The 54,552-nt window shown below is 66.9% G+C and carries 56 protein-coding genes, 1 tRNA gene, 1 pseudogene and 1 riboswitch (1 of these 59 only partly in view); of the genes and pseudogenes, 32 read left to right on the forward strand and 26 right to left on the reverse strand.

The features are described from left to right. The first annotated feature begins 1,168 nt into the window (after positions 1–1,168). The gene (locus EPO41_RS27825; protein ID WP_296332450.1) at positions 1,169–1,531 is read left to right on the forward strand and encodes a helix-turn-helix domain-containing protein; all 363 of its coding nucleotides are present in this window, start codon (positions 1,169–1,171) and stop codon (positions 1,529–1,531) included. On the opposite strand, the gene EPO41_RS27830 is transcribed toward EPO41_RS27825, so the two are convergent. Then, positions 1,528–2,820: an integrase arm-type DNA-binding domain-containing protein gene (locus EPO41_RS27830; RefSeq protein ID WP_296332452.1), complete on the reverse strand. Its 1,293-nt coding sequence runs from the start codon at positions 2,818–2,820 to the stop codon at positions 1,528–1,530. The genes EPO41_RS27825 and EPO41_RS27830 overlap by 4 nt on opposite strands. Positions 2,821–3,021: 201 nt before the next feature. After that, positions 3,022–3,097, reverse strand: a tRNA-Thr gene (locus EPO41_RS27835). A gap of 122 nt (positions 3,098–3,219) precedes the next feature. Here EPO41_RS27835 and EPO41_RS27840 point away from each other — a divergent pair. The 8 genes from EPO41_RS27840 to EPO41_RS27870 all read left to right on the forward strand — a co-directional run bounded on the left by EPO41_RS27840 (position 3,220) and on the right by EPO41_RS27870 (position 10,654). Beyond that, positions 3,220–4,683 (forward strand): L-lactate permease, encoded by a 1,464-nt coding sequence (locus tag EPO41_RS27840; RefSeq protein ID WP_296332454.1) that lies wholly within the window; start codon positions 3,220–3,222, stop codon positions 4,681–4,683. A 198-nt stretch (positions 4,684–4,881) separates the two neighbouring features. Then, entirely contained in the window at positions 4,882–5,478 is a 597-nt protein-coding gene (locus EPO41_RS27845) for a hypothetical protein (RefSeq protein ID WP_296332455.1), read from the forward strand. Positions 5,479–5,615: 137 nt separating this feature from the next. Further along, positions 5,616–6,512: a trypsin-like peptidase domain-containing protein gene (locus EPO41_RS27850; RefSeq protein WP_296332456.1), complete on the forward strand. Its 897-nt coding sequence runs from the start codon at positions 5,616–5,618 to the stop codon at positions 6,510–6,512. Positions 6,513–6,765: 253 nt separating this feature from the next. Next, complete coding sequence (locus EPO41_RS27855) at positions 6,766–7,476, forward strand: hypothetical protein (RefSeq protein ID WP_296332458.1); 711 nt, start codon at positions 6,766–6,768, stop codon at positions 7,474–7,476. Further along, positions 7,473–7,919, forward strand: a complete 447-nt coding sequence (locus EPO41_RS29785) for a hypothetical protein (protein WP_363247673.1) — start codon at positions 7,473–7,475, stop codon at positions 7,917–7,919. Before EPO41_RS27855 ends, EPO41_RS29785 begins: the two co-directional genes overlap by 4 nt. Positions 7,920–8,168: 249 nt before the next feature. Beyond that, complete coding sequence (locus EPO41_RS27860) at positions 8,169–9,038, forward strand: NAD(P)-dependent oxidoreductase (RefSeq protein WP_296332459.1); 870 nt, start codon at positions 8,169–8,171, stop codon at positions 9,036–9,038. Positions 9,039–9,047: 9 nt separating this feature from the next. After that, complete coding sequence (locus tag EPO41_RS27865; RefSeq protein WP_296332460.1) at positions 9,048–9,677, forward strand: glutathione S-transferase family protein; 630 nt, start codon at positions 9,048–9,050, stop codon at positions 9,675–9,677. Then, a complete protein-coding gene (locus tag EPO41_RS27870; RefSeq protein WP_296332461.1) occupies positions 9,674–10,654 on the forward strand; it encodes a tripartite tricarboxylate transporter substrate binding protein in 981 nt (326 codons plus the stop codon). Before EPO41_RS27865 ends, EPO41_RS27870 begins: the two co-directional genes overlap by 4 nt. Positions 10,655–10,902: 248 nt before the next feature. Here EPO41_RS27870 and EPO41_RS27875 read toward each other — a convergent pair whose 3' ends face one another. The 3 genes from EPO41_RS27875 to EPO41_RS27885 form a co-directional block, all read right to left on the reverse strand. Further along, on the reverse strand, positions 10,903–11,529 hold the full coding sequence (locus EPO41_RS27875) for a hypothetical protein (protein ID WP_296332462.1): 627 nt from the start codon (positions 11,527–11,529) through the stop codon (positions 10,903–10,905). A gap of 152 nt (positions 11,530–11,681) precedes the next feature. Next, positions 11,682–11,843 carry a hypothetical protein gene (locus tag EPO41_RS27880; RefSeq protein ID WP_296332465.1) on the reverse strand — a complete coding sequence of 54 codons (162 nt, stop codon included), beginning with the start codon at positions 11,841–11,843 and terminating at the stop codon, positions 11,682–11,684. 133 nt (positions 11,844–11,976) lie between these two features. Beyond that, on the reverse strand, positions 11,977–12,231 hold the full coding sequence (locus EPO41_RS27885) for a hypothetical protein (protein WP_296332466.1): 255 nt from the start codon (positions 12,229–12,231) through the stop codon (positions 11,977–11,979). A 176-nt stretch (positions 12,232–12,407) separates the two neighbouring features. Between EPO41_RS27885 and EPO41_RS27890 the strand changes: the two genes are divergently transcribed. Both EPO41_RS27890 and EPO41_RS27895 read left to right on the forward strand, forming a co-directional pair. Next, on the forward strand, positions 12,408–13,223 hold the full coding sequence (locus EPO41_RS27890) for an N-acyl homoserine lactonase family protein (RefSeq protein ID WP_296332468.1): 816 nt from the start codon (positions 12,408–12,410) through the stop codon (positions 13,221–13,223). Positions 13,224–13,252: 29 nt separating this feature from the next. Continuing rightward, a complete protein-coding gene (locus EPO41_RS27895; protein WP_296332470.1) occupies positions 13,253–13,783 on the forward strand; it encodes a dihydrofolate reductase family protein in 531 nt (176 codons plus the stop codon). A 33-nt stretch (positions 13,784–13,816) separates the two neighbouring features. Here the strand turns inward: EPO41_RS27895 and EPO41_RS27900 are convergent, their stop codons facing one another. Continuing rightward, entirely contained in the window at positions 13,817–14,863 is a 1,047-nt protein-coding gene (locus EPO41_RS27900) for an NAD(P)-dependent oxidoreductase (RefSeq protein ID WP_296332473.1), read from the reverse strand. Between EPO41_RS27900 and EPO41_RS27905 the strand changes: the two genes are divergently transcribed. From EPO41_RS27905 to dctP, 3 genes are all read left to right on the forward strand, one after another. Continuing rightward, positions 14,811–15,836 (forward strand): LacI family DNA-binding transcriptional regulator, encoded by a 1,026-nt coding sequence (locus EPO41_RS27905; protein WP_296332474.1) that lies wholly within the window; start codon positions 14,811–14,813, stop codon positions 15,834–15,836. The genes EPO41_RS27900 and EPO41_RS27905 overlap by 53 nt on opposite strands. 10 nt (positions 15,837–15,846) lie before the next feature. Then, positions 15,847–16,629, forward strand: coding sequence for a 3-hydroxybutyrate dehydrogenase (locus EPO41_RS27910; protein ID WP_296332475.1), 783 nt, complete (start codon positions 15,847–15,849; stop codon positions 16,627–16,629). 81 nt (positions 16,630–16,710) lie between these two features. Beyond that, on the forward strand, positions 16,711–17,799 hold the full coding sequence (gene dctP / locus EPO41_RS27915; RefSeq protein ID WP_296332476.1) for a TRAP transporter substrate-binding protein DctP: 1,089 nt from the start codon (positions 16,711–16,713) through the stop codon (positions 17,797–17,799). Positions 17,800–17,888: 89 nt separating this feature from the next. Here the strand turns inward: dctP and EPO41_RS27920 are convergent, their stop codons facing one another. From EPO41_RS27920 to EPO41_RS27930, 3 genes are all read right to left on the reverse strand, one after another. Beyond that, positions 17,889–18,338 carry a 6,7-dimethyl-8-ribityllumazine synthase gene (locus EPO41_RS27920; protein ID WP_296332477.1) on the reverse strand — a complete coding sequence of 150 codons (450 nt, stop codon included), beginning with the start codon at positions 18,336–18,338 and terminating at the stop codon, positions 17,889–17,891. A gap of 78 nt (positions 18,339–18,416) precedes the next feature. Next, positions 18,417–18,561: riboswitch (FMN riboswitch) on the reverse strand. A gap of 51 nt (positions 18,562–18,612) precedes the next feature. Further along, positions 18,613–20,208 carry an ABC transporter substrate-binding protein gene (locus tag EPO41_RS27925; protein WP_296332478.1) on the reverse strand — a complete coding sequence of 532 codons (1,596 nt, stop codon included), beginning with the start codon at positions 20,206–20,208 and terminating at the stop codon, positions 18,613–18,615. A gap of 101 nt (positions 20,209–20,309) precedes the next feature. Next, positions 20,310–21,494, reverse strand: coding sequence for an FAD-dependent oxidoreductase (locus EPO41_RS27930; RefSeq protein WP_296332480.1), 1,185 nt, complete (start codon positions 21,492–21,494; stop codon positions 20,310–20,312). Between the two features lie 28 nt (positions 21,495–21,522). Between EPO41_RS27930 and queF the strand changes: the two genes are divergently transcribed. From queF to EPO41_RS27945, 3 genes are read left to right on the forward strand one after another with little or no spacing between them, the layout of a single operon-like run. Further along, positions 21,523–21,981, forward strand: coding sequence for a preQ(1) synthase (queF, locus tag EPO41_RS27935; RefSeq protein ID WP_296332482.1), 459 nt, complete (start codon positions 21,523–21,525; stop codon positions 21,979–21,981). Next, on the forward strand, positions 21,981–23,168 hold the full coding sequence (gene queG / locus EPO41_RS27940) for a tRNA epoxyqueuosine(34) reductase QueG (RefSeq protein WP_296332484.1): 1,188 nt from the start codon (positions 21,981–21,983) through the stop codon (positions 23,166–23,168). The genes queF and queG overlap by 1 nt, the downstream gene beginning before the upstream one ends. Next, complete coding sequence (locus EPO41_RS27945; RefSeq protein ID WP_296332486.1) at positions 23,165–24,028, forward strand: methyltransferase; 864 nt, start codon at positions 23,165–23,167, stop codon at positions 24,026–24,028. The genes queG and EPO41_RS27945 overlap by 4 nt, the downstream gene beginning before the upstream one ends. 106 nt (positions 24,029–24,134) lie before the next feature. On the opposite strand, the gene EPO41_RS27950 is transcribed toward EPO41_RS27945, so the two are convergent. After that, positions 24,135–24,566: a nucleoside deaminase gene (locus EPO41_RS27950; RefSeq protein ID WP_296332589.1), complete on the reverse strand. Its 432-nt coding sequence runs from the start codon at positions 24,564–24,566 to the stop codon at positions 24,135–24,137. Positions 24,567–24,642: 76 nt separating this feature from the next. Here EPO41_RS27950 and EPO41_RS27955 point away from each other — a divergent pair, with 76 nt between their 5' ends. The 5 genes from EPO41_RS27955 (at position 24,643) to EPO41_RS27975 (ending at position 28,937) form a co-directional block, all read left to right on the forward strand. Next, complete coding sequence (locus EPO41_RS27955) at positions 24,643–25,359, forward strand: gamma-glutamyl-gamma-aminobutyrate hydrolase family protein (RefSeq protein ID WP_296332487.1); 717 nt, start codon at positions 24,643–24,645, stop codon at positions 25,357–25,359. After that, positions 25,356–26,168: a pseudouridine synthase gene (locus tag EPO41_RS27960; protein WP_363247680.1), complete on the forward strand. Its 813-nt coding sequence runs from the start codon at positions 25,356–25,358 to the stop codon at positions 26,166–26,168. The genes EPO41_RS27955 and EPO41_RS27960 overlap by 4 nt, the downstream gene beginning before the upstream one ends. Next, a complete protein-coding gene (gene rsmD, locus EPO41_RS27965) occupies positions 26,165–26,743 on the forward strand; it encodes a 16S rRNA (guanine(966)-N(2))-methyltransferase RsmD (protein ID WP_296332489.1) in 579 nt (192 codons plus the stop codon). The genes EPO41_RS27960 and rsmD overlap by 4 nt, the downstream gene beginning before the upstream one ends. A 10-nt stretch (positions 26,744–26,753) precedes the next feature. Continuing rightward, on the forward strand, positions 26,754–27,365 hold the full coding sequence (locus EPO41_RS27970) for a histidine phosphatase family protein (RefSeq protein WP_296332491.1): 612 nt from the start codon (positions 26,754–26,756) through the stop codon (positions 27,363–27,365). 174 nt (positions 27,366–27,539) lie between these two features. Next, positions 27,540–28,937 (forward strand): MATE family efflux transporter, encoded by a 1,398-nt coding sequence (locus tag EPO41_RS27975; RefSeq protein ID WP_296332493.1) that lies wholly within the window; start codon positions 27,540–27,542, stop codon positions 28,935–28,937. Here EPO41_RS27975 and EPO41_RS27980 read toward each other — a convergent pair. From EPO41_RS27980 to ileS, 8 genes are read right to left on the reverse strand one after another with little or no spacing between them, the layout of a single operon-like run. Then, positions 28,924–29,400, reverse strand: coding sequence for a hypothetical protein (locus EPO41_RS27980; protein ID WP_296332495.1), 477 nt, complete (start codon positions 29,398–29,400; stop codon positions 28,924–28,926). The two genes, EPO41_RS27975 and EPO41_RS27980, sit on opposite strands and share 14 nt — an antisense overlap. Then, positions 29,397–31,214, reverse strand: a complete 1,818-nt coding sequence (gene mutL, locus EPO41_RS27985) for a DNA mismatch repair endonuclease MutL (protein ID WP_296332497.1) — start codon at positions 31,212–31,214, stop codon at positions 29,397–29,399. The genes EPO41_RS27980 and mutL overlap by 4 nt, the downstream gene beginning before the upstream one ends. 12 nt (positions 31,215–31,226) lie before the next feature. Beyond that, a complete protein-coding gene (locus EPO41_RS27990) occupies positions 31,227–32,534 on the reverse strand; it encodes a glucose-6-phosphate isomerase (protein ID WP_296332499.1) in 1,308 nt (435 codons plus the stop codon). Positions 32,535–32,547: 13 nt separating this feature from the next. After that, positions 32,548–33,873 carry a pitrilysin family protein gene (locus EPO41_RS27995; protein WP_296332501.1) on the reverse strand — a complete coding sequence of 442 codons (1,326 nt, stop codon included), beginning with the start codon at positions 33,871–33,873 and terminating at the stop codon, positions 32,548–32,550. Then, positions 33,870–35,240, reverse strand: coding sequence for a pitrilysin family protein (locus EPO41_RS28000; RefSeq protein WP_296332503.1), 1,371 nt, complete (start codon positions 35,238–35,240; stop codon positions 33,870–33,872). Before EPO41_RS28000 ends, EPO41_RS27995 begins: the two co-directional genes overlap by 4 nt. Positions 35,241–35,245: 5 nt before the next feature. Then, positions 35,246–35,830 (reverse strand): DUF3035 domain-containing protein, encoded by a 585-nt coding sequence (locus EPO41_RS28005; RefSeq protein ID WP_296332505.1) that lies wholly within the window; start codon positions 35,828–35,830, stop codon positions 35,246–35,248. A 45-nt stretch (positions 35,831–35,875) separates the two neighbouring features. Further along, positions 35,876–36,358 carry a signal peptidase II gene (gene lspA, locus EPO41_RS28010; protein WP_296332507.1) on the reverse strand — a complete coding sequence of 161 codons (483 nt, stop codon included), beginning with the start codon at positions 36,356–36,358 and terminating at the stop codon, positions 35,876–35,878. Continuing rightward, complete coding sequence (gene ileS / locus EPO41_RS28015; protein WP_296332509.1) at positions 36,355–39,204, reverse strand: isoleucine--tRNA ligase; 2,850 nt, start codon at positions 39,202–39,204, stop codon at positions 36,355–36,357. The genes lspA and ileS overlap by 4 nt, the downstream gene beginning before the upstream one ends. Before the next feature lie 726 nt (positions 39,205–39,930). Between ileS and EPO41_RS28020 the strand changes: the two genes are divergently transcribed. From EPO41_RS28020 to EPO41_RS28025, 3 genes and pseudogenes are all read left to right on the forward strand, one after another. After that, positions 39,931–40,506, forward strand: a complete 576-nt coding sequence (locus tag EPO41_RS28020; RefSeq protein ID WP_296332510.1) for a hypothetical protein — start codon at positions 39,931–39,933, stop codon at positions 40,504–40,506. 109 nt (positions 40,507–40,615) lie between these two features. Further along, positions 40,616–40,741: pseudogene (locus EPO41_RS29790) on the forward strand (zinc ribbon domain-containing protein); the annotation flags it as partial. A gap of 18 nt (positions 40,742–40,759) precedes the next feature. After that, positions 40,760–43,738: an adenylate/guanylate cyclase domain-containing protein gene (locus tag EPO41_RS28025; protein WP_296332512.1), complete on the forward strand. Its 2,979-nt coding sequence runs from the start codon at positions 40,760–40,762 to the stop codon at positions 43,736–43,738. A gap of 1 nt (position 43,739) precedes the next feature. On the opposite strand, the gene EPO41_RS28030 is transcribed toward EPO41_RS28025, so the two are convergent. After that, positions 43,740–44,684: a bifunctional riboflavin kinase/FAD synthetase gene (locus EPO41_RS28030; protein ID WP_296332514.1), complete on the reverse strand. Its 945-nt coding sequence runs from the start codon at positions 44,682–44,684 to the stop codon at positions 43,740–43,742. Between the two features lie 8 nt (positions 44,685–44,692). Continuing rightward, positions 44,693–45,139: a MaoC family dehydratase gene (locus tag EPO41_RS28035; RefSeq protein ID WP_296332516.1), complete on the reverse strand. Its 447-nt coding sequence runs from the start codon at positions 45,137–45,139 to the stop codon at positions 44,693–44,695. 68 nt (positions 45,140–45,207) lie between these two features. Between EPO41_RS28035 and EPO41_RS28040 the strand changes: the two genes are divergently transcribed. The 3 genes from EPO41_RS28040 to EPO41_RS28050 all read left to right on the forward strand — a co-directional run bounded on the left by EPO41_RS28040 (position 45,208) and on the right by EPO41_RS28050 (position 47,358). Continuing rightward, positions 45,208–46,233 (forward strand): phosphotransferase family protein, encoded by a 1,026-nt coding sequence (locus EPO41_RS28040; protein ID WP_296332518.1) that lies wholly within the window; start codon positions 45,208–45,210, stop codon positions 46,231–46,233. A 2-nt stretch (positions 46,234–46,235) separates the two neighbouring features. Beyond that, positions 46,236–46,595 carry a DUF6285 domain-containing protein gene (locus EPO41_RS28045; RefSeq protein WP_296332520.1) on the forward strand — a complete coding sequence of 120 codons (360 nt, stop codon included), beginning with the start codon at positions 46,236–46,238 and terminating at the stop codon, positions 46,593–46,595. Positions 46,596–46,659: 64 nt separating this feature from the next. Further along, entirely contained in the window at positions 46,660–47,358 is a 699-nt protein-coding gene (locus tag EPO41_RS28050; RefSeq protein WP_296332522.1) for a helix-turn-helix transcriptional regulator, read from the forward strand. An 11-nt stretch (positions 47,359–47,369) separates the two neighbouring features. Here EPO41_RS28050 and EPO41_RS28055 read toward each other — a convergent pair whose 3' ends face one another. From EPO41_RS28055 to EPO41_RS28065, 3 genes are read right to left on the reverse strand one after another with little or no spacing between them, the layout of a single operon-like run. Further along, positions 47,370–48,494: a DSD1 family PLP-dependent enzyme gene (locus EPO41_RS28055; RefSeq protein WP_296332524.1), complete on the reverse strand. Its 1,125-nt coding sequence runs from the start codon at positions 48,492–48,494 to the stop codon at positions 47,370–47,372. A gap of 20 nt (positions 48,495–48,514) precedes the next feature. Further along, positions 48,515–49,489: a tripartite tricarboxylate transporter substrate-binding protein gene (locus EPO41_RS28060; protein ID WP_296332526.1), complete on the reverse strand. Its 975-nt coding sequence runs from the start codon at positions 49,487–49,489 to the stop codon at positions 48,515–48,517. Then, positions 49,486–50,124, reverse strand: a complete 639-nt coding sequence (locus tag EPO41_RS28065; RefSeq protein ID WP_296332528.1) for an HAD-IA family hydrolase — start codon at positions 50,122–50,124, stop codon at positions 49,486–49,488. Before EPO41_RS28065 ends, EPO41_RS28060 begins: the two co-directional genes overlap by 4 nt. A 70-nt stretch (positions 50,125–50,194) precedes the next feature. Between EPO41_RS28065 and EPO41_RS28070 the strand changes: the two genes are divergently transcribed. Further along, positions 50,195–51,094, forward strand: a complete 900-nt coding sequence (locus EPO41_RS28070; RefSeq protein WP_296332529.1) for a LysR family transcriptional regulator — start codon at positions 50,195–50,197, stop codon at positions 51,092–51,094. On the opposite strand, the gene EPO41_RS28075 is transcribed toward EPO41_RS28070, so the two are convergent. The 3 genes from EPO41_RS28075 to EPO41_RS28085 are packed head-to-tail and all read right to left on the reverse strand — an operon-like array spanning position 51,069 to position 52,751. Then, on the reverse strand, positions 51,069–51,572 hold the full coding sequence (locus EPO41_RS28075; protein ID WP_296332531.1) for a PaaI family thioesterase: 504 nt from the start codon (positions 51,570–51,572) through the stop codon (positions 51,069–51,071). The two genes, EPO41_RS28070 and EPO41_RS28075, sit on opposite strands and share 26 nt — an antisense overlap. A 1-nt stretch (position 51,573) precedes the next feature. Continuing rightward, the gene (locus EPO41_RS28080) at positions 51,574–51,996 is read right to left on the reverse strand and encodes a PaaI family thioesterase (RefSeq protein WP_296332534.1); all 423 of its coding nucleotides are present in this window, start codon (positions 51,994–51,996) and stop codon (positions 51,574–51,576) included. An 8-nt stretch (positions 51,997–52,004) separates the two neighbouring features. Then, a complete protein-coding gene (locus tag EPO41_RS28085; protein ID WP_296332535.1) occupies positions 52,005–52,751 on the reverse strand; it encodes a sulfite exporter TauE/SafE family protein in 747 nt (248 codons plus the stop codon). Between the two features lie 208 nt (positions 52,752–52,959). Between EPO41_RS28085 and EPO41_RS28090 the strand changes: the two genes are divergently transcribed. The 3 genes in view from EPO41_RS28090 to EPO41_RS28100 are tightly spaced (each overlapping or abutting the next) and all read left to right on the forward strand, a layout consistent with a single transcriptional unit that may run on beyond the window. Beyond that, positions 52,960–53,847, forward strand: coding sequence for a LysR family transcriptional regulator (locus tag EPO41_RS28090; RefSeq protein ID WP_296332537.1), 888 nt, complete (start codon positions 52,960–52,962; stop codon positions 53,845–53,847). Further along, complete coding sequence (locus EPO41_RS28095) at positions 53,844–54,401, forward strand: DUF488 domain-containing protein (protein WP_296332539.1); 558 nt, start codon at positions 53,844–53,846, stop codon at positions 54,399–54,401. The genes EPO41_RS28090 and EPO41_RS28095 overlap by 4 nt, the downstream gene beginning before the upstream one ends. Further along, positions 54,398–54,552, forward strand: partial view of an alpha/beta hydrolase gene (locus tag EPO41_RS28100; protein ID WP_296332540.1) — the start only. Its footprint extends 709 nt past the window's final position; the window shows 155 of its 864 coding nt (coding positions 1–155); it begins with the start codon at positions 54,398–54,400; the stop codon falls past the right edge of the window. The genes EPO41_RS28095 and EPO41_RS28100 overlap by 4 nt, the downstream gene beginning before the upstream one ends.

Below are 54,552 nucleotides of genomic sequence, written 5' to 3' on the forward strand. Positions count from 1 at the left end.
CCGCGTTCCACAATGGCCATCGCCATGGAGATGCCCCCGAGATCAGGCCCCCACACTCCCTCGTTGCATAAAATGCTACCTGAACAGAGGGGGTGTCAGCTAGTGCGACCCTTCGGAACGTTTTGGCCGGCGGCGCTCGCTAATTGCCTCTGCGTCCAGCTTCCGCGCCAATTCTATATGGGCAATAGGAAGGCCCGCATATCCTTAAGAATCGTCACGAGACTGCCCCGTTCGGCCGCGATCGCCTGCACGAAGGCCTCCCACTGGCGGACATTGGCCGGACCTGCACCAGAGATGGGCTGAAAAGCAGCAGAAAGCCCGGGATAATGGCGAAGACAATCACCCGCTGATCGCCTACGCAGACTTTACCGATTACGAGCCGATCATCCTTTAGAAAGACAACTGGAATTCCATCTTCAAGGCTTTCTTCCACAGGCGCGAGTTCGTCCTTGAATCCTTCCAACGCCTAAGCTCGAAGGGTTCATGCTGACGGCCTTGCAGTCGCAGCGCCGAGTACACGCGCCATATGAACAAGGTACACGGTGAAAAGAATGCTGTGTTCGGCTCGGCCCGGAGCGAGCATAGCAAGCTGGCAAGCTGGCAAGGCAGCAGGAGAACATCATCCAGGCGATCAAGGACGGCGTTCCGGCCTTAGAGGTCGGGGACGATCTCGCCCAACTGACGGCATGGCGCGAGGAGCTGGAAGCCCTGCTCGCCGGTACGAAGGAAAATCTGGTGCTGCTGCACCCCGCGATGGCGACGCGTTATATTGGACGCAGGTCGCCTACCCCATGAAAATCCTGACCCGAGAGGATAGCCGGGCAGAAGCGCGAGATCCTGCGCTCGCTCGTGGAGCGTATCACGCTCAACCCGAACAAGGACGGCAAGCTCGATATCCTTCTTCACGGCGACCTCGCCGGAATCCTGAACCTCGCCACAAAATAAGCGGCCGCCTGGATAACCGGACAGCCGGCGTAATAGTGCAGGTTAAGATGGTTGCGGGGGCGGGATTTGAACCTACGGCCTCGGGGTGATGAGTCTGCTATAGGCGGCCGACCGTCCAAATGACACTCCACAGCACCCTAGAGCTAGCGCCGGCATCACAAACTCTTGGCTTGGTACTGTCGAGGACGTAGACCGACAAATCTAGGCAATGGGAGCCGTGTCGATGACGTCAAACCAACATCAGCCGGAGCGCGATCAGCGTCACCCCGGACGCCGTCTCCCCAGCGATTGCGCTTCAACACCTTGTCGCGAGATGGAAAAGTCCGCTCGTGCAGCTCGGCCTGATCATCCGATCATGGCACAAATTTTCGACGCGCTGATTAACAATGACTTCAGTAGGCAACGTCGGCTCGTCGTATTCAAGGACGGTTGTCGTTATGGAAAATTTGGAAAGACCAAGGCCTACGAATTGATCGCGCAAGAGCGAATCAAGGCCTACAAATTAGGAGGCAAGACCATGATCGATCTCGACAGCGTGGACCAATTTCACGCCTCCCTGCCCAAGGTCGAATCAAGAGCACGCTAGGCTGCGGATCTGCTTAGCAAGACGGTGCGCCCGTCGCGAAGGCTGTCGAGCCGATCAGCCCAATGCTGCATCAAACGCACACGCTCGGACCAATAAGCCGCACGGTTATAGATGCCGCGAATCTTGTTCTTGTCGCCCTTGCCAAGTTGGCGCCGCACCACCTCGTCGCGTCGCCGCCGCTTCTTTTCCTCGGTGGAATGGGCAAGTTGGGATTCGACGACATCACCGTCGAACGCGCCCTCCTCGTTGAGCAACGTCGACGCGGTCGAGCGGAAACCGTGCGCGCAGTGGTGGCCTCCGGGACCGGTATCGTAGCCCATGATCCGTAGAGCCTTGTTCAGCGTGTTGTCGGACATCGGCACATCATCATCGTATGAGAACAAGTAGCGGCATCGGCCGCTCAACGGCCGTAGCTTCAAGAGAATAGCGAGCGCCTGGCGGGAAAGAGGCACTTCGTGATCATCGCGCATCTTCATCTTCTCGGCGGGGATCAACCATACCCGGTTCGCCTCGTCGAATTCGGACCACTCCGCTAGCCGAAGCTCGCCCGGCCGCACCATGGTCAAGGCGATCAGCTTGAGGGCGTAGCGCACTAATCCGCCGTTTTTGGCGTCGTAAACTGCAATGCGGCGCATCAGATCACCAACCTCGTCCGGGTCGGTCAGGGCCGGGCGCGGGTTCGCCTTGGGGGCCCTGGTAAGCGCGTGCTTCAAATCGCGGGTCGGATCGCTGCCGCAATACGACGCCCCAATACCAAATTGGAAGACCCGCGAGGCCGTCGAGCGCAACCGGCCCACTGTGTAGAAGCGGCCGCGGGCTTCAACCCGTCGCATCGCCGTCAGCAAGTCGGGTGGCTCGATCTCGCACAACGGTCGATCGCCGATCTCGCGATTGAGCTGGCCGAGATTCCAGCGCTCCCGCTTGATCGTCGCTTTGGCCTTGTTTTCCTTCTCGAGCTTCTTGCTCACCCATTCCTCGCCGACCGTGCGAAAGGTGTGCTTGTGCTTCTCGTCGTCCTTTCGCTGCGCCTCGCGCACTGCGGCCGGATCCCGCCCCTGGTCGAGAAATTTCTCTGCGTCGTGGCGCTTGTCGCGGGCGGACTTCAGTCCGACGCCCGGAAATGTGCCAAACGACATATTCTTGCGCTTGCCGCCGAAACGGTAGCGGTAAAGCCACAGCCTAGTCCCATTGGGTCGCACCACAACGCTTAGGCCCTGGCCGTCAGCGAGCGTGTATTCCTTGTCGGCCGGCTTGGCATTACGGATTTTGGTGTCGCTCAGTTCATCCATGGGAATGGTCCCTCGTAAACCGCGAAGCGCCCGTGTACCCGGCCTTTCAGGTGTACCCAGAGTGTACCCAAAGAAGCCGGATGCTCTCGAACAGCCGCGAACTGCGGCGAGCGCCAATATACGCTCAAAGCCTGATTTTACGAGGGTCCTGAGTGGTCCGCGAACGAGCGCAGACAACTAAGAACCAGGCCGGATGGAATATGGTGCCCCGAGACGGAATCGAACCGCCGACCCCATCATTACGAATGACGTGCTCTACCAGCTGAGCTATCGGGGCAGTGGCGGCGGGTTTAAGCGAAAGGGCGCGCGGGCGCAAGGCGCCGTTTTTGCCCGTTTTGACGCCATCTTTCGGCCGAAACCGAAGCATGCGGCGCGCGGGAAGGCTATAGAACGCCCGCCATGACGACGCTCCTCTCGCTCCTGCCTCTTCTTCTCGTGCTCGGCCTGCTGGCCTCGGGCCGCGCCAGCGCGCTGGTCGCGGGCCTGGCGGGACTGGCGGCCACCCTCGCCGCCTCGGCGACGCTCGTTCTCCAGGCAGATGGCCCGGCCGCCGTGGCGCTGCTGTTCCGCCGCGAGGTACCGGCCGGCCTGTGGCTCTCCTGGCACGTCATCGCCATCATCGTCACCGGCGTCTTCTTCCATCGCGCCACGCTGGCCCGCGGCGGGGCCGGTGGCGGGACCTTGGGCGCCGACCCGCTCGAGGCCTCGCCGCGCCGCCTGTTCGCCGTCTGCTTCCTGCTGGCACCCTTCGCCGAATCGGTGACGGGCTTCGGCGTAGGCTACATCATCGCGCTGGCGGCGCTGCGGCGGCTGGGGATCGGCGGAATCCCGGCCCTGCTGCTCGGCCTCTACAGCCAGTCGCTGGTGCCGTGGGGCGCGCTGGCCATCGGCACCACCGTCGGCGCGACCCTGGCCGGCCTGACGCCCGGCGAGCTGGGCCTCAGCTCCGCCGTGCTGCAGATCCCGATCCACGCGATGTATCTCTTCCTCTACTGGCGCTTCGCGCGCGAGGCCGGCGTCGCGGTGCCGGCGCTGCAGAAGCTCGACGATGCGCTGTGGACGGCACTGCTGCTGGTGCTGGTCTGGATGGCCAACCGCTTCAGCGACGTGGAGATCGCCGCCGCGGCGCCCACCGCCGTCCTGCTCGGCGTGCGCTTCTGGCGCGACGAGCGACCCGACGGTGCGCGCCTGCGCGCGACCCTGCGCACCGCCGCGCCCTACGTGGTGCTGACGCTGACGCTCTGCGCCACCCGCCTCGTGGCGCCGCTGCGCGACCTCTTGAAGCCGCTCTGGGCGCTGCGCCCGTTCGACAACCAGCCGGCCTTCGCGCCCTTCTACGCACCGGGCTTCTGGCTGCTGTCGATCGGCCTCGCCGTGGTGCTGATGGCGCGCGCGCCGCTGGCCAAGGTCGCGGCCGAAGCGGCGCGCGGCGCCTGGCGCGCCTGCGCCGTGACCTTGGCTTTCGTGGTGATGGCGGAATTCTATGTCGGCTCCGGCATGGCGACCTCGATCGCCGAGGCGCTGCGCGCGGTCGCGGGCCGCGGCGCGGCGCTGGGCGTGCCGCTGTTCGCCGCGGTCGGCGGCTTCCTGACCGGCAGCGGCGCCGCGGCCAACGCCATGCTGATGCCGATGGAGACCGCGCTCGCCCGCGCCCTCGTCCTCGATCCGGCGTGGATCGCCGCCGTCCAGAACAGCGTCACCGCCAACCTCACCATGCTGTCGCCAATCCGTGTCTCGATGGGCGCGGCGATCCTGGCCCTCTCGACCTCCGACGCCGCCCTCTACCGCCGCGCCTGGCCGCTCGCTTTGCCGCCGCTGCTGACCGGCGTCGCGGCGGTGCTGGTCCTTTTGTTCCATCTCTGACTGCGCGACACCTGCTTTTTCAGGTTCCATGCGCAATTATGATTTTTTAATGCCGAATGAAAGAATAGAATAAGAATTTCAACAAAGTGAATAGATGCGCAAGATAACTTCAAAACGTGTTCATTTGGACACTTATTTGCCCGCTTTGACCGTGCAATATTCTCTTGCGGCAAATATCTGCCGTGAAGCGGGGTTTCAATGACGAACTATCTTACGATGCTGGCAGTGTCTGCGGGCGTGATGGTGGCGAGCCAGGTGGCGATGGCGCAATCGGCGGTGCCGGTGGCCAATATGCCCAAGCAGTGCCAGGAGCTGGCCCGCAAGGGCTTCCAGATCAAATCGGAAAACATCACGCGTTCGGGGACGGGTGCGACCACCCCGCGTCCCGGAAGCTGGGCGGCTCCGCGCAAGTACGGCGAAGCCGGCTCGGACAAGTGGTTCATCGACAGCTTCCCCGCGGCCCCCAAGGGCGGCTGCCGGATCTGCGGCGTCAACATCGGCGTGAAGGGCGTCGTCGGCAACTCGAGCCAGCAGAACGACTCGATCGCCATCGTCGGCTCGAACTCGACGGCGCCGCAGGTGCTCGCCACCCCGGCCCCGCCGCATGCCAACACGGCGCATACGCGTCTCGCCAGCGCCGGTCCTCTCGCTCAGGGCCCCTACAGCAACGGGTTCCAGCTGAACGGACCGGACTACATGAACTGGTACCTGAACTCGCTCGCACCGTCGCTCGACATCATGGTCCAGGATGACAGCTCGGTGACGATGATCGAAGTCACGTACTTCTACTACTGAGCCTGCCGCGCCGGCCGCTCGGCGCCCGGCGATTTGAAAGACCTCGCGAACGGCCCCGGATTCGGGGCCGTTCCTGCTTCCGAGTTCATCGTCGCGCTTGACCGGCCTCGCGCCGCGGGTCTTGTTGCGCTCGATCCATGACCATCACGCGCCGCCACCTGTTCGCCACCGGCCTCGCCGGACTCTCGACACTCCCCATCGCGCGACCCGCTGGCGCCGTGATCGTGCTGGACCGCACCTGGCGGTCCGAGGGCGGGCGGCCGGGCCGCGAGAGCGAGGGCTTCCGCGCCCACGAGGCGCTGGCCAACCAGAGCCAGTTCGCTCCCGTCATCGCGCTCTCGACCGACGGCGGCCAGGACTGGGGCATCGGCTCGGCGACCTGGCTGGGCAACTACGGCGGCAATGCCTGGGTGCTCAGCGCCTCGCATCTTCTCACGCGCGACAATTCGGTCTTCGACTTCACCTTCCGCGCGCCCGACGGCACGCCGTGCAAGGGCGACCGCCAGATCCGCCATCCGCTGTTCAACGGCAACAACGACGAGACCACCGGCTACGACGTCGTGCTGATCCGCATCCGCGGGCCGATGAACGGCGGCGGCCCGGCGCCGCTGCTCTATGGCGGCACGCGCGAGGAAGGCCAACAGGTGGTGATGGTGGGCTACGGCGCGCGCGGCATCGGCTCGGCCGGCCAGGGCGACGCCTATGACGGTCCGTCGGGATCCAAGGCCGCCGCCACCAACGTCGTCGACGAGGTTGAAGACCTGGTGCAGCCGCCGCCGCGCACCGGCGATCGCGGCAACTGGCTCTCGGTGAAGCTGCGCCGCGAGAGCGAAGGCGCCGGCCGGCTCGACGGCCTGCTGGGCTCGGGCGACAGCGGCGGCTCGCTGTGGATGCGCACGCAGGCCGGCTGGGCGGTGGTCGGCGTGAACGCCAATGGCGGCGACCGCTACGGTGACTCCTCGTACTTCGTGCGGGTATCGGGCCTGCGGCCGTGGCTCACCTCGCACCTGCCGGGCCTGCGGTTCGGGGGGTGAGGGGCGGCGCTGGCTCCCCTCACTGACGTTGGACTGTCGCTAGCTCTACGAGTGTAGCCGCCGCAGCGGTGTATGCATGAGGTGAACTTGACAAGCCGCGACCAGAAGTCGACCGCGCAAGATCGACGAGGCCACCGACTCTATCTCTAATGGTTCTGGTGCCAGAATTACCGTGTAAGGAAGCTATTCACCGCAATCGCATGGCCTTGACTTCTCTCTGTACACGGCCCCCAACGTTCTCGTAAGGTTCCCTATGGGCGTTGTTCAATCCATTGATCGGGCAGTAGGCGATCCTGTTGCTGGCGGATTCTATACCGTACGCGAAGCCGCGCGCCTGTTAGGCATAGGTCAGCCGAGCAAGATCACTGCATGGCTTCAGGGTCATCAGCGTGGCGCGGCGGCGATCATCAAGCGTCAATACAAACCGATCGAAGGTGCCCAGGAGTTGGGCTTCTGGGATTTAATCGAGGTGCGATTCGTTGAGCACTTCCGCAAGCAAGGTGTCAGCTTGCAATCGCTGCGGAAAGCTGCCGAACAGGCACGCAAGGACTTTGGCCATCAGCACCCGTTCGCCATGTCCAACGTAAAGTTTCTCACTGATCGAGTGACCGTGTTTTCTCACGCGGCACAGGAAACGGGCGACAAGTTTCTGCTTAACCTCGTGACTAAGCAGTACGCGATGTACGTTGTGCTGGAAGAGGTTCTAGCCAAGGGTGTCGAGTTTGATCCCGCGTCTGGAATGGCGCGGGAGTGGCGGCCGACTAAAGAGTACCCGCACGTTGCGCTTAACCCTCTAGTTGCCTACGGACAGCCTGCAATTCTTCCGGACGGCGTACCTACGGCCGCGATCTTCCGAACATGGAAGGCCGAAAATGGAAGCTATCCGGCGGCCGCTGACTGGTACGAAATTACCGAAGATCTAGCGCGCGAAGCGGTAGAATTTGAACTGGGGTTACCTGAGTGAAAGTCCGGGCCGACGAGCACGTCGCGCCCAAGATCGTTCAGGCGCTAAGGATCGTGGCACTTAGCGCCGGATGGGAACTCACCGGAGTCCGAGACTTTCACGCCGCCCGAACATTGGACGAAACGTGGCTTCCACGGTTTGCTTCGGAAGGTGGGAAAGCGATCATCACCGCCGACGCCAACATGCTCAAACGCCCTCACTTGATTGCCGCAGTTCAGCAGTCTGGCGTTTGTGGTTTGATCCTTCCGTCTGTCTGGGCACAAGCAAGACGCAATGTCCAAGCGGCCTCTCTGATTCGCTTTTGGCCAGAGATCGAAGCGGTGTTCACCGCGGCCCAACCCGGAGAGTTTTGGAGGCTCCCGACGAGCCTATATTCCGGCAATTTGGAAAGACTAAGAGTCAACTACGCAGCAGCAGCCCAAGCAGCCGCCCAAACACCATGAGGCAGGTATTCATCGCCACTACCAAAGCAGCCATCCGACACCAATGGGAAGGCGCTAGTCTAGAAGGCTTGCTTAAGGGCCTTAGCAACGCCGCGCTAGCAGCCAAAGTAGCGGTTCATTGTCGCCGCTGCGACCTTGGTCCTTCCTAGACCGCTGTACCCCCCACTTCACACCCTCTGGCACAGTCGCATTTTGCCTCTATGATCGCCGCCGCCCCGGCGGACGGGGCGGATTTCGCGGGAGGGAACGATGGCCAAGGTGGCATTTCTGGGACTGGGCGTGATGGGCTTTCCGATGGCGGGGCATCTCGCCGCCAAGGGCCATGAGGTCACGGTCTACAATCGCACCTTCGCCAAGGCCGAGGCCTGGACGCAGAAGCACAAGGGCAAGGCCGCCCGCACGCCGAAGGAGGCCGCCGCCGGCCAGGAGATCGTGTTCTGCTGCGTCGGCAACGACGACGATCTGCGCTCGGTCGTGCTGGGGCCGGACGGCGCCTTCGCCGGCATGGGCAAGGGCACCATCTTCTTCGACAACACCACCGCCTCGGCCGACATCGCGCGCGAGCTCCATGCCGAGGGCAAGAAGCTCGGCATCGACTTCATCGACGCGCCGGTCTCGGGCGGCCAGGCGGGCGCCGAGAACGGCCAGCTCACCGTGATGTGTGGCGGCGATGCCGCGCCGTTCGAGCGTGCCAAGCCGGTGGCCGACGCCTTCTCCAAGGCGGTGACCCTGATCGGCCCGTCGGGCGCCGGCCAGATCACCAAGATGATGAACCAGATGTGCATCGCCGGCATCGTGCAGGGCCTCGCCGAGGCGCTGAACCTCGGCCAGCGCGCCGGGCTCGACATGGAGAAGGCGCTGGGCGCCATCTCCAAGGGCGCGGCACAGAGCTGGCAGATGGAGAATCGCTGGCAGAACATGGTGAACGGCAAGTTCGACTACGGCTTCGCCGTCGACTGGATGCGCAAGGACCTCGGCATCGCGCTGGCCGAGGGCAAGCGCCAGAAGGCCGCCATGCCGCTGGTGGCACTTGTCGACCAGTTCTACGAGCGGGTGCAGGCGCGCGGCGGCGGCCGCTGGGACACGTCCAGCCTGATCCAGCCGCTGCAGAAGCCGTAGGGGCAAAGTATGAGCGGATACACGCTGTGGGGGCGGCCCGGCTGGGGCTCGGCCCTCGTCGAGGCGCAGCTCGACTGGTACGGGCTGCCCTTCACCTACGAGACGGTCGGGGACCTGTTCAAGGACCCCGACGCGAAGACCAGGCTTCAGAAGGTCAATCCGCTGGCACAGGTGCCCACACTGGTGATGCCCGACGGCAGCGTGATGAGCGAGAGCGCGGCCATCACTTTGCTGCTGGCCGACGTGACCGGCAGCGACGCGCTGGTGCCGGGACCGGGTGCTGCGGAGCGTGCGGCGTTCCTGCGCTGGCTGGTGTTCCTGGTCGCCAACATCTACCCGACCTTCACCTATGCCGACGATCCGGCGCGCTTCGTCTCGGTCAACAATGCGCGCGATCCGTTCCGCGCCGCCACCGACGCCTATGCCCAGCGCCTGTGGCGCCAGGTCGAGAGCGCGGCCGGCGCGCCGTGGTTCCTGGGCGAGCGCTTCTCCGCCCTCGACATCTATATCGGCGTGATGACCCGCTGGCGCCCGCGGCGCGGCTGGTTCGAGGCCGAGACGCCCAGGCTCTTTGCCATCGCCCGCAAGGTCGACGAGCGGCCGGAACTGAAAGAAACCTGGAGGAGGAACTACCCATGAAACGTCGCAGCTTCGTCGCCCTTGCGACCACTGGCCTCGCCACGACCGCCCTCACCGGCACCGCTTTCGCCCAAGCCAATTACCCCGACAAGCCGATCACCATGGTGGTGCCGGCGCCGCCGGGCGGCGGCACCGATCTGGTGGCGCGGCTCTATTCCGACCTGCTGAGCCAGGAGCTGGGCGTCCAGGTGATCGTCGACAACAAGGGCGGCGGCAACGGCAATATCGGCACCGCCATCGTCGCCCGCGCCAAGCCCGACGGCTACACGATCCTGATGCAGTATTCGGCCTACCATTCGGCCAACCCGGCGCTGATCAAGGACCTCAACTGGAAGCCCGACGATTTCGTCGGCGTCGCGATGGGCGCGATGGCGCCGCACGTCATCGTGGTCGCCAAGAAGGTGCCGGTCGACGACCTCAAGAGCTTCATCGCCTACGCCAAGGCCAATCCCGGCAAGCTGAACTACGCCTCGGTGGGTGCGGGATCCGTGCCGCATCTCGGCGGCGTGCTGCTGAACAAGGCGGCCGGGCTCGACATGGTGCACGTGCCCTACAAGGGCTCGGGACCGGCGACCGCCGACATCGTGGCGGGCCAGGTCGAGGTGCTGATCGTGACGCCGCCCGCCGTCTCCGGCCATATCCGCAACGGCAACGTGAAGGCGCTGGCGCTGGCCAGCGACAAGCGTCTGCCGTCATTCCCCGACATCCCGACGACCGCCGAAGCGGGGCTGCCGGGCTTCACCCTCGACGGCTGGTTCGCTTTGTTCGCACCGGCCGGCACGCCGCAGCCGATCGTCGACAAGCTCAACGCCGCGATGGTCAAGGTCGGCAAGATGGAAGCCGTCGTCGCCCGCGCCAACCAGCTCGGCACCGTGCTGAAGGACTGGCCCGCCGCCCAGATGGACAGCTTCGCCAAGGGCGAGGTCGAGACCTGGGGCAAGGTGATCCGCGACAACAAGATCACCTTCGCGGAGTGAAGTGAACAAGCGCTTCGTCACCAACATCCACCTCATGCTGAGGAGCGCTCCGCAGGAGCGCGTCTCGAAGCATGGGCACGAGCACAGCGTTTGCTATCCATCCGTCGAGACGCATACCTTCAGCATGCTCTTGAGGATGAGGTTTTGCGTGTGAATTTGAAACCGGAAGGACCTTAGGAGAACGTTTCCCCGTAGCATGCCTAGTGCCGCTATGGTCTCGACACTAACAGCGCTTCACGACAGCATGCCTAGCCCCAAAGGCCGGCCCATGGCTTCACATGCGACCACCATTCAGCTGGCGTCAGGATGCGAAGTGGCAAGCGATGCAACTTGTTGCGCTTGCTCACTATTGTACTGCGATCACAGGTGCAGAATGCGTCACATTCGAGCGTGATCGCGTTTCCAATCAACTCGCGATCAGCAATATCGGGAAGTGCGATCACTGACGGAGAATCGAAGAGATGGTGGGCGAACTCAAAAGTTAGCTGACGATCATCCGTCTTAGGAAGGTGATCAACAATTTGGATGCCATAGTCTAGAAGATCATCACGAAGATCAGGATTGCGGGTGCGCGAGAGTTCGTCGAGCGTCTTAGGAGAACCCACAAGATCCCAATCCGCCCTACTTCCCACATGAAAGACATGCATTAACGCTTCGATATCTAGCGCCAAGGTCTCTTCTGTGTTCGGCGGAATCGGTTCGCGCTCGAAGATTTGGGATCGCCATTTGACAAGGCAGTTGATCACATTCGTGTCGAGAAACACGCGGCACGGGATATGATTAAATGGAAAGCGTTCGCAGTCCAAGCTGTGCTGCTGGCTGCTAACATAAAGCACGTACTTCTTTTTTCTGTCGTCCCAATATTCGAGCGGCATACGCGCAAGCATCACCCAAGCCGTCTGCCGAAACAATCCCGGCTGCCGCTTTTGCCTGTACTGGTGTCAAAAGGTCTGCCGGCACCGCCTATCGGCGAATCCTCGACACCCAGCCCGCCGACGCCGAGGGCTATCGCCGCCTCGCCGCCGACCTACAGCGCCGCGACGGCGTCGAGGCCATCCTGCTCGCCGGCACCGACCTCGCCCTCATGTTCGACGAGACGACGGCGGGCTTCCCCGCGATCGATGTCGCCCGCCTCCACATCGACGCGATCGTGGAGCGGCTGGCGGCCTGAGGCCGTTCCGCACACCATGACCTCGTCCTGAGGAGCACGCCGAAGGCGTGCGTCTCGAAGGATGGGTAACGAACGTGGTGCTCGTGCCCACCCTTCGAGACGCGCTCCTGCGGAGCGCTCCTCAGGGTGAGGTCAATTTTGTTGATACGTTTTAGAAAACGTGTCGCACGCCGACGATCTGGCCGAGCGAGCGGCCGACGTGTTCGGCGACCGCCGGCTCCAGCCCTTCGACCTCGATCTCCACATTGAGTCCGTCGCCGTCGGCCTGGGCGAAGACGCGGGCGGGCACGAGGCCGCGCTTGGCGATCAGTTCGAGCGCGCGCGGCAGCACGCCAGGCTCGGCGTCGGCTTCGAAACAGTAACGGACGGCGGAATTGTTACGCTTGAGGGAGAGGACGGCAGACATCGGACGGTTCCTTGGACGAAGGGCAGGCGAACGCAGCAACGCAACGGTTTGCAGTGCAAACCGCGGTGCTAATTCGCCTTCCAAGGAGGTCCATGCGGGCCATGCCGTCAGTGTAGCGCGAGAGGCGGCCGGCGCGCTAGGGTCCCGGCAACGAACCCGCCGGGAAGGAAACAAAGATGCGTTCGACGCCCATTTACGAGGTGCATGCGGTCAAATATGCCCACCTGCCGCGCAAGGCGTGGGAAGTGCAGATCAATCCCGACCCACACGACGCCGACTTCCCGATGGACTATTTCGTCTGGGTGGCGATCCCGCTCGACGAGAACGGTCACCGCGCGATCGGCGGCAAGCCCATCGTCATCGACACCGGCTTCAACGCCACGGTGGGCAAGCAGCGTGGCCGCGAGGTGAAGAAGAATCCCGCCGATCTCCTGTCGGAAATCGGCGTCGATGCGAAGGAGGTCGAGGACGTCATCGTCACCCATCTCCACTACGACCATATCGGCAACTGGGACCGCTTCCCGAAGGCGCGCTTCCATCTCCAGGACAAGGAGATGAACTTCGCGACCGGCCGGCACATGTGCAAGGGACCGTTCCGCCACGCCTACGAATGCGACGACATCGTCGGCATGGTGCGCGCGCTCTACAACGGCCGGCTGGTGTTCCATGACGGCGACGAGGAGCTGCAGCCCGGCATCTCGCTGCACCTGATCGGCGGCCACACCGCCGGCATCCAGTCGGTGCGCATCATGACGCGCAACGGCTGGCTCGTGCTCGCCTCCGACGCCAGCCACTATTTCTGGGGCGTCAACAACGACAAGCTGTTCTCGATCGTCTACTCGGTCGCCGACATGCTGGCCGGCTACGACAGACTGAAGAAGCTGGCCGACGGCCGCATCGAGATGGTGATCCCGGGCCACGATGCCGAGGTCACGACCCGCTATCCGGCCTCGCGGCCCGGCCTCGAGGGCATCAGCGTCCGGCTCGACTGATCGCCTCACGCGCAGGAAAGGGAAACGCGGTGGCCAGGCTCGTCTTCGGCATGAACCAGTCGCTGGACGGCTATGTCGACCATATGTCGTTCGGGCCGCGCCCCGCGCTCTTCCGTCACTTCATCAAGGAGGCGGAGGGGCAGGCCGGCAGCCTGTACGGCCGGCATGTGTACGAGCTCATGCGGTACTGGGACGACGATCAGCCCGACTGGGACGCAGACCGCCACGCCTTCGCGGCGGCGTGGCGGCGGCAGCCGAAATGGGTCGTCTCACGCTCGCTGGAATCGGTCGGCCCCAACGCCACGCTCATCAAGGACGATCTCGAGCGCGCGATCCGCAGGCTGAAGGCCGGGCGCGACGGCGAGATCGAAGTCGCCGGCCCGACCCTGGCGCGAAGCCTCACCGAACTCGGCCTGATCGACGAATATCGGATCTACCTGCACCCCGTCGTGCTCGGCAGCGGCACGCCCTATTTCGCCGGTCCGCAGCCGCCGCTCCGCCTCATGTCCCATGACCGGATCGACGAGGATGTGATCCGGTTGAGCTACGTCCCGGCCTGATCGTGGGCCGGCCTGATCCCGAAACGCAGGCCTTCAGCCCTTGATCTCGACGCCGGCCCACTCCTCCAGGACCTTCGCCACCATGGTGAAGTCGGAGTCGGGGCCGAATCGCGCCTTGGTGACGGCGAGCATCTCGAGCACCGCCGCGCCCACCAGCATGGGCACGCCCATGTTCTGCGCCTCGTCGAGGCAGAGGCGCACGTCCTTGTGCGACAGCGCGGTGGCGAATCCGAAGTCGAAGGTGCGTGGCAGCACGGCGCGCGGGAACTTGTCCTGGCTGGCGCTGTTGCGGCCGCTCGACACGTTGATGATGTCGATCAGGACCTTCGCGTCGAGGCCCGCCTTCACGCCCATGGCCAGCGCCTCCGACGTGGCCACGAGCGCGGTCGCGGCCAGCATGTTGTTGGCGAGCTTGGCGGTCTGCGCGAGGCCGGGCTTCTCGCCGGTATGGAAGAGCTTGCCGAAGGTCTTCAGCACCGGCTGCAGCGCCTGATAGGTCGGCGTCGGGCACGACACCATCACCGCGAGCGTTCCCGCCTGGGCGCCGGTGACGCCGCCGCTCACCGGCGCATCGACCCAGCCGATGTCGCGCTCGGCGAGCCGGGCCGCGACTTCGCCCGCGACACCGGGGCCCGTGGTCGAGAGATCGATCAGGGTACGGATCGCGGAGCCGTTCGCGATGCCGGCGTTGGAGCCCAGGACCACCTCGCGCACGATGGCGGGCGTCGGCAGGCTCATCAGCACGATCTCGGCGGTCGAGGCCACGTCGGCCGGCGACTGGGCGCGCTGCGCGCCGCGCGCGACCAGCGGCTTCGTCGCCTCCTCCGACACGTCGTAGACGCACAGCCGGTAGCCCGCATCGAGCAGGCGCTGCGCCATCGGCCCGCCCATGCGGCCCACGCCGACAAACCCCAGCAATTGACCCGTCATGCCCGTTTCCTCCGTGATCCGATCACTCTTTCGCTTTTCTGGTATCGCTACCAGCCTATAATCGCCGCGTGTCGAGAGCGTCAACACGGACAGGCGGATGAGGGACAGGGCGCCGCGCAACAGCGGCAGCACTCTGAAGATGCGCGACATCGCCCGCCATGCCGGCGTGTCGCCGATGACGGTGTCCCGCGCCCTGCGCCAGCCGTCGGCAGTGTCGGAGGAGATGCGGCGCAAGGTCGATGCCGCGGTGCGCGAGTTCGGCTACCTGCCGAACCGCATCGCCGGCAGCCTGTCGTCGAATCGCACCAACGTCGTCGGTCTCATCGTGCCCAGCATCCGCAACTCGCTCTATGCCAGCATGATCCAGGCCGCGTCCGACGGGCTGCGCGCCAACGGGCTGCACCTGATGATCGCCGACAGCGGCCACCGGCTCGAAGACGAGGAGGCGCTGGTCGCGGCCTTCCTGGCGCAGCGCGTCTGCGGCCTCATCCTGCACAACACGGTCCACAGCAAGCGCGTGCGCAAGCTCGTCGAGGCGAGCGGCGTGCCGGTGATCGAGACCGGCAACCTGCCCGACGATCCACTCGACATGGCGGTCAGCTACTCGAACTTCGAGGCCGCCCGCGCCATGACGCTCCACCTCGCGCGCCTCGGCTATCGCCGGATCGGCTTCGTCACCCTGCCGGTGCGCGACAACGACCGCTCGGAGGAGCGCCGCCGCGGCTACTTCGCGGCGCTGGCCGAACTCGGCCGGCCGGCCGACGAGAGCCTCGTGCTCGAAGCGGACGGCGGCTTCAGCGAGGGGGCCGACGCGCTGGTGCGGCTGATGAACGCCCACCCCGATCTCGATGCCGGTTTCTTCGCCGGCGAAGTGCTGGCGGTGGGCGCGCTGTTCGAATGCCAGCGCCGCGGCTGGCCCGTGCCGGGACGCATCGCCATCGCGAGCTTCGACGACGTCGATCTCCTGCGGCACGCGGTGCCCAGCGTCACGACCCTGCGCATTCCGCGGCAGGAGATCGGAAAGCGCAGCGCCGAGCTTCTCGTGGGCCGCCTGCAGGGCGCGCCGGCCGATCGCATCAGGCTCGATCTCGGCTTCGAGATCGTGCAACGCGAGAGCAGCTAAAGGAAACCGCATGCTGAAGGGCAGATGCGCGCTCATCACCGGGTCCACGCAGGGATTGGGCTATGCGATGGCCGAGCGCCTCGCCGCCGAGGGCTGCACCATCGTGATGAACGGGTTCGGCGACGCGGGCGAGATCGAAGGCCGGCGGCGCGCGCTCGAAGAGACGCACGGCGTGCGCGCGCTGCATCATGGTGCGGACCTTGCCGAGCCGAAGCAGATCGCCGACCTGGTCGCTGCGGCCGAACACACGTTTGGCGGCGTCGACATCCTGATCAACAACGCCGTCGTCCGTCACTTCGCGCCGGTCGAGACGTTCCAGCCGGAGGACTGGGACCGGGCCCTGGCGGTGAACCTGTCGGCCGCGTTCCACACGACGCGCCTGGTGCTCGCCGGCATGCGCGCACGCGGCTTCGGCCGCATCCTCAACATCTCCTCGGTCTACGGCCTGTTCGGCGGCGTGAACCGGGTCGACTACATCACCACCAAGACGGCGCTGATCGGCTTCACGCGCGCCGTGGCGCTGGAGACGGCGCGCGACAACATCACCTGCAATGCCATCTGCCCCGGCTCTTCGCCGACGCCGGCCATCGAGCAGCGGCTGGAGGAATTCATGGATGCCGAGGGCCTGCCGCGCGAGCAGGCGGTCGGGAAATTCATGGCCGGGCGCCAACCCTCGGGCCGGTTCGTGGCGATGGAGAGCGTGGCCGCCCTGGCGACCTTCCTGTGCGGACCCGGCGCCGCCGACATCACCGGCGCCGCCCTGCCGGTCGATGGTGGCTGGAGCGCGAGCTGATCGTTCCTGGCTTTTTGTGGTAGCGGTACCAAGAACTCCCTCCTAGTATTTGCACAACAAGGCAAGAACAGGAGGAAACCCATGAACGTCACGCGTCGACAATTCGGCCCCGCCGCAGCCTCCCTGGCCGCGGTCGCGGCGGCTTCGCCGGCCTTCGGCCAGCAGACCAACGAGGTGGTGAAATGGCGCCTCACCTCAAGCTTCCCCAAGAGCCTCGACACGCTCTATGGGGCCTCGCAGACGATCGCGCGGGTCGTCGGCGAGATGTCCGACGGCAAGTTCACGATCACGCCGTACGGCGCCGGGGAAATCGTTCCCGGCCTGCAGGTGCTGGATGCGGTGTCGAACGCCACGGTCGAATGCGGTCACACCTACACCGGCTACTATATAGGCAAGAACCCGAGCTTCGTCTTCGACGGCTCGGTGCCGTTCGGCCTCACGCCGCGAATGCACAATGCCTGGATGATGTTCGGCGACGGCCGGAAGCTGATGGATGAGGTCTATGACAGCTTCAACGTCGTGGCGCTGCCGGCAGGACAGACCGGCGGCCAGATGTTCGGCTGGTTCCGCAAGGAGCTGAAGACGCCGGCCGATTTCTCCGGTCTCAAGATCCGCACCGCCGGTTTCGGCGGCAAGGTCTTCGCCAAGCTCGGCGCCGTGCCGCAGCAGATCGCCGGCGGCGACATCTACCCGGCGATGGAACGCGGCACGCTCGACGCCTGCGAGTGGGTCGGCCCCTACGACGACGAGAAGCTCGGCTTCAACAAGGTCGCCAAGTATTACTACACGCCGGGCGTGATGGAACTCGAGGCGGTCAACCAGCTCATGATCGGCAAGGCCGCCTGGGCATCCCTGCCGCCGCGCTACCAGGCAATCCTGAAATATGCCTGCAACTATTCGATGACCGAGATGCTCGCTTCCTACGACGCCAAGAACGCCGTGGCGATCGCCCGGCTGGTCGCCGCCGGCACGCAGCTCTCGGTGCTGCCGGAAGAAGTGATCAAGGCGCTGCGCGGCGCGCTGGAAGCCGTGCTCGACGAAGAGGCGGCGCAGAACGAGCAGTTCAAGAAGATCCTGGCCAACTGGCGCCAGTTCCGCGCCACCCAGCATCGCTGGTTCTCGATCGCCGATACCCGCGCAGACCTGGCGGTCTTCCGCAGCGACCGCTGACGCGCACCCTGTCATCCCGAGCGCAAGCGAGGGACCTTTACGCGGTACCGCGAAAGGTCCCTCCCTTCGTTCGGGATGACAATGGTCGCTCAGGCCGCGAGGGCGGCGCGCGACTTGCCGATCATCAGCGCCGCACGGGCGGCTTCGCGGCCCTTCTCGACGAAGTGCGCGCGGAAGATCGCGTTGTGATGGTCGGTCTCCTGATAGTGATGCGGCGTCAGCGACACCGACAGGACCGGCACGCCGGTATCCATACCGGCCCGCATCAACCCGTCAACGACGGCCTGGGCGACGAAGTCGTGGCGGTAGATGCCGCCATCGACCACGAAGGCGGCGGCGGCCACCGCGGCGTACCTGCCGGTCGCGGCAAGGTCGCGCGCGAACAGCGGCAGCTCGAAGGCGCCCGGCACGTCGAACACATCGACCTGCCCGGCGGGAATCAGTTCGAGGAATCCGTCGAGCGCACGGTCGACGATGTCGGCGTGCCACCTGGCTTTGACGAAGGCGTAGCGGGCTTGTGTGTGGTGGGCTTGTGTCACGGCAATCTCCTTTGGCGAACAGACACGTCACCCAAGGCGATCACGCGCGGACCCGCTGCTCTGCGAAAGCAGCGGGACACACGTTCTCTTTCATCCGGACTATGACCGTCGGCTCAGGCGTCGCACCTGATCTGCTGACCCTTCCTCGCGGAAGGCGCTCGCGGGCTCGCGGCTCGCGCCGCATACCGCCGGTAGGGAGTTTCACCCTGCCCTGAGAACATCGAAACCATAAGGGCAGGGTGCAGAGCTTGCAAACGATCCGAAGGCTACGCGGTCACTTCTTCTCCAGGCCCCACATCGCGAGCGTCGGCGCGAAGACCATGCCGCTCACGTTGGAGCGCACGGCGGTCGGCGAGGTGAACTGGCCGAGCGGCACATGCGTCGGATATTCGAGCACGCGCAGCTGGACCTTCTCGGCGATCTCCTTCTGCTTGGCCGGATCGGATTCGGCGGCATAGGCATCGCGCAGCTTCTCCATCTCGGCATCGCACGGCCAGCCGAAGGTGGCCTTCTCGCACGAGGCGTTGAGGAAGGCGGCGGCGGCCGGGTTGATCACGTCGACCGCGCCCCACGAGGTGAAGAAGACGTTCCAGCCGCCGGCGCTCGGCGCATCCTTCTTGGCACGGCGCGCGACCAGCGTCTGCCAGTCCATCGGCTGAAGGTCGACCTTGAAGCCGGCCTTCTCGAGCTGCGGCTTGGCGACGGTCGCGAGGTTGTTATGGCCGGCCACGTCGGTCTGGTGGAGCATCACCACCGGCGTGCCGTCATAACCCGCCTCCTGCAGCAGCTGCTTCGCCTTGGCGGCGTTGCCGGACAGCTTGTCCTCCCAGCCCTTGGTCGATTCCAGCGGCGAGCCGCAGGGGAAGAGCGAGTTGCAGACCTTGTAGTATTCCGGGTCGCCGACATTGGCGTCGAGGAATTCCTTCTGGTCGAGCGCGTAGAGCGCGGCGAGGCGGACCTTGGCGTTGTCGAACGGCTTGTGCAGCACGTTGAAGCGCATCGTGTACTGGCGGCCGGCCTTGTTGCCGACGAACACCTTGACGCTCTTCTCCTTCTTCAGGAGCGGCAGCAGGTCGGCCGGCACCATTTCCACCAGGTCGATCTCGCCGCCCAGCAGCGCGTTGACCTGGGTCTGCGTGTCGGGGATCCAAACCCATTCGATGCGGTCGACCTTGGGCACCTTGCCGCCGGCGAAGCCCGAGGCCGGCTCAGGGCGCGGCTTGTACTTCGGGTTCTTGACGTAGACCGCCTTCTCGCCCGGCTTCCACTCGTCCTTCTTGAAGATGAACGGGCCGGAGCCGGTGGCGTCGGTGATCTGGCTGTTGGGATCGGTCGAGGCGACCGACTTCGGCATCATGAAGGGCACGTTCGAGCCCGGCTTGCCCAGCGAATAGAGCAGCAGGCCGTAGGGCTGCTTCAGCACGAACTTGATGGTCTTGTCGTCCGGCGCCGTCAGGTCCGACGTCACCGCCATCAGCTTCTGGCCCATCGCGTCGCGCGCGCCCCAGCGCTTGATCGAGGCGACGCAATCCTCCGCCGTGACCGGCTTGCCGTCATGCCATTCCAGCCCGTCGCGCAGGGTCAGCGTGTAGGTCAGCTTGTCGGGCGAGACCTCCCACTTGTCGACCATCTGCGGCTTGACCTCGAGCTTGTCGTCGACCGCGAACAGCGTGTCGTAGACCATGTAGCCGTGGTTGGTGGTGATCAGCGCCGAGGTCCAGATCGGATCGATGATCTTGAGATCCGAATGCAGCGCGACCTTGAGAGTGGATGGCGCGGACTGCGCCGAGGCGGGGGCGGGCGCAGCCAGCGGCATCACCGCGGCGGCAGCGGCGAGCGCGCCCATGAAACGACGACGTAACTTCAGCATGAAAACTCCTTGAACTCTGGCCTTCCCCGGCGGGACGCAAGAATAAGGCCGGCCACCGTATCGCGCGAGCCGTGCCGCGCTCGATTTCTTCGAAAGAACGATCAGTCGCCCTGCGCAATGTCGAGCAGCGCCTGCCAGTCGACGAACTTCACCCGAGGCCGTCCCTGCGCCGCGCCGGCCGCGACCTCGGCCTTGTCGATGCGATGCCAGCCTTCGGCATCGACACAGAGCGGCATGATGTCAGGGCCGCTCTTGAGGTCGCGATCCTCGAGGAAGTCGATCACCTGCTTCGCCACGGCATGACTGTCGGCGCGATTGGTCGGGATGGTGCCGCTGGGGCCGCGGCGCGCCCAGCCGACCGGAAACACGTTCTCGGCCTGCGGGAAGGGCTCGCCGGTATAGCCGATGCAGGTGACGACGAGATCGGCGACCAGTGTGCCCGTCGACAGCTCGACCTCACCGGGACGGATCGCCTTGGGCGTCTCGTGGAAGCGGAAATGCACCGTCACCGGCTTCTCGCCCGGCGTCTGCGCGGCGTAGCGCTTCAGGGTCTCGATGTTCTTGGCCTTGCGCAGCCGCTCCGGCGTCGGGTCCGAGGCCGGCGCTTCGGCTGCGAGCACGCTCGCATCAGCAACTGAAACGGCGCGCGCCAGGCGGCCCATCTCGGCCAGCTCGTTGGTGGTGAAGGAGGCCTCCCCGGCGCCGCGCCGGCCGATCACGTGGATGTCGGCGATCGGCGCCGCCGCGATGGCGGCGCCCGCCTCGGCCACGATGTCCGACTTGGTCATTTCGTCGGGGGTCTTGGCCAGCAGCCGCGCGACATCGAGCGCCACGTTGCCGTTGCCGATCACCGCCACGGATTTCACGCCCGAGAGGTCGGGTCCGGTGCGGAAGTCGGGATGGCCGTTCAGCCAGGCGACGAAGCGCCACGAGCCCCAGACATGCGGCAGATCCTCGCCGGGAATGCCCAGCTTGCGGTCGACCACCATGCCGGTGGCGACGATCACCGCGTCGTAGGACTGGATGACCTCGTCCCACGACAGGTCGCGCCCGATCTCGATGTTTCCGGCGAAGCGCAGGTCGGGCTGGGTGAGCAGCCGGTCGAACTGGCGAACCACGGCCTTGGTGCCCTGGTGATCGGGCGCGACGCCCGCCCGCACCAGGCCGAACGGCGTCGGCAGGCGGTCGATGACGTCGATGCGAAGGTCGGGACGGCCGCGCAGCAGCCCGTCCGCGGCGTAGAAGCCGGACGGGCCGGCGCCGACGATGGCAACCCTGTGAGTCATGACGGCCCGCTTAGCATATGATGGGCGCATGGCTAAATACGCAAAACTCAAACAGCTCGGGCATGAGACGCCCCTCCCCGCCTCGCCCGACAAAGCCGTGCTCGAAACGGTGCCCAATCCGCATCCGGGCACGCTCTATCTCGCACGCTTCACGCAGCCGGAATTCACCTCGCTCTGTCCGGTGACCGGCCAGCCCGATTTCGCGCATCTCGTGATCGACTACGTCCCGCACGCGAAGCTGGTCGAGAGCAAGTCGCTGAAGCTCTACCTCAACAGCTTCCGCAACGAGGCCGCCTTCCACGAAGACTGCACCGTGGGCATCGGCAAGCGGCTGGTGAAGCTGCTGGCGCCACGCTGGCTTCGGATCGCGGGCTACTGGTATCCGCGTGGCGGCATGCCGATCGATGTGTTCTGGCAGACCGCCGCCCCGCCCAAGGGCCTGTGGCTTCCCGAGACCGGCGTGGCGCCCTATCGCGGCCGGGGTTGATGGCCAGGCTGCCGCCCCGTCCGAAGCGGCCTCCGAAACAGGCGACGCCGCGCGCGCTGCGCGACGCGATTTCCGCCAAGGCGCTGGAGCTCGGCTTCGACGCCGTGGCCTTCGCGCCCGCCCAGCTCTCGCCCGAGGCGCGGCAGCTGCGGCGGGAGCGGATGGAAGCGTTCCTGGAGCGAGGCTTCCAGGGCGACATGGGCTGGCTGGTCGATCGCGCCGAGCAGCGCATCGACCCGTCCGGCCTGTGGCCCGAGGCGCGCACCGTCGTCTCGGTCGCGCTCAACTACGGCCCCGCCGGCGACCCGCGCTTCATGCAGGAGGAGCGCGAGCGCGGCGCCGTCTCCGTCTATGCGCAGGGCCGCGACTATCACGACGTGATGAAGAGCCGGCTGAAGCAGCTCGGCCGCTTCATCTGGGACACCTATCACGAGAGCCTGAAGGTCTTCGTCGACACCGCGCCGCTGATGGAGAAGCTCGCGGCGCAACAGGCAGGCCATGGCTGGCAGGGCAAGCACACCAACCTCGTGTCGCGCCGCTTCGGCTCCTGGCTGTTCCTGGGCGAACTGCTCCTGTCGATCGAACTGCCGCCCGACGAGCCCGAGACCGACCATTGCGGCCAGTGCCGCGCCTGCCTCGATGCCTGCCCGACCAATGCCTTCCCCGCGCCCTATCAGCTCGATGCGCGGCGCTGCATCTCCTATCTCACCATCGAGCATGCCGGCCCGATCGATCGCGAATTCCGGAGCGCTCTCGGCAACCGCATCTATGGCTGCGACGATTGCCTCGCCGCCTGCCCGTGGAACAAGTTCGCCCGCCAATCGCGCGAGGCGGCGTTCGCGCCGCGCGCCGAGCTGCAGGCGCCGCTGCTGGCCGAGCTCGCCACCCTGGACGATCCGACCTTCCGCACGCGCTTCTCCGGCACGGCGGTGAAGCGCATCGGCCGCGACCGCTTCCTGCGCAACGTCGCCTATGCGCTGGGCAACAGCGGCACACCGTCCGAATCGCTGCCGGCCGTCGAACGGCTGCTGCAGGATGACTCACCGCTGGTGCGAGGCGCGGCCGTCTGGGCGTTGTCGCAACTCGCGCCGGACGAGGTTGCGCGGCGCCGGCAAACCGCCGAAGACTCCGATGCCGGTGTCCGCGCCGAATGGGCGGAGGCGCTCCGGCAGGGAGTGAAACAATGACTTTCAAGAGACGGGCAATGATCGCCGGCACGGCTTTCCTGCTGGCGGCAGGCTCCGCCATGGCGCAGCAGCCGAATTCGCCGGCGCGCATCGCCGAAATCCTCGCGAGCCCGGACCGCAGCGCTGCCGACCGCACCAATGACCAGCGCCGCAAGCCCGCGGAGATGCTGGCCTTCATCGCCATCACGCCGGGTATCACCGCGCTCGATCTCAGCGCCGGCGGCGGCTACACGACGGAACTGCTGGCGCGCTCCATCGGGCCCACGGGTGCGGTCTATGGCCAGAGCCGGCCGCCGCGCGATCCCAGCCAGCCGGCGCCGCGCCCCGCCGCACCCGAAGGCAATGCCAATCCGACAGCCGCGCCGATGGCGGCACCGGCCACACCGCCCGCCCCGCCGCGTCCCTCGCCCGTCGCGCTGGCGGATCGCAGCGAGAAGATGAAGGCGGCCGGCGTCGCCGCCGCACCGATCACGGCACTGTCCCGGCCCTTCGAGGATCCGCTGCCGCCCGAACTGGCCGACGGCCGCTTCGATCTCGTGACCCTGATGTTCAACTATCACGACCTCGGCTTCCTGGGCGTCGACCGGGACAGGATGAACGCGGCAGCCTTCAAGGCGCTGAAGTCCGGCGGCTTCTACGTCATCGCCGACCATGCAGGCCGGCCCGGCACGGGTATCTCGGAGTCCGGCACCCTGCACCGCATCGAGGAGGCGTTCCTGCGCAAGGAGGTCGAGGCGGCGGGCTTCAAGCTGGTGGCCGAAGGCACCTTCCTGCGCAACCCCAACGATCCGCGCGACAAGAACACGCCCGACCCGCCGCAGCCCAAGGACGAGTTCGTCCTGAAGTTCGTGAAGCCGTAATCATTGGAGCGCGCCACTCCAGTGGCGCTCAAGCTTCGTCGATATTCAGGGTATGGGCGCCACTGGAGTGGCGCGCTCCTTTGAGCTTCCGGTGCGTCGAACTACGCTAACGCCGCTCCCTGAAAAAGCTGCGCAGCAACTCGCCCGCTTCGCGCTCGCCAAGGCCGGGATAGAGCTCGGGCCGGTGGTGGCAGGTCGGCTGGTCGAAGATGCGCGGGCCCTGCTCGATGCCGCCGCCCTTGGGATCGGGCGCGCCCCAGTAGACACGCCGCAGCCGCGCGAAGGAGATCGCCTGGGCGCACATCGGGCACGGCTCCAGCGTGACGTAGAGGTCGCAGCCGACCAGGCGCGGCGAACCCAGCGCGGCCGCGGCGGCGCGGATCGCCAGCAGCTCGGCATGCGCGGTCGGGTCCTTCAGCGCCTCGGTGCGGTTGCCGGCCTCGGCCAGCACCGCGCCGTCCGGTCCCACGATCACGCAGCCGATAGGCACCTCGCCGCGCGCACCGGCGGCGCGGGCGGCGGCGAGCGCCCTATCCATGGGGGTGAGCTTCGAGGCGTCCGGCATCTCCGCCGCACTATAGCGCGCGGCGGCGCGCGCGCGTATCTTGGCCCGCATGCCCCGTCCCCTGATCGGAGTCACCCTGGATGCTGAAAAGCCAGGCGGATACTCCAAGTTTCCCTGGTATGCGCTGCGCCAGAACTACCTCGACGCGATCGACGCGGCTGGTGGCCTGGCGGTGGCGTTGCCGCACGAGCCCGACCGGGTCGCCGACTATCTGGAGCGCATCGACGCGCTGGTGGTGACCGGCGGCGCCTTCGACGTCGACCCCTCCTACTATGGCGGCGGCGCGAAGCATTCGACGGTGATCACCAAGGACCGCCGCACCGCCTTCGAATTCGGCGTCACCAAGGGCGCGCTGGCCCGGAACAAGCCCGTGCTGGGCATCTGCGGCGGCCAGCAGCTGCTGCATGTCGTGCTGGGCGGCAAGCTGATACAGCACATTCCCGACGCAATCGAGGATGCGCTGGCGCACGAGCAGCCCAACCCGCGCGACGAACCCGGCCATGTCGTGAAGGTGGCGAAGGGCACGCAGCTGCACGGCATCGTCGGTGCCGAGGAGCTGCAGGTGAACAGCGCCCATCATCAGGCCGCCGCCGACCAGCCGGAAGGCATCGTCGTGAACGCCACCGCGCCGGACGGCGTGATCGAGGGCATCGAAGCTCCCGCCTACCGCTTCTGCATCGGCGTGCAGTGGCATCCTGAGTTCCATATCTCCGAGGGCGACGCGAAATTGTTCCGCGCCTTCCTGGGAGCGGCGGCGGCAAAGTGAGCGAGCAACCCGTCAAGGAAGGCGAGCGCATCGCCAAGCGCCTGGCGCGCGCGGGCCTGTGCTCGCGCCGCGATGCCGAACGCTGGATCGCGGAAGGCCGCGTGAAGGTCGACGGCAAGGTGCTGGAGACACCGGCCTGCGTCGTCACCGACAGGAGCGCCATCGAGGTCGACGGCAAGCCCCTGCCCGCCGCCGACCGCGCGCGCATGTGGCGCTACCACAAGCCGCCGAGCGAGATGGTGACGGCGCGCGATCCCGAGGGACGTCGCACCATCTTCGAATCGCTGCCCAAGGGCATGCCGAGGGTCGTCACCGTCGGCCGCCTCGACTACTTCTCGGAAGGGCTGCTGCTGCTGACCAACGATGGCGGACTCGCCCGGCAGCTCGAACTGCCGGCCAACGGCTGGACGCGCCGCTACCGCGCCCGCGTGCACGGCACTGTCGACGAGGCAAAGCTGGCCGAGCTCGCCAACGGCATCACCATCGAGGGCGTGCGCTACGGTTCCATCCAGGCGAGCCTCGACCGCCAGCAGCGCTCCAACGCCTGGATCGACATCGCGTTGACCGAAGGCAAGAACCGCGAGGTGCGCCGCGTGCTGGCCCATCTCGACCTGCCGGTGGTGCGCCTGATCCGCGTGGCCTTCGGGCCGTTCCATCTCGGCGAACTGGAGCGCGGCCAGGTCGACGAGATCCCGCCGCAGGCGCTCGAGAACCTGCTGGGCGTGAAGCGTCCGCCACGCAAGGAAGGCTGGGCCAAGCCCAAGCCGAAGCCCACGCCACCCCACGCCAAGCGTCGGCGGGCCGGATGATCCGCATCATCGGCGGCAAGCATCGCGGCCGCATGCTCGAAACACCGCCGGGCGATGCGACCCGGCCCACCGCGAACCGCGCTCGCGAGTCCTTGTTCAACATCCTGGTCCACGCGCGCTGGCGCGACGACGGGGACGGCGGCACATCGCCGCTGATCGATGCGCGCGTGCTCGATGCCTATGCCGGCTCCGGTGCGCTGGGGCTGGAAGCGCTGTCGCGCGGCGCGGCCCATGTCACCTTCCTCGACAACGATGCCGCCGCGGTCAAGGCGATCGGCGAGAACCTGCGGAAGCTCGGCGAGACCGGCGCAGCCAAGGTCGTGCGCGCCGATGCGACGCGGCCGCCGCCGTCGCGCGAGGCCTGCGACCTCGTCTTCCTCGATCCGCCCTATCGCTCGGGCCAGGCGCCTGCAGCCATCACCGCGCTCGCAAGCGCCGGCTGGATGACGCCGGGCTGCGTCGTCACGGTCGAGCTGGCGCACAACGAAGATCTGTCGCCGCCGGACGGCTTCGAGGCGATCGACGAACGCCGCTACGGCGCGGCCAAGATCGTGATCCTCAAGCGGAGCCCATGAAGCTCCCCTCATGAAACTTGTTGCGCCCCTCTACATGCTGCGTCACGGCGAGACCGCCTGGAACACCGAGCGGCGGATGCAGGGCCACAAGAATTCCGACCTGACCCCGCGCGGGCGTGTCCAGGCACTGGCGATGGGCCGCACGCTCCGGCGCGAACTCGAGCGCGAGCCCGGACCGACGATCTTCCTGCGCAGTCCGCTGGGACGCACGCGCGAGACGTCGGAGATCATCGGCCAGGAGCTGGGGCTTGCCTCCTCCAACTGGCGCGAGGACATGAGGCTGGCCGAACTTTCCTACGGCACGTGGGAAGGCTTCTCCTGGGCCGAGATCGAGATCGATCATCCGAACGCGCTCGCCGACTGGCGCGCCGACCCGCACGGCTACTGCCCGCCCGGCGGCGAGACGCACACCGATCTTCGCCTGCGCTGCGAGACCATGCTGGCGGACATCGCCGCCAGCAACACGCGCACCGTGGTGGTGAGCCACGGCGTGAGCGGCGCCGTCATGCGCGGCCTCCACCTCGGACTCGATGCGCGCGCCATGTTCGTTCTGGAGAAACCGCAGGACGCGTTCTTCCGCCTGCACGACGGCCGCGAACACCGGGTCACCTGCGACCTGTAGGGTCGAGCGAAGCTCGGCCCTTTAAGCGTCAGGACATCGCCTTGCGATGTCCGGGAGCGCCGAAGAACGAGCGAACCCTCATGACCCCTCCGTCGCATAAGATGCGCCACCTCCCAATTTGAATGGGGAGGAGTGATTCTTGATCGTAACAAGGTGCCGGCTATAAGCGCCGGCATGAACGAGGAAGCGCAGACCGGGACGGCGAACCGGATGACGTGGGCCGAGGAAGCCCGCGCCACGCTCGTGCTCGCCTGGCCGCTCATCCTGACGAATCTCGCGCAGACCCTGATGACCGCGACCGACGTGGTGATGATGGGCTGGCTCGGCCCCGATGCGCTGGCCGCCGGCGCACTGGGTTCCAATCTCTATTTCGCGACCATGATCTTCGGCCTCGGTCTCACCACGGCCACGGCGCCGATGATTGCGCGCGAGCTCGGCCGCAAGGGGCACTCGGTGCGCGACGTGCGCCGCACGGTTCGCCAGGGCATGTGGATGGCGGCCGGCGTCACCGCGCCGATCTGGATCGTGCTGTGGCAGAGCGAGGCCATCCTGCTGGCGATCGGCCAGGAACCGGCCCTCGCCCGCGCGGCCGCCGGGTATGTCCGCGCCCTGCAATGGTCCCTGCTGCCGTTCTTCCTCTTCCTTGTGCTGCGCTCGTTCGTTTCGGCGCTGGAGCGGCCTCTCTGGGCGCTCGCGGCCGGCATCGCCGGCGTGGTCGCGAACGCGGCTGTCGCCTGGGTGCTGATCTTCGGCCATCTCGGCCTGCCGAAGCTCGGCCTGGTCGGTGCGGGCGTTGCCACGACGCTTGCCGACACGCTGATGTTCGCACTGCTCGCGGCCGTCATCCTCACCGACCGCCGGTTCCGCCGCTATCACCTGTTCGGCCGCTTCTGGCGCGCCGACTGGCCGCGCTTCCGCGAACTGTGGCATCTCGGCCTGCCGATCGGCGCGACCCTGGTCTTCGAGGTCGCCGTCTTCAACGGCGCCACGTTCCTGATGGGCCTGATCGGCGCGGCCGCACTGGCAGCCCATTCGATCGCCATGCAGATCGCATCGCTCTCCTTCATGGTGCCGCTCGGGCTCGCGCAAGCCGCGACCGTGCGGGTCGGCCGCGCCTTCGGCGCACACGACAGGGAGGGCATCCGCCGTGCCGGCTGGACTGCCTATGCGATGGGCGTCGGCTTCATGGCGTTGACGGCGCTGGCGATGATCCTGGCGCCGCGCACGCTGGTCGGCGTGTTCCTCGATCTCGACGCGCCGGCCAACCTGCCCGTGATCGAACTGGCGGTGAGCTTCCTGATGGTCGCGGCGCTGTTCCAGGTGGCCGATGGCGGCCAGGCGGTGGCGGCCGGCATGCTGCGCGGCCTGCACGATACGAAGGTGCCCATGGTCTATGCCGGCATCGGCTACTGGGGCATCGGCCTGCTGCTGGGAGTCGGCCTCGCCTTCCAGGGCGGACTGGCCGGCTTCGGCCTGTGGATCGGCCTCGCCACCGGCCTCACCGTCGTGGCGCTGCTGCTGCTCGTGCGCTGGCTGCGACGCGAACGGCTGGGTCTCGTCAACCTCGCGTGAGCCGCGCCGTCCGACGGCAGCCGCTGTTCTCGGTGACGACAAGGCCCGAGGCATCGCCGCGCGCGGTGAGCTGCATGCGCTGGTGAGTAGGGCCCTTCACCGAGGCGAGGCTCAGGAGATTGAACGGCGCCCCCACCTTGGCCACGCCGTGGATCTGCCACAGGCCGGGACCCGGTGGCGGCGGCGCCGACTTGTTGGGATTGGGCACCGGGCCGCGCGCCGTGGTGTCGTAGGCCGAGCCATCGACGAAGCCGGATTCGATCGTGAGCACGTAGTCGAGCGGCGCATTGCACGAGCCGCCATCGCTGGTGCCGCGCCACGTGCCGTCGAGCGGCGAGGCCGGCGCGGGCGTCGGTGCCCCCGACGGCGGCACAGCACTGGGCGGTGCCGGCGCGCGATTCTGTGCAGACGCCGTGGATGCCGCGACGCCGGCGAGCAGTAGCAGCGCGAGGAATTTCTTCATCGTCTTCCGAACAGCCGCTCGATGTCGGCCAGCTTGAGTTCGACATAGGTCGGGCGGCCATGATTGCACTGCCCGGAATGGGGCGTCGCCTCCATCTGGCGCAGCAGCGCGTTCATTTCCTCGACCGTGAGGCGGCGGCCGGCCCGTACCGAGGTGTGGCAGGCGAGCGTGCCGCAGACTTCCTCGACCTTCTCCTTGAGCGACAGATGATCGCCCATCTCGGCGAGTTCGTCGGCCAGGTCGCGCACCAGGCCCTGGATGTCGACCTCGCCCAGCACGGCCGGCGTCTCGCGCACCACCACGGCGCCCAGGCCGAACGGCTCCAGCATCAGGCCCATGTCTGCGAGTTCCCCGGCGCGTTGTGCGAGGCGCCGAGCGCCGTCCTCGCCGATCTCGACGACTTCCGGCAGCAGCAACGCCTGCCGCTTCACGCCCTCGGCCTCGAGCTGGTTCTTCAATCGCTCGTGCACCAGCCGCTCGTGCGCAGCATGCTGGTCGACGATCACCACGCCCTGGTCGGTCTGCGCCACGATGTAGGTCTCGTGGAGCTGTGCCCGCGCCACGCCCAGCGGATAGTTGCCCGGCGCGATGTTTGCCGGCTGCTCTTCAACCCGGGCCGACAGGCCATCGAGCGGCGCCATGAACTGCATCGCCGCTTCGGCAAGCCCGCGCGGCACCGACGAGTAGTCGCCACCGTTGCCGTATCCACCACCCATGGGAAGCGGCGTCGAGAAACCCGTATGCGGGCGGAAGGCGCCGAGCGCGGCATCCGACACGGTCGTGCTGGCACGATGGCCCGCGGCCGACAACGCCGTGCGCAACGCACCGACGATCATGCCGCGCACGATGCCGGCATCGCGGAAGCGAACCTCGGTCTTGGCCGGGTGGACGTTGACGTCGACCATCTCAGGTGGCGCTTCGAGGAACAGCGCCACCATGGGATGGCGGTCGCGCGCCAGGAAATCCTGGTAGGCGCCGCGCACCGCGCCGGCCAGCAGCTTGTCGCGCACCGGACGGCCGTTGACGAAGAGATACTGGTGCTGGCCGGTCGGCCGGTTGAGCGTCGGGAGGCCCGCGAAGCCGGTGAGCCGGAAACCCTCGCGATTGGCGTCGATCGCCACGGCATTGTCGGCGAACTCGCGTCCCATGATGGCGGCCAGCCGTTCCAGCCGCGCGGCATCGCCCGACAGGAGCGAGCCGTTGGCCGCCGCAAGATCGATCAGCGCGCGCTCCTCGCTCTCCAGCCGGAAGGCGACCTCGGGATGGGCCATGGCAAGCCGGCGCATCGCATCGGCGACATGGCCCGACTCGGTGCGCGGCTCCTTCAGGAACTTGAGGCGCGCCGGCGTCGCGAAGAACAGTTCGCGCACTTCCACCCGCGTGCCTTGCGGATGTGCGGCGGGCCGCGGTTCGGCCTTGGCGCCGCCGTCGATCTCGAGACTCCAGGCGGTGTCGGCGCCGACGGGCCGCGAGGTGATGATGAAGCGGCTCACCGAGGCGATCGAGGGCAGCGCCTCGCCGCGAAAGCCCAGGGTGCGGATGTCGGTCAGGTCGTCGTCGGGCAGCTTGGAGGTGCAGTGCCGCTCGACAGCAAGACGCAGCTCGTCGGGCGACATGCCGACGCCGTCGTCGACCACCGAGATGAAGGTGCGGCCGCCCTCCTTCAGGGTGACCGCGATCCGCCGTGCACCGGCGTCGAGTGCGTTCTCGACCAGCTCCTTCACCGCGCTCGCCGGACGCTCGACCACCTCACCGGCGGCGATGCGGTTGACGAGCGTCGAGGGCAGGCGACGCAGGGTTCGGGGGGCGCTCATGGCGCCATGAGTTTACGACTTGCGCCTTGCGGAAAGATACTGGCGGGTCAGGATCTTGCCCTCCTCGACCGCCGGCTGGTCGAAGGCATCGACACCCAGAAGATGGGCGGCGAACATCGTCTCCAGCATGTAGTGCATCATCAGCGCGCCCATCACCCTTTCATCGAGTGTGGAGATCCGCATGACGCGCGTCGGCCGGCCGTTCTTCACCAGGGTCGCGGCCGTGGCGTCGGCCTCGGCCAGCAGCAGGTCGCCCAGCGACTGGTTCTCGAGATAGGCCAGCGCCTTGTCGCCGCCCAACGCCTCGGGCGCGATTTTCCGGCCCTTCCCCGCCGTGTCGAGGATCAGCACGGTGAACATCTTGTCCGCCGGGCCGCCGAGATAGAGCTGGAGCTGGCTGTGCTGGTCGACCGTGCCCATGGCGCGCACCGGCGTCGTGCCGTTGCCGCCCTTGCCCAGGCTCTCGGCCCAGAGCTGGCGATACCAGAAGCCGAAGTAACCCAGCCGGTCGCAATAGGGCATCAGAACCGTGGTCCCGATGCCGCGTTCCTTGGCCAATCCGATTGAGAGCGCCGCGCCGATGGCCGGCGGCAGATCGCCGGCGTCGCTGGCCTGCAGGACCGGATCGAGCACGCTCGCCGCACCCTCGCGCACCGCGCCGACATCGAGGCCGGCGATCATCGCGGGCAGCAGGCCCACCAGCGACAGGACCGAGAAGCGCCCGCCCACCCTGGGATCGTGATCGAGGATCGGGCAGCCGATGCTCCCCGCGAGGCGGCCCAGCGGGTTATCGCTGGGCTCGGTGATGGCGATGACATGCTCGGCCAGCTTGTCCTTGCCGACCTTCGCTTCGAATTCCGGCAGCAGGGTCAGGAACTGGGTCAGCGTCTCGGCCGTGGTGCCGGACTTCGAGATGACGATCAGGCCGGTGCGCGCGAGCGGCAGGCGCGCCGCCAGTTCCGTGAAGGTCGAGGGATCGACATTGTCCATGAACCACAGTTTCGGCCGCCCGTTCTGGGGCCCGAATCCCTGGTCCTTCAGCGCGATCAGGGTCTGGCCGCCGAGACTCGAACCGCCGGTGCCCAGCACGATCACATGCTCGAACTTCGCGAATCGCACGGCGTGCGGTTTCAGCAGCGCAAGGTCGTCGCGCGCGCCCGGCAGGCTGAGCAGCGGCAAGGTGCCGTCGGCCTTCCATTGCCGGAACGTGTCGAGCGCCCGGGTGGCTTTCGCGAGCTCACGGTCGAGCATGGCGCGATGCAGTCCCTGCTTGCCGACCTTGCTTTCGAGCGCATCGTCGATCACGTGGCTGTAGAACATGGGAAGCCGATCCTCAGGGTTCGGGTGTGATACCGACAGGCTTGCCGACCACCACGGTGGTCAGCGCCTCGTCGCGCAGCAGGCGCCGCGCGACCTTGCGAACGTCGTCGAGCTTGACCGCGGCGATCAGCGCCCCGCGCCGCGTCAGGTGATCGGGCGACAGGCCGTCGATCTGCATGGAATGCAGCAGGCCCGCGATCGAGCCCGACGAATCGAGCGACAAGGCCAGGGCGCCCGTCAGGTAGATCCTGGCGTCGGTCAGCTCGGCCTCGCTGATGCCCTCGTTGCGCATCCGGCGCATCTCGGCACGGATCACCCTGATCGCCTCGGCGACCCTTTCGTTGGCGCTGCCCGTGGACATCACCAGCAGCGCAGCGCGCTTGTAGGTGCGCAGGCTACTCGACACGCTGTAGGCCAGCCCACGCTTCTCACGCACTTCGTTGAACAGCCGCGACTGCTGGCCGCCGCCGCCCAGAACATGGTTCAACACCAGCGCCGCATACCAGTCGGGATCGTCGCGCGGGATGCCGGGCAGCGCCATCAGCGCCGAGCTCTGCGGCACCGGCCGTTCGACAACGACGGTGCGCGGTGTGGTCGGCGGTACCCATTGCGGCGGCAGCATCGGGGGCGTGCCTGTCGGCAGGATGCCGAACGAGCGATCGAGCTGTCGTGCCAGTTCGGCCTCACCGATGTCGCCCACCGCAGCGACGATCAGGCTGTTGCGCAACAGCAGTTCCCCGGCCCGCTTCTTCAGGCGTTCGGGCGTGGCGGCCGCCAGGCCCTCGGGTGTGCCGTCGGGATCGGCGGCATAGGGATGGCCGGCGAACAGCGTCTCCATCAAGGTGCGGCCTGCCACCGAGCCCGGACGCTGGGCCGCCTGGTTGATGCTGGCAATGGTCTGCGCGCGGCGCTGCGCCACCATATCGGGATCGAAACGCGGTTCGGTGAGAGCCAGGCGGAGCAACTCGAAGCCCTCGTCGCGATTGGCCGACAGGACACGCAGCGAACCGGTCAGCCGGTCGAGCGAAGCGTTGAAGCCCAGCGATGCGGCGGCATCCTCCTGTCGCTGGCGGAAGGCCTGCGCGTCCATCGATCCCGCGCCGTCGGTCAGCAGGCCCGCCATCAGGTCGGTGATGCCGGCCTGCCCCGCCGGATCGGTGGCGGTGCCGCCGGAGAACGAAAAGGAGAGCGCCACGACTGGCGTGCTCTTGTCCTCGACCAGCCAGGCCTTGATGCCGAGCGGGGTCGTGATTTCCTTGATCTCGATCGCGCCCGCCACGGCGGGCATCAGGGCGAACAGGCCGGCGAGTGCGGCCGCGAGGAGACGCAGGCGCTTCACCGGCTTCCCTCGGCGGGCGTGAGCAATGCCGTGACGGCACCATCGTCGCGCCAGACATGCCGGGCGGCCGCCAGCACCTCGGCCGGCGTGACGGCGGAAATGCGCTGCGGCCAGGCGTCGACATCGGCCACTGTGCTGCCGGTGCTGAGCGCCGTGCCATAGATGCGCGGGCCGCTCGCCATCGAATCCTGCGAGTAGATGGCGGCCGCCAAGAGCTGGTTCTGCGCGCGCTCGACCTCCCCGGCCGTGACGCCGCCGTCGAGCAGCTTCTTCATCTCGGCCGTCACCGCCTCCTCGACGGCGGTCAGGCTGGTCGACTTCGCGGGATGCACGCCGATGTCGAACGAGGTGAGGCCGAGGCTCGATGGGCCGTAGGATGCCCAGGCCGACAGGCCGACCTTGCGCTCTTCCACCAGGACCCGCGACAGGCGGCTGGTCTCGGTGCCACCGAACAGGCGGGCCAGCACCTGCAGCGCATAGGCATACTTCGTCTCACCGACGCGGTAGGACGGCGCCAGCCACAGCCGCGACCAGCGCGGCTCGACGACGCGTGCATCGGCGCGGATCACCTTCTGCGGCAGGTCGGTGCCGCCCTGCGAGGGACGCTGGCGCGGACCGATCTTGCGGCTGGCGATCGGCCCGTAGTGACGCTCCGCCAGCTTGCGCACCTGTTCCGTCGTGGTGTCGCCGGCCACGATCAGGACGGCGTTGTTGGGCGCGTAGTGGCGGCGATAGAAACCCGCGAGGTCGTTGACACCCAGCCGCTTGATGTCATCGACATAGCCGATGACCGGCATGGCATACGGCTTGTGGCGGCCGTAGAGCTGTTCGCGCACCGCTTCGTCGAGCAGCGACGCCGGCACGTTGTCGGTGCGCATGCGGCGTTCCTCGAGGATGACCTGCCGCTCGGGCACGATCTCGCGCTCGGTGATGTGCACGCCGGTCATCCGGTCGGCTTCCATGCGCATCACGAGGTCGAGCTGTTCGGCCGCGATGGTCTGGTGGTAGCCCGTCGAGTCGAAGGTGGTGTAGGCGTTGTCGCGGCCGCCGTTGCGCGAGACGATGCGCGAGAACTCGCCCGCGGGCACCTTGTCGGTGCCCTTGAACATCATGTGTTCGAGGAAGTGCGCGGCGCCGGTACGGCCGAACGTCTCATCGGCGCTGCCGACCTTGTAGACCACGACCTGGGTGACGATCGGCGCGCGCCGCGACGGCAGCACGATGGCCTGGAGGCCGTTGGCAAGCGTGAAGGTTTCGACGTTGCGCTTTCCGACGGCGAAAAGGTTCGCGAGCGCCGGGCCGGACGGCGAGAGGGCCGCGCCAGCGAGGAGGCCGCCGAGCAGGGCGCGGCGGCCGGGGAGCGGCACCGAACTCAGAAGATACCTTCGAGCAGGCCGCGCTTGCGACGGGTGATCGTCGGCGTCGGCCCGGCGGCCGGCTGACCCGAGGCCTGGGCATCTCGGATCCTCTGCTGCTCCTTGGCCGGATCGACCAGCACGCCCGCCGGCGGCGAGTCCTGCCAGAAGATCAGGCTGTCGATGAACGACTTGTCGCTCTCGGCCAGGGTCTTGGTGTCCGTATTGACCTGGCCCCTGATGTTGGGGTCGATGCCGCCCTTGCCGGCGCGGGCAACCAGCGCCTGCTCGGAGCTGCTACCCGACCGGACCGCGTCGGGACCGGCATTGACGCGGGCCTGGGTACGGCCGGCGAGCGCCGGCGACAGCGCCTCCTTGGCCTGGTCGGCGGGCGTGACTTCCTGGGGACGCGGCTCACCCGGCCGCGGCGGCCGCAGCTCGGCGTTGGGCGGCATGGTCAGCGGTGAATGCGAGACGATCTTGAACTCGTCGGGCGACGTCTTCTTGTTGGCGCCGATATTGTCGAACATGCCACACCCGCCCAGCGCGAGGGTGCTGCAGGCCAGGAGAGCCAATGGAATCGGGTGGAGAGTCGGTTTCATCGTCCGTCCTTGGTCGTGAACTTTTGTCTGCCGATCATGGCCGCTTCAGGGCGCCGGCTTCTTTTCGCCTTGCAGCGAGTCGATCAGCATGAGCCCGACGCCGACGACGATCGCCGCGTCGGCGACATTGAAGGCTGGCCAATGCCACTGGCCAATGTGGAAATCGGCGAAATCGAACACCGCTCCCCAACGGGCACGGTCGATAACATTGCCGATGGCTCCCCCCATGACAAGGCCGATGCCCCATCCGGCGAGGGGGCGGTCGGTTCGTCGCAGCCACAGGAAAAGGCCGATGCAGACGACGATCGCCACCGCCGACAGGACCCAGGGCGGCAGCGCCTGGTCGCCGCCCATCAGGCCGAAGCTGACGCCGCGGTTCCAGACGATGACCAGCCGGAAGAAGCCGTCGATCACCGACACGATGTCGCCGGTCTTGCGCAGGAACCCCAGCAGGAGCTGCTTGGAGACTTGGTCCGCCACCAGGGTGACGGCGAGCAGGACCATGGCCTGGCGGTCGAGCCGCCTCATACCGAGACCGCTTCTTCGCAGCGCCGGCAGAGCAGCGGATGGGCGGCCGACTTGCCGACTTCCTCCAGGACCTGCCAGCAGCGCGCGCACTTGGTGCCGTCGGCGAGCGCCGGCACCACGGCGACACCGGCCACGTCGGGCAGCGTGAAGGCCCCGGCAGGCGCCTCGCCCGCGACCAGGCTGCCGCCGGACGTGATGCAGTAATCCCGCAGGTCGAGCCCCTCGAAGGCCTTCAGGTATTCCGGCGCGGCATAGACGACCGGTGCGGCCTGGAGGCTCGACCCGATACGCTTCTCGGCCCGCTCCAGTTCCAGGGCGCCGGTCACGACGCGGCGCAGCGCGCGCACGGTCTTCCACTTCTCGCCCAGCGCGGCATCGAGCCAAGCCGGCGGGATGGTGGGATAGAGGCGCAGGTGGACGCTCTCGGCCTTGCCATCCGGCATGTCGCCGGGCCGCGCCAGCCAGGCCTCTTCGGCCGTGAAGCAGGTGATGGGCGCCAGCCAGGCTGTCAGGAACGAGTAGACCTCGGCCATGACGGTGCGGGCGGCGCGGCGGCGCAGCGTGCCGGCCGCGTCGCAGTAGATCGAGTCCTTGCGGATGTCGAAGTAGAAGGCCGAGAGGTCGACGGCGCAGAAATTGTGCAGTTCCGTCGCGATGGCATGGAAGTCGTAGTCGTCGACCGCGCGGCGCATCACGGCGTCCAGCTCGGCAAGGCGATGCAGCACCCAGCGCTCCAGCTCGGGCATGTCGGCATGGGCCACCGTCTCGTCCGACGAATAGCCCTCGAGGCTGCCCAGCAGGTAGCGCAACGTGTTGCGCAGGCGGCGATAGGCTTCGGCCTGGTGCTTCAGGATCTCCGGACCGATGCGCTGGTCCTCGGTGTAGTCGGTGCCGACCACCCAGAGGCGCAGGATGTCGGCGCCGTACTGGTCGCAGACCGTCTGGGGCGCCGTGATGTTGCCCAGCGACTTCGACATCTTGCGGCCCTGCTCGTCGAGCGTGAAGCCGTGCGTCAGCACGCCGTCATAGGGCGCCCGGCCGCGCGTGCCGCAGCTCTCGAGCAGCGAGGAATGGAACCAGCCGCGATGCTGGTCGGAGCCTTCGAGGTAGAGGTCGGCGGGCCACTTCAGCCGCTCGTTGCCCTCGAGCGTGAACGCGTGCGTGCAGCCCGAGTCGAACCAGACGTCGAGGATGTCCGTCACCTGCTCGAAGTCGGCGGCATCGTACTTGTTGCCGAGGAAGCGCTCAGGCGGGCTCCCGAACCAGGCGTCGGCGCCCTCGGTGCGGAACGCCTCGACGACGCGGCCCATCACCTCGGCGTCGCGCAACGGCTCGCCGGTCTTCTTGTCGACGAATACCGCGATCGGCACGCCCCAGGCGCGCTGGCGCGACACGTTCCAGTCCGGCCGCGTCTCGATCATCGAGCGCAGGCGGTTGTAGCCGGCGCGCGGCACGAAGCGCGTCGCGTCGATCGCCGCCAGCGCCTTCTCGCGCAGGGTCCCGCCGATCTCGGGGATCGGCTTGTCCATGGCGATGAACCATTGCGGCGCGTTGCGGAAGATGACCGGCGCCTTGGAACGCCAGGAATGCGGATAGGAGTGCGTGATGCGGCCCGAGGCCAGCAGCTTGCCCGCCTCGTCGAGCAGCGCGATGGCGGTGCGGTTGGCATCGCCCTTCTTGCCCTCCGGCGTGTAGACGCGCTTGCCGGCGAACAGCGGCACGTGCGGATAGTAGCTGCCGTCCTCGGCGACCGTGTCGGGCACCTCGACGCCGTTGGCGACGCCCAGCTCGTAGTCGTCGGCGCCATGGCCCGGTGCGATATGCACGAAGCCGGTGCCGGCATCGGCCGTCACGAAGTCGCCGGCCAGCAGCCGCACGTCGAACTCGAAGCCCTGGCCGCGCAGTGGATGGGCCGCGATCAGTCCTTCGAGTTCGTCGCTCGGGACCTCGGCCACGACCTTGGGCGTGAACTTCGCCTCTTCGGCGACCGCATCGACCAGGTCGCGCGCGAGCACCAGTCTCTCGCCGACACGGGCCTTGCTGCCCTCGGCGACGGCCGCGACTTCGACCAGCACGTAGGCGATGTCCTTGCCGTAGGCCAGCGCCCGGTTGCCCGGCATGGTCCACGGCGTCGTCGTCCAGATCACGATCGAGGTGCCGTCGAGCTTGCCGCCCTTCGACTGCACGACCGGGAAACGCACATGGATCGTGTCCGACGTGTGGTCGTGATACTCGATCTCGGCCTCGGCCAGCGCGGTCTTCTCGACCACCGACCACAGCACCGCCTTCGAGCCCTTGTAGAGGCCGCCGTTCAAAAGGAACTTGCCCAGTTCCTTGACGATCACGGCCTCGGACTCGTACTTCATCGTCGAGTAGTAATTGTCCCAGTCGCCGTCGACGCCGAGGCGCTTGAACTCCTCGCGCTGCACCGTGATCCAGTGATCGGCGAAGGCCCGGCATTCGCGCCGGAACTCGACGATCGGAACCTGGTCCTTGTCCTGCTTCTTGGCGCGATACTGTTCCTCGATCTTCCACTCGATCGGCAGGCCATGGCAGTCCCAGCCCGGAACGTAGTGGCTGTCCTTGCCCAGCATCTGCTGGGTGCGCGAGACGAGGTCCTTCAGGATCTTGTTCAGCGCGTGGCCGATATGCAGGTGGCCGTTGGCATAGGGAGGGCCATCGTGCAGTACGAACTTCGGGCGGCCCTTGCTCTCCTCGCGAATCCTGTCCCACAGCTTCATGTCGGCCCAGCGCTTCAGGAGTTCCGGCTCCTTTTTGGGCAAGCCGCCCCGCATGGGAAAGTCGGTCTTGGGCAGGAAAACGCTGGTTTTATAATCAGTTGTCACAAGAAACTCGGCGCAGGAGGGAGCAAATTCCAGCCACCCGCCGGGTGGCCGCTGGCAAGCAAGACGACCCGGCCGCGGTCAGCGGACCGGGCGGGTAATTCGCTCCTGGAAAGCCCTGGTGAACATAGGGCGCGCAATCTAGGGATGGGGGTCGGGGGGGTCAAGGCGGGGCCGCATGCTTAGGAATTGCTTCGACCGGATGCCGCCGCGTAAAATAAATGCTTGCCTTTGTTCGATCAACCAGTGCCTCCGCGGCTCCTATGGCCCAAACGTAATTATTGGCCACGACGAAGGGCGCGCGTTCTCCTTCATCGTTTCCAAAGTACGTTCGGCGAACTGGTCTATGACATGGACCTAAGTGTCGATCTTGCAAACGCCCAAGCGTTTCTTGACGGTGGGCTGAAACGGGTTCGCTTGTTCGGCGGCTTAGTAAGACACAGACGGATTGGCTCGGCAGGCCTTGCGGTCGCGATCGCGCATGAAACAGGCCACCATCTGGGAGGAGCACCACACTTAGAATTCTATCGCTGGCTGAGCAGTGAAGCTCGAGCAACCGAGTGGGCCCTGGAACACGGGCTGGAACAGACATTTGGATCGGCGGCTGGAAAGAAGATCGCCCAACGCGGGCTCAATGAATTGCGAGCCCTCAGCTTGGTTGATTGACTTGATATATGCACCACGCATGCTATTTTTCCTCCCACCTACATCAAGCGCTTGGGGGGAAGCATGGGCCTGCTATTCAATACAGCTGAGACCATGAAAATGGTCGCGAGAATCAATAAACACTTCGCTGCAAGATCTGAAGGCGGGCAAATCAACAAGTGGCGAAAGCCGGGAAAGAAGAAGCTATTCAAAAAGGGCGGACCGGATAGACGTTCACTCAACCAGATCGCCCGGGACGAGCGCGTCTCGGTGGATCCTGCGGACGATGACGATAACGAGACGCGCAACACCAAATGGTTGGACTGGCTAGACGCGCTCAGTTCAGCACCTTCAACGACTTTGAGTCAGTTTTATCCAAATTCAGTTGCCGCGTCCGCCACGCCAAGCGATGTCGGAACAGAGTTGTCCCATCAGATCTGGCAGGGCTTGAGCGATGAGCCGAACTGCAAGGAAATCGTTGTTTCGGTCGTTCCCAGCGACACAATCAGAGTCGATGAGTGGCAAAAGATTCCGCCGAATCCTACCGGTGCCTACACGCTGTTGCTGACCGTACACACCGTTGAGGCCACCCTGATGAAGGCGACAATCAAGAAAATTGTACAGGCCAGGCGCTCGGCCGGCGCAAGAAAGCAATCATAGGAGCACCAGGCAGCCAGGTCGGCCTCAATTCGTGGGCGCCGGCGGAATCGCGGCGTCTGTTGCGAGCCTCAGACTGATAGTCGATGCTCGCCAAATCATCGAGGTCACGATGCGTTGCGCGAGTTGCGAAACAGACAACGCGCCAGACAGTAAATACTGCGTCGCCTGTGGCGCGGCGCTATCAAGCATTTGTTTGGCATGCGGGAACTCGAGCCCTCCCGGGGCTCGTTTTTGCCCCCAATGTGGCTCGCCTATGGGCACATCCCCTTCAGCCACCTCAACGAAGTACGCGTCAGACGTCAACGGTGAACTAAAACAGATCACTGTCCTCTTTGCTGATGTCTCCGGCTCGACGGAACTGATCGAGGCGCTTGATCCTGAAGCGGCCGCCCGGCGATTAGCACCGGTGATCGAGGCCATGCACGAGGCGGTCCGACGTTTCGAGGGCTCGGTGATCAAGGTCCAGGGCGACGGTGTCATGGCGCTGTTTGGGGCACCCAACCCGCAGGAGGACCATGCGGTGCGCGCCTGTTGCGCGGGCCTCGCCATGCAGACCTCGATCAGGGCCATGCCGGGCGATGCGTTGCCGATCCGAGTCGGCATTCATTCGGGCGAAGTGCTGGCCCGCACCGTGGCCACAGATTTCTCCACCGACTTCGATGCGACCGGCATCACAGTTCACATCGCGAGCCGCCTGGAAGGTCTGGCACCGTTGGGCGGGATCGCGATTTCGTCGGCCACCCTTCGCGGCGCCCGGCAGTTCGTTTCGGTCGAATCCATGGGCACCCGCGACGTGCGCGGCCTGTCGGCGCCACTGGAGGTGTTCCTGCTCACCGGCCTGCGCCGCGGGCCGACCAGCCAGCGCTTCAGCCTCGAGCGTGAACGCTCGGGTTTCGTCGGACGCGATGCCGAGCTGGCCCTGCTTGAGCGCAATCTCGAGCGCGCAGCGGAAGGCGATGGATGCGCCGTCGGCGTGGTGGCCGAGGCCGGCGTCGGCAAGAGTCGTCTCGCGTTCGAGTTTGCCGAACGATGCCGCGCACGTGGCGTTCGCGTGCTCGAAGGTCGAGCTCTGGCACACAGTCGCGCCACACCGTTCGAACCGGTCGTAGACATGCTCAAAGCTCTGTTCGAGATCGCGCCTGACGAACCGGCAGAGCGCAGCCGCGCCAAGGCGGCCGACGTTCTCTCCCGCATCGATCCCGCCCTGAAATCGGAGCTTCCACTGCTCTCGGACTTCCTCGGCATAGGCGCCGGCGGACCGGCGCCCCCCAAGATGGATCCGGGAACGCGCCGCGACCGTCTCGAAGCGCTCTTCCGGCGACTGGCGCGCGCGGCCGGGGCGACCGCGCCAGCAGTGATTCTGCTCGAGGATCTCCACTTCATGGACTCGGGCAGCGAATCGCTGATCGAGGTTCTGGCCGAAGCCCTGATCGGCACCCGCCTCCTGCTGCTGGTGAATTTTCGACCCGGCTATGCCGCGCCGTGGATGCGCGGCGACCACTACGATCAAGTCTCCCTGGCGCCTCTGCGCAAGAACGCCTCCGACGAACTGGCGTCCCATCTGCTGGGCCACGACCAATCGGTCGTGCCGTTGCTGCCGCTGATTGCCGACCGGGCGCGCGGCAATCCGTTCTTCATCGAGGAACTGGTGCGCAAGTTCGCCGACAGCGGCCATCTCGCCGGCGAAGCCGGTGCCTATCGCCTTCTCCGCATGCCCGACATGAAGCTCGTTCCGGACAATGTACAGGCGATCGTGGCGGCGCGCGTCGACAGCCGCCCTGAAATGGAACGCACGCTGCTCCAGACGGCCGCCGTGATCGGGCGCGAATTCATGGCGCCGATCCTGGAGCATGTCGCGGGACTGGCCGAGTCGGTCGTGCACATGGCCCTGCACCGCCTGTCGACAGCTGGTCTTGTCTACGAGACCGGTGGGCCGCCCGCCGGAACCTTCGCCTTCAAGCACCCGATGCTGCAGGAAGTCGTCTACCGGTCCCTGGTATCGGACAGGCGGCGCGCACTGCATGCGGCGGTCGCCGCCGAACTGGAAAAGACCTTGCCGGATCCGGGCGGCGCTCAAGCAGGCTTCATCGCGTATCACCTCGAGGAGGCCGGGAATATTCCGCAGGCGGCCTCGTACAACATGAAGGCCGCGATGTGGCATGGCACGCGCGATCCAGCACAGGCACTCGAAGCCTGGAAGCGGGTCCGCCGGTTGCTGCTCAGCCTGCCGCTGGAAGGACCGGCGCGCTATCCGCTGCTAATGGCGAGCGGCCAGATCGTGAACTTCGCCTGGCGCGAGGGGCTGACGGCCGCCGACGTCGAACCGTACTACATCGAGGCGCTGGAGATCGCGCGTTCGCTCGGCGACATGCGGGCCATCACGCTGGTCACAGCCGCCTATGGCCGCGCGCTGGGCAGCACCGGCTCGGCCATGGACTATGTCGCCAAGATAAGTGAAGCGCGCGACCTGCTCGATCCGGTCAAGCATGCCGGACTTGCCGCTGTGCTGACGACCATCCGATGCCATGCGCTGCGGCTGGCCGGGGACCTGCACGCCGCCCTGTCCGACAACGAACTCGCACTCGCGAGTGTCGACAAGGTGGAAGAGCAAGACCAGCAGACGCTGGGCTTCCGCGTCGACGTCTGGATCAAGGGCATGCGCGGCCAAACGCTCGCGATGATGGGCAGATACGACGAGGCCCGCGCGCTCGCCACAGACCTGATCGCAAGCGACGAAGCGACGGTCGACGTACTGCATCGGCTGCAGGCCCATGCAACGATGGCCGATATTGCCTGGGGCACAGGCGACGTGGCGCTCGCCACCGAACACAGCACGGCCGCCCATCGCCTGGGCGAGAAGAGCGGCAATCCATACCTCATGGTCTATGGCATGGCCTATGCCGGACTGGGCCAGGCGATGCGCGGCGAATACTCCGAGGCAACCACAACGCTGAGCAACGCCCTGCGCCTCGCTCGCCAGCGTCAGGCAGGCCTTGAAAACGAAGCACGCATGTTGTGCGACCTGGCCTATGTCCAGCTGCGCGCGGGTCTCGCCGACCGCGCACGGGTGACGGCCGAAGAAGCCGCTGCAGTCGCGCGGCGGCGCGATGCCAAGGTCTGGCTGGCCTATGCGGAGTGGCTGATAAGCGGGCCGACGTCACCGGCATTCAGAACACTGCTGGCAGAGTCAGGCGCGGCGCTGTTGACGCACCTGCCATCGCCCCACGATTGACTCAAGGCGCTGCGGCAAGAATCCGCCGCGCCGCCCGCCCGTCGGCTTCGATCTGGGCCTTGAGCTGGTCGAGGCCCGAGAACTTCATCTCCGGCCGGATGAAATCCACCAGCGCGACCCTCAGGACCTTGCCGTAGAGGTCGCCGGCAAAATCGAACAGGTGGACCTCGAAATTCTCCTGCAGCTTGCCGAAGGTCGGGCGCCGGCCCAGGTTGGCGACGCCGTTGCGCCACCCTTGGCTTTCCTGGCCGTCGACCAGCGCGCGCACGGCATAGGCGCCGAAGCGCGGGCGCAGATGCTCGCCCAAAGCCACGTTGGCCGTCGGAAATCCAATGGTGCGGCCGCGCTGGTCACCCAGTTCGACGATGCCCTCGATCTCCCATGGATGTCCCAGCAGCTCGGCCGCTTCGCTCGCCCAGCCGGCACGCAATGCTTCGCGGATGCGGGTCGAGGAGTAGATCTCGCCCTCGCGCATCACCGGATCGAGCACCGAGACGCCGAAGCCGCGCACCTTGCCTTCGGCTCGCAGCATCTCGACGTTACCGCTGCGCCGGGCGCCGAAGGTGAAGTCGTAGCCGCAGACGACATGGCGTGCCCGTAGCCCCTTCGAGAGCACATCCTCGATGAACGATGCGGCCGGAAGGGCCGCGAACGCCGCATCGAAGTGCTGGGCCAGAACTGCCTTCACGCCATGCTCGGCGAGCAGCCGCGTCTTGGCCGGTGCGAGCGTGAGACGGAACGGTCCCGTGTCGGGCACGAAGAAGCCGCGCGGATGCGGCTCGAAGGTGAAGGCGAGCAGCGGCGCGCCGAGTTCCGCGGCCTTCTCGTGCGCCTGCGCGAGAAGCGCCTGGTGGCCGCGATGCACGCCGTCGAAATTGCCGAGCGCCACCACGCCGCCCGTCCACTCTGCCGGCACCGAATGCCAATCGTCGAACACCGGAACCATGGGTTCGCTCAGGCCGCGTCGCGCCGCGGCACCAGCACGACGGCCTCGCCGTCGATCACGACCTTGTCGCCGTTCAGGCACTGGGTCTTCAGCGTGACGCGGCGGCGCTTCTCGTCGATGGCGGTGATGGTCGCCACGGCGGTGATCGTTTCGCCGATGAGGACCGGCGCCATGAAGTTCATGGTCTGGGAAATGTAGACCGCGCCCGGCCCCGGCAGCTTGGTGCCGATCACGGTCGAGATGAAGCTGCCGCTCAGCATGCCGTGCGCGATGCGCTGGTGGAAGCGCGTGGTCCGCGCGAAGCCGTCGTGCAGGTGGATGGGATTGGTGTCTCCTGACACGCCGGCGAAGGCCACGATGTCGGCGTCGGTCACGGTCTTGCCGAACATCGCCGACATGCCGGGCTTGAGGTCTTCCAGGTACAGGCCGTTCATCGCGGCGAAGGCACTCGACACTTGCTTGATCTCCCCAGTTGGCGCGGTCCTCTTACCATGCGGCGGAGCCTGTGCCACAGTCCCGGTAAATGAGCGTTCACACGTCGCCTGAAACAGAAACCGTCACCCGAGTCCTCGGCGAGGCGGCCAGCCGCCATTTCGGCGGCCCCGTCACCATCGAGCGACTGAGCCGGCAATCCGGCGGCGCCTCGCGCCAGACCTGGAGCTTCGACGCCATCGTGAACGGTACGCGCCAGCCGCTGATCCTGCGCCGCGACCCGCCGGCGCAGGGGAAGACCGAGCGCGAACGGGCCGTCGCCATCGACCGCGCCACCGAATTCCGGGTGGTGCGCGCGGCCCACGATGCCGGCGTGCGCGCGCCCGAGCCGCTGTTCGAGCTCACGCCGCAGGACGGGCTGGGCGAGGCCTATGTGATGCGGCGGGTCGGTGGCATTGCGATCGCGCGCAAGCTCCTGCGCGATGCTCCTTATGAGGCGGCGCGCGGAAAGATCGCGGGCCAGCTCGGCGAGATCCTGGCGCGCATCCATGCGACCGATCCCGCCACCCTGCCGCCCCTTCCTCGCCGCGAGGCCGCCGACCATATCGCTGGGCTCCGCCGTTCGCTCGACGCATTGGGCCGGCCGCAGCCGGTCTTCGAACTGGCCCTGTCGTGGCTCGATCGCCGCAAGCCCGCACCGCTCGACCGGCCGGTGCTGGTGCATGGCGACTACCGCACCGGCAACTACCTGGTCGACGAGACCGGCGTGACGACGATCCTTGACTGGGAACTCGCCCATCTCGGCGACCCGGTGGAGGATCTGGGCTGGCTCTGCGTGAAGAGCTGGCGCTTCGGCGCGATCGACAAGCCGGCCGGCGGCTTCGGCAGTCGCGAGGAATTGTGGGCCGCCTACGAGCGCGCCGGCGGCGGCAGGGTCGATCCGGCTCGCGCCCACTGGTGGGAGGTCTTCGGCACCGTGCACTGGGGCATCATCTGCCTCAACCAGGCCTGGAAGCATCTCTCGGGCTCGATCAAGTCGATGGAGCACGCCTCGATCGGCCGCCGCGCCGTCGAGACCGAAGTCGACCTGTTGCAACTGCTGAAGCAGGGAGCCTGACCGTGGCCCAGGACCGTCCCACCGCCGCCGAACTTTTAGCCGCCATCGCCGACTTCCTGCGTGAGGAAGCGACGCCGGCGCTCGACCGAACCGAGCCGCGGCTCGGCTTCCAGATGAGGGTCGCCGTGAACTCGCTCGCCATCCTCGAACGCGAGGTGCGCCTCGGGCCGGCCGCCGATGCGCGCGAGCACGAGCGCCTGGTCCGGCTGCTGGGCCGCGACGCCCCGCTCGACGAACTCAACCGCGAACTCGCGCGCCAGCTGCGCAGCGGCGAACGCGACGAGACCGACGCCGCCCTGATGGCCCATCTCGAAGCCACCATCGCCGACAAGATCGCCATCGCCAATCCGAAGTGGCGTTGATGCTTCGGCGCCGGCCGAACCATTGACCGTGGCGGGCGCGGATGGCCGGGCATAGAGTCCGCCCATGACCACCGTGAACGCCCTTTCCGAGATCGCCGCCCTGATGGGCGATCCGGCGCGTGCCTCCATGCTGTCGCTGCTGATGGACGGCCGCGCCCACACCGCGTCGGATCTCGCTCACAATGCCGGCATCACCGCCCAGACCGCGAGCGGACACCTGTCGCGCATGGTCGAGGCGAACCTGCTGGCGGCCCGCGCCCAGGGCCGCAACCGCTTCTATCGCCTCGCCTCGTCCGAGGTGGCCCACGCCATCGAATCGCTGATGGCGCTGGCCGGCACGCGGGCGACGCCGGCATCGAAGAGCGCGGCGTGGCGGCGCGATCCCGATCTCCGCTTCTGCCGCACCTGCTACGACCATCTCGCCGGCCAGGTCGGCATCGCCGTCACCGATTCGCTGACCCGGCAAGGTCATCTCGAACCCAAGGGGCCACGCGACTGGCAGCTCACGCAATCGGGCGAACTGTTCTGCGACAAGCTCGGCGTCGACCTCGGCACGGCGCGCGAGGCAAGCTCGCGCCACTTCGCGCGCCAGTGCCTCGACTGGAGCGAGCGCCGGCCGCACATTTCGGGCGCCCTGGGCGCGGCCATTGCCGACACCTTCTTCAGGCGCGGCTGGGCCGAGCGCCTGCGCCGCAGCCGCACCGTGCGGCTCACCGACTCAGGCCGCCGCGCCCTCGGGAGCCATTTCGGCGCGACGGTTTAGGGTTCAGTGTCTCACCAGCCCTGGAATCGCGGCCACGTGATTCCGTCGCCGTCAGGCGTCACCGCAACGTAGGCCGGGTACTGCGCGCCCGTGGCGCAGGCGTGGTTGGGCAGGATGCGGAGCTTCGTGCCGATCGGAAAGCGCTCCACCACGCCGGCATCCGCCGCGCCGTCGCGACGCGAGACGATGCCGTGCTCCTGGTTCGCACCCGACACGATCAAACCGTCGATCATGTTTCCGGAGACATCACAGACGGCGCCATAGCCATAGTCGATCTTCTGGCGTTGCGTGCCGCGGTCGCGGCTCATCGCCATCCAGCCGGCATCGACGATCACCCAGCCTTTCTCGGGCTGGTGGCCGATCACCTCGGTCAGCACCGAGAGCGCCACGTCCTGCGGCGTGCAGACACCGACATTGGACATCACGAGATCGAAGAAGACATAGACGCCGGCCCGCACCTCGGTGACGCCCTCGAGATGCTGCGCGGCGATCGCCGTCGGCGTCGAGCCGATGCTGACCTCCGGGCAGGCGATGCCCGCGGCACGAAGGCGCTCGGCGGCGCGCACGCAGAGCGCCCGCTCCTGCTCGGCCAGCGCCTGCAAGGCCGCGGGCGTGTCGAGATCGTAGGAACTGCCGGCATGCGTCAGTACGCCCTTCACCGTCGCACCGCCCGCCTGCAGCACCCGGCCGATCTCGATCAGCTCCGGCGCCTCGGGCTGCACGCCCGAGCGGTGCCCGTCCGAATCGATCTCGATCATGACCTGGAATTTCTGGTTGGCCGCCTTGCCCTTGGCCACGACGGCCTCGGCCGCTGCCACCGAATCGACGAGCAGGGTCAGCGCGCAGCCCTTGCGGATCAGCGCCAGCGCCCGGTCGAGCTTGTCCGGCGCGATGCAGACCGCATAGAGCACGTCGGCGAAACCCGCGGCGAAGAACTGCTCGGCCTCCTTCAGGGTCGAGACGGTGATGCCGACGGCGCCCGCCGCCTGCTGGGCGCGCGCGACCTCGATGCATTTCGAGGTCTTCACGTGCGGCCGCAGGCGCACGCCGAGCGACGAGAGATGGCCCTGCATACGCGCGATGTTGCCTTCCATGCGACGCCGGTCGATCAGCGCCGCCGGGGTCTCGATGTCCATCAGCTTCAAGTTTCCACCCTTCAGTCGAGATACTCGCCGCGCGCCTTGAGCGCCGGCACGTCCTTTTCCAGCCCGCGCGCGATCAGCGCCGTCACGGTAGCGGGCTGCAGCGCGTCCGGCGACGGCAGATCCACACCCACCGCATTCATCTGCTTCACCAGTGCCGGATCGGCCCCGGCCGCCCGCAGCGCCTCGTTCAGCCGCGCCATGACCGGTTGCGGCGTGCCCTTGGGCGCGAACAGCGCGTTCCACGACCGCAGGTTCACGTCGTAACCCTGGCCGGCGGCCGTGGCGACGCCCGGCAGCTGCGGCAAAGGCTGGTCGCTCAGCACGACGAGCGCCTTGATCTTGCCGCCGGCGATCTGCGGCAGCGCCGTCGTCGTCTGGTCGCACATGAAATCGATGTGGCCGCCCATCAGGTCGTTCATGGCCGGCGCCACGCCGCGATAGGGGACGTGCGTGATGTTGAGCTTGAGCGCCGACAGCAGCACGACGCACGCATAGTGGGAGATCGAACCGACGCCCGCGCTGCCATAGGTCATGTCCGACTTGTTTTTCTCGGCGTAGGCAATGAACTCCTTGAGGTTGGAGACCGGCAAGCCTGCCTTGGCGACCAGCAGCAGCGGCGCCGTGCCGGCAAGGCCGATCGGCTCGAAGCCGGTCAGCGGATCGTAGGGCAGCTTCTTGAAAAGGGCCGCATTGGCCACATGCGTGCCGATCGTGCCGAAGCCGATCGTGTAACCATCGGGCGCCGCGTTCACGAGCTTCGCGAGGCCGATCGTGCCGCTGGCGCCGCCGATATTCTCGACCACGACGGTCTGCTTGAGGTTCGCCGCCATGCCTTGCGCGAGTGCGCGGGCCAGCGCGTCGCTGGGACCGCCTGCCGGGAACGGCACGATCAGGGTGAGCGGTTTGCTTGGGAAGCTCTGGGCGGTGGCCGTGCCGGTCGCCAGCAGCAGCGGTGCGAGGGTGAGCAGAAGTCGGCGCAAGATCATGACAAACGTCCTTCCAGCCAGGGGAGAAGATCGTCGAGCGTCGGCCGCTCGAGGGCGGCCTTCGGCGCCCCCTCGGGGCGCGCGAGGCCGACGCGGTTGTGCCAGTAGGTCCTGAGGCCAACGGCAGAAGTGCCGAACAGGTCGTAGCCGGACCCTGCGACGAAGTCCGCCTCGCCGGGCGCGACGCCCAGGGCTGCGAGAGCCTGCCGGTAGGGCCGCGGGTCGGGCTTGTAGCAACCGGCCTCCTCGGCGGTGACGATGCAGTCCCAATGGACTTGAAGGCGACTCGCCGCCTGACGGCCGAGCCGGATCGAGCAGTTGGTGACGACGCCCAGCTTCGTGCGACCGGCCAGTGCGTCGAGGGCCGCCTGCGCACCGCTCCAGGGCGGCAGTTCCAGCCAGCGCGCCTCCAGCGCATCGGCCGCACTTTCCGGCAGGCCGGTCGCCACCGCCGCCTCGCGCACGAGCTGCTCGTAGGGCACGTAGGCGCCGCAGCCATAGGTCAGCCGCAGATACTCGGCGCGCCAGGCGCGTCCGCGTTCGGCCGAGCCCGCCACGTCGTTCCATAGGGTCCAGGAGTCGAGGAGCGCCGTGAGCAGATCGAAGAGCACGGCTTTGGGAAAGGTCGTCGTCATGCCCCGAACGTAGCAAGTCGCGGGCCCTTCGTGCTTAAATCGGATGAACAGTTCAGTTAAAGAAAACTGAATGATCAGCCTGGCCGACCTGCAATTCATGGAAGCGCTAGCGCGCGCCGGCTCGCTGAGCGGCGCGGCCCGGTCGCTCAACGTCACGCCGCCGGCGCTCTCGCTGCGCCTCAAGAAGCTCGAACAGGTGCTCGGCGTCAGCCTGGTCGTGCGCAGTTCGCGGCGCCTGCGCTTCACCGGCGAAGGCGAGCATCTGGTGAGCGAGGCGCAGGCGATGCTGGCGCGGATGGGCGCGCTCACCGACCTTCTCGGCAAGGAAGGCGGCGCGCTATCGGGTCCGCTGCGGGTGGTCGCGCCGTTCGGCTTCGGCCGCCTGCACGTGGCGCCGCTGGTCGCCCGCTTCGCCGAACGCCACAAGGCGATCCGCGTGACGCTCGACCTGTCGGAACGCCCCTGGACCGACAGCGAGGACGCCGACGTCGTGGTGCATATCGGCGCGATCCGCGATTCGACCTGGGTGGCGCACGTGCTGGCGCGCAACGACCGTTGGGTGTGCGCCGCGCCCGCCTATCTCGACCGGCGCGGCACGCCGGAAGATCCGCGCGATCTGCTGCAGCACGATTGCCTCTGCGTGCGTGAGAACAACGAGGACGTGACGCTCTGGCGCCATCGCCGCGGCGGCCGCAGCGGCGCCGTGCGCGTGACGCCGACCTTGACCAGCAACGACGGCGAGGTCGTGCGGAACTGGGCACTGGCCGGGCTCGGCCTGATGCTGCGTTCGCAATGGGATGCCGGGCCCTTCGTGAAGCGCGGCGAACTCCGGCGAGTGCTGGCGCCCTGGTCCTTCGAGGGCGCCGACATCCTCGCGCTGGTGCCAGCCCGACGCGGCATCTCGGCCCGCGTCACGTCCTTCGTCGATTTCCTGAAATCGTCCCTCAGGTCGCGCCCGCCGGGACGTTAGCCTCGGTCTTCGTATAGCCCGTGCCGTCACCCGACGAGATCTTGGCGATCGACGAGGCGCGCAGGATCTTCTGGTCACCCACGGTCAGGTAGATGTTGGTGAAGAGCAGCGTTCGTGTCTGACGAATCAGCTCGGCGCGGCCCTCGACCCAGTCGCCGACCCGCGCGGGCGCCACGAAGTCGAAGGTCATGCTCACGGTCGGCAGGAACTTGCGCAGGCCGGCGAGATAGCCGCCGCCCATCGTGCCGACCAGATCGGCGACGGTCATCATCATGCCGCCATGCAGGCCGCCCGCCGGATTGCACATGTTCTGCTGCACGCGGATCGCCAGCACGAACTCGTCGCGCGTGCCCTTCTCGCCGCGCTTCACATACATGTTGCCGACATGGGTGTTGAACGTGGGCTCGGGCCGGCCGCGGGCGAAATCGACGAGCTTGAAACCGTCGGGCGGATTGTCGGGAATTTCGGAAGAAGACACTCTAGCTCCGGACTCTCAGAGGGCGTCCCGGCCGCAGCAGCGCGAAATCGCCCAGCCCAGCCAGCACATCGTGGCGCGGACCATAGAGACGGCCCCTCACCTGCGCCACATGCTCGTCGTGGCCCAGCAGCTCGCCGGTGGCCTCGAGCCAGTCGCCGACCCGCGCCGGCGTCAGATAGTCGAGCGTCAGCTTCAGGGTGACGCAGCGCCGGTCGATGGCGTGATAGACCACGGAGCCCAAGGCCGCATCGATGAAGGCGGCAAGCATGCCGCCATGCACGATGCCCAGCGCATTGGCATGCTGCGGCCCAGGCCGGAAACCGCGCCAGACCCTGTTGCCCTCGACCTTCTCGAACCACGGTCCGTTGGCCGCTGTGAATCCGGTCGCCTCAGTGAGTTCTCGAAATCCCGCTGGAATGTCCACGCGCCATCTTAGGCAATCCCGGTCAGCAGCACCAAGCCGTAGCCGACATAGTAGAGACCCAGCACGGTGATGAGCCGTCCGGCCCAGGAGCGGAACTGGGCATCCGACAGACGTTCGAGGATCGTCTTGCCGAGCGACGTGCCCAGCATCGAGGCGCCGACCGCCATGACCAGCACCCAGGGCTCGACCGACCCGGCCTGCTCGATGAGGGCGCCGAAATAGAGGAGCTTCGAGCCGTGGCCGAACACCTGGCACGAGGCCTTGGTGGCCACGATCTGCCGGCGATTCAGGGGCGAGCGCAGGAAGAGCTGGTCGACCAGCGGGCCGGTCACGCCGGTCAGCAGCATCAGCGCCATGCAGGCCACACCGCCGCCCAGCGCCTGGACGGGTCCCAGCGTCGCGGGCATCCACCGCGTCGGGACGATGCGCAGCACGAAGGGCGAGAGGCCGAGCATCAGCAGCGCGACGGCCTTGTCCGGGACGTAGAGAGTCAGCGACCAGATGCCGACCGCAATGAAGCAGCCCAGCACGTAGAAGGCGGTGATGCGCCACTGGATGTGATGCCGCCACAAGAGCGCCCGCCAGCCGTTCGACGCCATCTGCGTCACGGCATGCAGCACCATGGCCACGGGAAGCGGCAGCAGGAAGAGCAGCACGCCGATCAGCACCATGCCGCCCGCCATCCCGAAGATGCCGGACAGGAAGGCGGTGAACACCATCAGGAGGCCGAGCCCCAGGGCCATCGATATCGTCATCTCAACCCTCGCCGATCCGACGGCCTCCTCATGCTGAGGAGCCGCGCAGCGGCGTCTCGAAGCATGGGCGCCCACCGGAGCCGTTGCCCACCCTTCGAGACGCGCGCCCTGCGCGCTCCTCAGGGTGAGGAAGGTCGCCTGTGTAGAGCCGGGTTATATAGTGTTCAAATATATGATAAATGCGCTTTCCATACTCTTTGGATATGCCATGGAACTGCGACACCTCCGCTATTTCGTCGCCGTGGCGCACGAGGGCCATGTCACCCGCGCGGCCGAGAAGCTGCACATGCAGCAGCCGCCGCTCAGCCAGCAGATCCGCGCGCTCGAGCAGGAGATCGGTGCACCCCTGCTGCTGCGCCATCCGCGCGGCGTCAGCCTGACCGATGCCGGCCGCTCGTTCCTGGCCGATGCCGAGGCGATCCTCGCCGCCGTCGAACGCGCGACGGTGAAGGCGCGGCGCACGGCGCGCGGCGAGACCGGCCGCATTGCCGTGGGCTTCACCACCTCCGCGCCCTTCCACCCGCTGGTGGCACGCGCCATCCGCGAATTCCGCCGCGAGCGGCCCGACATTTCCTTCGTGCTGGAGGAGAGCAGTTCGGGCGACCTGCTGGCCGCGCTGCGCGACGAGCGGCTCGACATCGCCTTCATCCGATCCGGTCTCGTCGAGCCGCAGGGGCTCCATGTGTACGAGCTGCTGCACGAGGACATGTCGGCCGCCCTGCCGGCGCGCCACCGGCTCGCACGCCGGCCGCAACTCGCCCTGAAGGACCTCGCGAGCGAGGATTTCATCCTCTATCGCCGGGCCGACGGGCGCGGCCTCTACGACGTCATCATCGCGGCCTGCAGTGCGGCGGGCTTCAGCCCCCATGTCAGCCAGGAAGCACCCCGCATCGTCTCGACCCTCAATCTCGTGGCCGCCGGCCTCGGAATCACGATCGTGCCGGCGTCGCTCAGCCGGCTGCCGCTGGAGGGTGTAACCTACCGCCCTCTCACCGGGCGGCCCGCGATCAAGGTGCCGCTCAACCTCGCCTGCCGGCGCGACGATCCCTCCGCCGCGACCCAGGCCTTCATCGAGAAGGTACGCCACCTCGCATGAAACCGGTCAAGACCATCGGCCACTCCAATCATCCGATCGAAAGCTTCGTGGCGCTCCTGAAGGCGGGCGGTGTCGAGCGGCTGGTCGACGTGCGCTCGACGCCCTGGTCGCGCCGCCATCCGCAGTTCGGCCAGAAGAACCTCGCCCGGTCGCTCGCCGAAGCCGGCATTGCCTATGTGCATGAAGGCGCCGCGCTCGGCGGCAAACCCCAGAGTGGCGGCAGCTACGACCAGCTCGCCGCGCGGTCCGAGTTCAAGGCCGCGCTCGATCGCGTGATCGACGGCGCGCAGGACACGGTGCTCTGCCTGATGTGCGCCGAGAAGGAACCGCTCGACTGTCATCGCACCGTATTGGTGTCGCGTCGTCTCGCAGAGCGCGGCGTCAAGATCGAACATCTGTTGGCCGATGGCGGCATCCGCTTCCATCATGAGGTCGAGGAAACATTGCTGGGCAAGGAAGCCGCCCCTGACCTGTTCGAGGATCGCGCCGCACGGCTTACCCGCGCCTGGCGCCGCCTCGAGACGAAATGGGGCCGCGCCGGCGAAGGGGAATGAACGAGATGGACGTCCGCAAGATCGAGACCGCGCCCGACCTGGTGTTCGACGTATCGGTCGCAGGCAATGACAGCGACACGCTGGTCTTGATGCTGCACGGCTTCGGCGTATCGCGGCATTTCTGGAAGGCGCAGGTTCCGGTCTTGGGAAA

Origin of the sequence: Reyranella sp. (assembly GCF_004297265.1) — a bacterium.
Taxonomy (GTDB): Bacteria; Pseudomonadota; Alphaproteobacteria; order Reyranellales; family Reyranellaceae; genus Reyranella.

Excerpts from the sequence above, each read along its gene's own strand:
- EPO41_RS28085 (WP_296332535.1), bottom strand. The coding sequence starts at position 52,751 with ATGACGATATCGATGGCCCTGGGGCTCGGCCTCCTGATGGTGTTCACC.
- EPO41_RS27890 (WP_296332468.1), top strand. The coding sequence starts at position 12,408 with ATGCGTTCGACGCCCATTTACGAGGTGCATGCGGTCAAATATGCCCAC.
- EPO41_RS27930 (WP_296332480.1), bottom strand. The coding sequence starts at position 21,494 with ATGACTCACAGGGTTGCCATCGTCGGCGCCGGCCCGTCCGGCTTCTAC.
- EPO41_RS27975 (WP_296332493.1), top strand. The coding sequence starts at position 27,540 with ATGAACGAGGAAGCGCAGACCGGGACGGCGAACCGGATGACGTGGGCC.
- EPO41_RS27850 (WP_296332456.1), top strand. The coding sequence starts at position 5,616 with ATGACCATCACGCGCCGCCACCTGTTCGCCACCGGCCTCGCCGGACTC.
- queF (WP_296332482.1), top strand. The coding sequence starts at position 21,523 with ATGGCTAAATACGCAAAACTCAAACAGCTCGGGCATGAGACGCCCCTC.
- EPO41_RS27875 (WP_296332462.1), bottom strand. The coding sequence starts at position 11,529 with ATGCCGCTCGAATATTGGGACGACAGAAAAAAGAAGTACGTGCTTTAT.
- EPO41_RS27865 (WP_296332460.1), top strand. The coding sequence starts at position 9,048 with ATGAGCGGATACACGCTGTGGGGGCGGCCCGGCTGGGGCTCGGCCCTC.
- EPO41_RS27980 (WP_296332495.1), bottom strand. The coding sequence starts at position 29,400 with ATGAAGAAATTCCTCGCGCTGCTACTGCTCGCCGGCGTCGCGGCATCC.
- EPO41_RS27900 (WP_296332473.1), bottom strand. The coding sequence starts at position 14,863 with ATGTCGCGCATCTTCAGAGTGCTGCCGCTGTTGCGCGGCGCCCTGTCC.
- EPO41_RS27910 (WP_296332475.1), top strand. The coding sequence starts at position 15,847 with ATGCTGAAGGGCAGATGCGCGCTCATCACCGGGTCCACGCAGGGATTG.
- EPO41_RS28095 (WP_296332539.1), top strand. The coding sequence starts at position 53,844 with ATGAAACCGGTCAAGACCATCGGCCACTCCAATCATCCGATCGAAAGC.
- EPO41_RS27825 (WP_296332450.1), top strand. The coding sequence starts at position 1,169 with ATGACGTCAAACCAACATCAGCCGGAGCGCGATCAGCGTCACCCCGGA.
- EPO41_RS27860 (WP_296332459.1), top strand. The coding sequence starts at position 8,169 with ATGGCCAAGGTGGCATTTCTGGGACTGGGCGTGATGGGCTTTCCGATG.
- EPO41_RS28040 (WP_296332518.1), top strand. The coding sequence starts at position 45,208 with ATGAGCGTTCACACGTCGCCTGAAACAGAAACCGTCACCCGAGTCCTC.
- EPO41_RS27925 (WP_296332478.1), bottom strand. The coding sequence starts at position 20,208 with ATGCTGAAGTTACGTCGTCGTTTCATGGGCGCGCTCGCCGCTGCCGCC.
- EPO41_RS28065 (WP_296332528.1), bottom strand. The coding sequence starts at position 50,124 with ATGACGACGACCTTTCCCAAAGCCGTGCTCTTCGATCTGCTCACGGCG.
- queG (WP_296332484.1), top strand. The coding sequence starts at position 21,981 with ATGGCCAGGCTGCCGCCCCGTCCGAAGCGGCCTCCGAAACAGGCGACG.
- dctP (WP_296332476.1), top strand. The coding sequence starts at position 16,711 with ATGAACGTCACGCGTCGACAATTCGGCCCCGCCGCAGCCTCCCTGGCC.
- EPO41_RS27945 (WP_296332486.1), top strand. The coding sequence starts at position 23,165 with ATGACTTTCAAGAGACGGGCAATGATCGCCGGCACGGCTTTCCTGCTG.
- EPO41_RS27970 (WP_296332491.1), top strand. The coding sequence starts at position 26,754 with ATGAAACTTGTTGCGCCCCTCTACATGCTGCGTCACGGCGAGACCGCC.
- EPO41_RS28050 (WP_296332522.1), top strand. The coding sequence starts at position 46,660 with ATGACCACCGTGAACGCCCTTTCCGAGATCGCCGCCCTGATGGGCGAT.
- EPO41_RS28025 (WP_296332512.1), top strand. The coding sequence starts at position 40,760 with ATGGGCACATCCCCTTCAGCCACCTCAACGAAGTACGCGTCAGACGTC.
- EPO41_RS27885 (WP_296332466.1), bottom strand. The coding sequence starts at position 12,231 with ATGTCTGCCGTCCTCTCCCTCAAGCGTAACAATTCCGCCGTCCGTTAC.
- EPO41_RS28060 (WP_296332526.1), bottom strand. The coding sequence starts at position 49,489 with ATGATCTTGCGCCGACTTCTGCTCACCCTCGCACCGCTGCTGCTGGCG.
- EPO41_RS27950 (WP_296332589.1), bottom strand. The coding sequence starts at position 24,566 with ATGGATAGGGCGCTCGCCGCCGCCCGCGCCGCCGGTGCGCGCGGCGAG.
- mutL (WP_296332497.1), bottom strand. The coding sequence starts at position 31,214 with ATGAGCGCCCCCCGAACCCTGCGTCGCCTGCCCTCGACGCTCGTCAAC.
- EPO41_RS27905 (WP_296332474.1), top strand. The coding sequence starts at position 14,811 with ATGAGGGACAGGGCGCCGCGCAACAGCGGCAGCACTCTGAAGATGCGC.
- EPO41_RS28020 (WP_296332510.1), top strand. The coding sequence starts at position 39,931 with ATGGGCCTGCTATTCAATACAGCTGAGACCATGAAAATGGTCGCGAGA.
- EPO41_RS27955 (WP_296332487.1), top strand. The coding sequence starts at position 24,643 with ATGCCCCGTCCCCTGATCGGAGTCACCCTGGATGCTGAAAAGCCAGGC.
- EPO41_RS27990 (WP_296332499.1), bottom strand. The coding sequence starts at position 32,534 with ATGTTCTACAGCCACGTGATCGACGATGCGCTCGAAAGCAAGGTCGGC.
- EPO41_RS27830 (WP_296332452.1), bottom strand. The coding sequence starts at position 2,820 with ATGGATGAACTGAGCGACACCAAAATCCGTAATGCCAAGCCGGCCGAC.
- EPO41_RS27855 (WP_296332458.1), top strand. The coding sequence starts at position 6,766 with ATGGGCGTTGTTCAATCCATTGATCGGGCAGTAGGCGATCCTGTTGCT.
- EPO41_RS28090 (WP_296332537.1), top strand. The coding sequence starts at position 52,960 with ATGGAACTGCGACACCTCCGCTATTTCGTCGCCGTGGCGCACGAGGGC.
- lspA (WP_296332507.1), bottom strand. The coding sequence starts at position 36,358 with ATGAGGCGGCTCGACCGCCAGGCCATGGTCCTGCTCGCCGTCACCCTG.
- EPO41_RS28070 (WP_296332529.1), top strand. The coding sequence starts at position 50,195 with ATGATCAGCCTGGCCGACCTGCAATTCATGGAAGCGCTAGCGCGCGCC.
- EPO41_RS27870 (WP_296332461.1), top strand. The coding sequence starts at position 9,674 with ATGAAACGTCGCAGCTTCGTCGCCCTTGCGACCACTGGCCTCGCCACG.
- EPO41_RS27880 (WP_296332465.1), bottom strand. The coding sequence starts at position 11,843 with ATGGTGTGCGGAACGGCCTCAGGCCGCCAGCCGCTCCACGATCGCGTC.
- EPO41_RS27845 (WP_296332455.1), top strand. The coding sequence starts at position 4,882 with ATGACGAACTATCTTACGATGCTGGCAGTGTCTGCGGGCGTGATGGTG.
- EPO41_RS28055 (WP_296332524.1), bottom strand. The coding sequence starts at position 48,494 with ATGGACATCGAGACCCCGGCGGCGCTGATCGACCGGCGTCGCATGGAA.
- rsmD (WP_296332489.1), top strand. The coding sequence starts at position 26,165 with ATGATCCGCATCATCGGCGGCAAGCATCGCGGCCGCATGCTCGAAACA.
- EPO41_RS27840 (WP_296332454.1), top strand. The coding sequence starts at position 3,220 with ATGACGACGCTCCTCTCGCTCCTGCCTCTTCTTCTCGTGCTCGGCCTG.
- EPO41_RS28030 (WP_296332514.1), bottom strand. The coding sequence starts at position 44,684 with ATGGTTCCGGTGTTCGACGATTGGCATTCGGTGCCGGCAGAGTGGACG.
- EPO41_RS28005 (WP_296332505.1), bottom strand. The coding sequence starts at position 35,830 with ATGAAACCGACTCTCCACCCGATTCCATTGGCTCTCCTGGCCTGCAGC.